Source organism: Candidatus Avelusimicrobium alvi (genome assembly GCF_958451995.1).
Lineage (GTDB): Bacteria > Elusimicrobiota > Elusimicrobia > Elusimicrobiales > Elusimicrobiaceae > Avelusimicrobium > Avelusimicrobium alvi.
Map to the genome: position 1 here is coordinate 1 of NZ_CAUDSG010000003.1, position 57,671 is coordinate 57,671.

48 protein-coding genes, 1 tRNA gene, 1 other RNA gene and 1 pseudogene (1 of these 51 running past the window's edge) are annotated in these 57,671 nt (G+C 54.6%); 23 read left to right on the forward strand and 28 right to left on the reverse strand.

Annotated elements, in window-relative coordinates; translation table 11 throughout:
* Positions 1–208: 208 nt before the first annotated feature.
* The 4 genes from ACQY36_RS01215 to holA are packed head-to-tail and all read left to right on the forward strand — an operon-like array spanning position 209 to position 5,304.
* Complete coding sequence (locus ACQY36_RS01215) at positions 209–1,096, forward strand: tyrosine recombinase (RefSeq protein WP_428077397.1); 888 nt, start codon at positions 209–211, stop codon at positions 1,094–1,096.
* Between the two features lie 59 nt (positions 1,097–1,155).
* Entirely contained in the window at positions 1,156–3,669 is a 2,514-nt protein-coding gene (gene leuS / locus ACQY36_RS01220) for a leucine--tRNA ligase (RefSeq protein ID WP_428072024.1), read from the forward strand.
* Between the two features lie 41 nt (positions 3,670–3,710).
* Positions 3,711–4,292 carry an LPS assembly lipoprotein LptE gene (gene lptE, locus ACQY36_RS01225; RefSeq protein ID WP_428056293.1) on the forward strand — a complete coding sequence of 194 codons (582 nt, stop codon included), beginning with the start codon at positions 3,711–3,713 and terminating at the stop codon, positions 4,290–4,292.
* 1 nt (position 4,293) lies between these two features.
* Positions 4,294–5,304: a DNA polymerase III subunit delta gene (gene holA / locus ACQY36_RS01230; protein WP_428077398.1), complete on the forward strand. Its 1,011-nt coding sequence runs from the start codon at positions 4,294–4,296 to the stop codon at positions 5,302–5,304.
* Between the two features lie 59 nt (positions 5,305–5,363).
* Here holA and ACQY36_RS01235 read toward each other — a convergent pair whose 3' ends face one another.
* Positions 5,364–5,840 carry a pilin gene (locus ACQY36_RS01235; protein WP_428077399.1) on the reverse strand — a complete coding sequence of 159 codons (477 nt, stop codon included), beginning with the start codon at positions 5,838–5,840 and terminating at the stop codon, positions 5,364–5,366.
* A gap of 558 nt (positions 5,841–6,398) precedes the next feature.
* Positions 6,399–7,052 (reverse strand): outer membrane beta-barrel protein, encoded by a 654-nt coding sequence (locus ACQY36_RS01240; RefSeq protein ID WP_428071975.1) that lies wholly within the window; start codon positions 7,050–7,052, stop codon positions 6,399–6,401.
* A 136-nt stretch (positions 7,053–7,188) separates the two neighbouring features.
* On the opposite strand from ACQY36_RS01240, the gene ACQY36_RS01245 reads away from it, so the two are divergent.
* Entirely contained in the window at positions 7,189–7,836 is a 648-nt protein-coding gene (locus ACQY36_RS01245) for a DedA family protein (protein WP_428071974.1), read from the forward strand.
* Here the strand turns inward: ACQY36_RS01245 and ACQY36_RS01250 are convergent.
* Positions 7,778–9,472, reverse strand: coding sequence for a glycoside hydrolase family 3 N-terminal domain-containing protein (locus ACQY36_RS01250; RefSeq protein ID WP_428077400.1), 1,695 nt, complete (start codon positions 9,470–9,472; stop codon positions 7,778–7,780). The two genes, ACQY36_RS01245 and ACQY36_RS01250, sit on opposite strands and share 59 nt — an antisense overlap.
* A complete protein-coding gene (locus ACQY36_RS01255; protein ID WP_428077429.1) occupies positions 9,469–10,542 on the reverse strand; it encodes a metallophosphoesterase in 1,074 nt (357 codons plus the stop codon). The genes ACQY36_RS01250 and ACQY36_RS01255 overlap by 4 nt, the downstream gene beginning before the upstream one ends.
* Before the next feature lie 121 nt (positions 10,543–10,663).
* Between ACQY36_RS01255 and gltX the strand changes: the two genes are divergently transcribed.
* The 4 genes from gltX (at position 10,664) to ACQY36_RS01275 (ending at position 15,892) form a co-directional block, all read left to right on the forward strand.
* Positions 10,664–12,127 carry a glutamate--tRNA ligase gene (gene gltX / locus ACQY36_RS01260; protein ID WP_428077401.1) on the forward strand — a complete coding sequence of 488 codons (1,464 nt, stop codon included), beginning with the start codon at positions 10,664–10,666 and terminating at the stop codon, positions 12,125–12,127.
* Between the two features lie 28 nt (positions 12,128–12,155).
* Entirely contained in the window at positions 12,156–14,099 is a 1,944-nt protein-coding gene (locus ACQY36_RS01265; RefSeq protein WP_428077402.1) for a hypothetical protein, read from the forward strand.
* 19 nt (positions 14,100–14,118) lie between these two features.
* A complete protein-coding gene (locus ACQY36_RS01270) occupies positions 14,119–15,198 on the forward strand; it encodes a type IV pilus twitching motility protein PilT (protein ID WP_428056279.1) in 1,080 nt (359 codons plus the stop codon).
* 70 nt (positions 15,199–15,268) lie between these two features.
* The gene (locus ACQY36_RS01275) at positions 15,269–15,892 is read left to right on the forward strand and encodes a CatB-related O-acetyltransferase (protein WP_428077403.1); all 624 of its coding nucleotides are present in this window, start codon (positions 15,269–15,271) and stop codon (positions 15,890–15,892) included.
* A 60-nt stretch (positions 15,893–15,952) separates the two neighbouring features.
* Here ACQY36_RS01275 and ACQY36_RS01280 read toward each other — a convergent pair whose 3' ends face one another.
* A complete protein-coding gene (locus ACQY36_RS01280; RefSeq protein WP_428071774.1) occupies positions 15,953–17,320 on the reverse strand; it encodes a GIY-YIG nuclease family protein in 1,368 nt (455 codons plus the stop codon).
* A gap of 116 nt (positions 17,321–17,436) precedes the next feature.
* Between ACQY36_RS01280 and rpsT the strand changes: the two genes are divergently transcribed.
* On the forward strand, positions 17,437–17,718 hold the full coding sequence (gene rpsT / locus ACQY36_RS01285; RefSeq protein ID WP_428056273.1) for a 30S ribosomal protein S20: 282 nt from the start codon (positions 17,437–17,439) through the stop codon (positions 17,716–17,718).
* A 215-nt stretch (positions 17,719–17,933) separates the two neighbouring features.
* On the opposite strand, the gene ACQY36_RS01290 is transcribed toward rpsT, so the two are convergent.
* Entirely contained in the window at positions 17,934–19,250 is a 1,317-nt protein-coding gene (locus tag ACQY36_RS01290) for an MFS transporter (protein ID WP_428056271.1), read from the reverse strand.
* Between the two features lie 172 nt (positions 19,251–19,422).
* Between ACQY36_RS01290 and ACQY36_RS01295 the strand changes: the two genes are divergently transcribed.
* Positions 19,423–19,917: a YajQ family cyclic di-GMP-binding protein gene (locus ACQY36_RS01295; RefSeq protein ID WP_428056269.1), complete on the forward strand. Its 495-nt coding sequence runs from the start codon at positions 19,423–19,425 to the stop codon at positions 19,915–19,917.
* A gap of 2 nt (positions 19,918–19,919) precedes the next feature.
* Positions 19,920–21,179, forward strand: coding sequence for a tetratricopeptide repeat protein (locus tag ACQY36_RS01300; RefSeq protein ID WP_428077404.1), 1,260 nt, complete (start codon positions 19,920–19,922; stop codon positions 21,177–21,179).
* 56 nt (positions 21,180–21,235) lie between these two features.
* Here ACQY36_RS01300 and ACQY36_RS01305 read toward each other — a convergent pair whose 3' ends face one another.
* The 9 genes and pseudogenes from ACQY36_RS01305 to lpdA all read right to left on the reverse strand — a co-directional run bounded on the left by ACQY36_RS01305 (position 21,236) and on the right by lpdA (position 29,409).
* Positions 21,236–21,751 (reverse strand): type IV pilin protein, encoded by a 516-nt coding sequence (locus ACQY36_RS01305; RefSeq protein WP_428077405.1) that lies wholly within the window; start codon positions 21,749–21,751, stop codon positions 21,236–21,238.
* Between the two features lie 580 nt (positions 21,752–22,331).
* Positions 22,332–22,424 (reverse strand): annotated as a pseudogene (locus ACQY36_RS01310) (SEC-C metal-binding domain-containing protein); the annotation flags it as partial.
* A 321-nt stretch (positions 22,425–22,745) separates the two neighbouring features.
* Complete coding sequence (locus ACQY36_RS01315) at positions 22,746–23,309, reverse strand: ATP/GTP-binding protein (RefSeq protein WP_428056261.1); 564 nt, start codon at positions 23,307–23,309, stop codon at positions 22,746–22,748.
* Between the two features lie 3 nt (positions 23,310–23,312).
* Positions 23,313–23,882 carry an ATP/GTP-binding protein gene (locus ACQY36_RS01320; RefSeq protein ID WP_428056259.1) on the reverse strand — a complete coding sequence of 190 codons (570 nt, stop codon included), beginning with the start codon at positions 23,880–23,882 and terminating at the stop codon, positions 23,313–23,315.
* Positions 23,879–25,159, reverse strand: coding sequence for a peptidoglycan DD-metalloendopeptidase family protein (locus ACQY36_RS01325; RefSeq protein WP_428077406.1), 1,281 nt, complete (start codon positions 25,157–25,159; stop codon positions 23,879–23,881). Before ACQY36_RS01325 ends, ACQY36_RS01320 begins: the two co-directional genes overlap by 4 nt.
* A gap of 48 nt (positions 25,160–25,207) precedes the next feature.
* The gene (locus ACQY36_RS01330) at positions 25,208–26,125 is read right to left on the reverse strand and encodes a phosphate acyltransferase (protein WP_428077407.1); all 918 of its coding nucleotides are present in this window, start codon (positions 26,123–26,125) and stop codon (positions 25,208–25,210) included.
* A gap of 32 nt (positions 26,126–26,157) precedes the next feature.
* The gene (gene buk, locus ACQY36_RS01335) at positions 26,158–27,270 is read right to left on the reverse strand and encodes a butyrate kinase (protein WP_428077408.1); all 1,113 of its coding nucleotides are present in this window, start codon (positions 27,268–27,270) and stop codon (positions 26,158–26,160) included.
* Positions 27,271–27,331: 61 nt separating this feature from the next.
* Positions 27,332–28,042 (reverse strand): RNA methyltransferase, encoded by a 711-nt coding sequence (locus ACQY36_RS01340; RefSeq protein WP_428077409.1) that lies wholly within the window; start codon positions 28,040–28,042, stop codon positions 27,332–27,334.
* The gene (lpdA, locus tag ACQY36_RS01345; protein WP_428077410.1) at positions 28,039–29,409 is read right to left on the reverse strand and encodes a dihydrolipoyl dehydrogenase; all 1,371 of its coding nucleotides are present in this window, start codon (positions 29,407–29,409) and stop codon (positions 28,039–28,041) included. Before lpdA ends, ACQY36_RS01340 begins: the two co-directional genes overlap by 4 nt.
* Positions 29,410–29,490: 81 nt before the next feature.
* On the opposite strand from lpdA, the gene radC reads away from it, so the two are divergent.
* Positions 29,491–30,177: a RadC family protein gene (gene radC / locus ACQY36_RS01350; RefSeq protein WP_428077411.1), complete on the forward strand. Its 687-nt coding sequence runs from the start codon at positions 29,491–29,493 to the stop codon at positions 30,175–30,177.
* Positions 30,177–31,469, forward strand: a complete 1,293-nt coding sequence (locus ACQY36_RS01355) for a serine dehydratase subunit alpha family protein (RefSeq protein WP_428071474.1) — start codon at positions 30,177–30,179, stop codon at positions 31,467–31,469. The genes radC and ACQY36_RS01355 overlap by 1 nt, the downstream gene beginning before the upstream one ends.
* 74 nt (positions 31,470–31,543) lie before the next feature.
* Here ACQY36_RS01355 and ACQY36_RS01360 read toward each other — a convergent pair whose 3' ends face one another.
* The 3 genes from ACQY36_RS01360 to ACQY36_RS01370 form a co-directional block, all read right to left on the reverse strand.
* Entirely contained in the window at positions 31,544–32,275 is a 732-nt protein-coding gene (locus tag ACQY36_RS01360; protein WP_428077412.1) for a ComF family protein, read from the reverse strand.
* A 6-nt stretch (positions 32,276–32,281) separates the two neighbouring features.
* Positions 32,282–37,672: a hypothetical protein gene (locus ACQY36_RS01365; RefSeq protein WP_428077413.1), complete on the reverse strand. Its 5,391-nt coding sequence runs from the start codon at positions 37,670–37,672 to the stop codon at positions 32,282–32,284.
* Positions 37,673–37,801: 129 nt separating this feature from the next.
* Positions 37,802–38,986 (reverse strand): trypsin-like peptidase domain-containing protein, encoded by a 1,185-nt coding sequence (locus ACQY36_RS01370; RefSeq protein WP_428077414.1) that lies wholly within the window; start codon positions 38,984–38,986, stop codon positions 37,802–37,804.
* 125 nt (positions 38,987–39,111) lie between these two features.
* On the opposite strand from ACQY36_RS01370, the gene ACQY36_RS01375 reads away from it, so the two are divergent.
* Both ACQY36_RS01375 and ACQY36_RS01380 read left to right on the forward strand, forming a co-directional pair.
* Positions 39,112–40,206 carry an LptF/LptG family permease gene (locus tag ACQY36_RS01375; protein ID WP_428056235.1) on the forward strand — a complete coding sequence of 365 codons (1,095 nt, stop codon included), beginning with the start codon at positions 39,112–39,114 and terminating at the stop codon, positions 40,204–40,206.
* Complete coding sequence (locus ACQY36_RS01380) at positions 40,206–41,288, forward strand: LptF/LptG family permease (RefSeq protein ID WP_428077415.1); 1,083 nt, start codon at positions 40,206–40,208, stop codon at positions 41,286–41,288. Before ACQY36_RS01375 ends, ACQY36_RS01380 begins: the two co-directional genes overlap by 1 nt.
* Before the next feature lie 117 nt (positions 41,289–41,405).
* Here ACQY36_RS01380 and ACQY36_RS01385 read toward each other — a convergent pair whose 3' ends face one another.
* The 3 genes from ACQY36_RS01385 to ssrA form a co-directional block, all read right to left on the reverse strand.
* Complete coding sequence (locus ACQY36_RS01385; RefSeq protein WP_428056231.1) at positions 41,406–41,768, reverse strand: response regulator; 363 nt, start codon at positions 41,766–41,768, stop codon at positions 41,406–41,408.
* 9 nt (positions 41,769–41,777) lie between these two features.
* Positions 41,778–43,187, reverse strand: coding sequence for a phosphoglucomutase/phosphomannomutase family protein (locus ACQY36_RS01390; RefSeq protein WP_428077416.1), 1,410 nt, complete (start codon positions 43,185–43,187; stop codon positions 41,778–41,780).
* Positions 43,188–43,349: 162 nt separating this feature from the next.
* Positions 43,350–43,696: a transfer-messenger RNA gene (ssrA, locus tag ACQY36_RS01395) on the reverse strand.
* Between the two features lie 98 nt (positions 43,697–43,794).
* Here ssrA and ACQY36_RS01400 point away from each other — a divergent pair.
* The 4 genes from ACQY36_RS01400 (at position 43,795) to pssA (ending at position 45,869) form a co-directional block, all read left to right on the forward strand.
* A complete protein-coding gene (locus ACQY36_RS01400; protein WP_428070615.1) occupies positions 43,795–44,205 on the forward strand; it encodes an NYN domain-containing protein in 411 nt (136 codons plus the stop codon).
* Between the two features lie 62 nt (positions 44,206–44,267).
* Positions 44,268–44,350, forward strand: a tRNA-Leu gene (locus ACQY36_RS01405).
* A 47-nt stretch (positions 44,351–44,397) separates the two neighbouring features.
* Positions 44,398–45,066 carry a phosphatidylserine decarboxylase gene (locus tag ACQY36_RS01410; RefSeq protein WP_428056225.1) on the forward strand — a complete coding sequence of 223 codons (669 nt, stop codon included), beginning with the start codon at positions 44,398–44,400 and terminating at the stop codon, positions 45,064–45,066.
* An 8-nt stretch (positions 45,067–45,074) separates the two neighbouring features.
* A complete protein-coding gene (pssA, locus tag ACQY36_RS01415; RefSeq protein ID WP_428056223.1) occupies positions 45,075–45,869 on the forward strand; it encodes a CDP-diacylglycerol--serine O-phosphatidyltransferase in 795 nt (264 codons plus the stop codon).
* A gap of 53 nt (positions 45,870–45,922) precedes the next feature.
* Here the strand turns inward: pssA and ACQY36_RS01420 are convergent, their stop codons facing one another.
* From ACQY36_RS01420 to ACQY36_RS01430, 3 genes are all read right to left on the reverse strand, one after another.
* Complete coding sequence (locus ACQY36_RS01420) at positions 45,923–46,438, reverse strand: type IV pilin protein (protein ID WP_428077417.1); 516 nt, start codon at positions 46,436–46,438, stop codon at positions 45,923–45,925.
* Between the two features lie 404 nt (positions 46,439–46,842).
* Positions 46,843–47,703, reverse strand: a complete 861-nt coding sequence (locus tag ACQY36_RS01425; protein ID WP_428077418.1) for an RDD family protein — start codon at positions 47,701–47,703, stop codon at positions 46,843–46,845.
* Between the two features lie 104 nt (positions 47,704–47,807).
* A complete protein-coding gene (locus ACQY36_RS01430) occupies positions 47,808–49,406 on the reverse strand; it encodes a solute:sodium symporter family transporter (protein ID WP_428077419.1) in 1,599 nt (532 codons plus the stop codon).
* A gap of 214 nt (positions 49,407–49,620) precedes the next feature.
* On the opposite strand from ACQY36_RS01430, the gene ACQY36_RS01435 reads away from it, so the two are divergent.
* Positions 49,621–50,160, forward strand: a complete 540-nt coding sequence (locus ACQY36_RS01435) for a LemA family protein (RefSeq protein WP_428056215.1) — start codon at positions 49,621–49,623, stop codon at positions 50,158–50,160.
* A 47-nt stretch (positions 50,161–50,207) separates the two neighbouring features.
* Here ACQY36_RS01435 and ACQY36_RS01440 read toward each other — a convergent pair whose 3' ends face one another.
* The 4 genes from ACQY36_RS01440 to ACQY36_RS01455 are packed head-to-tail and all read right to left on the reverse strand — an operon-like array spanning position 50,208 to position 54,904.
* Positions 50,208–51,248, reverse strand: coding sequence for a M48 family metalloprotease (locus ACQY36_RS01440; protein WP_428077420.1), 1,041 nt, complete (start codon positions 51,246–51,248; stop codon positions 50,208–50,210).
* Positions 51,249–51,257: 9 nt separating this feature from the next.
* A complete protein-coding gene (locus ACQY36_RS01445; protein ID WP_428077421.1) occupies positions 51,258–52,298 on the reverse strand; it encodes a M48 family metallopeptidase in 1,041 nt (346 codons plus the stop codon).
* Positions 52,299–52,308: 10 nt separating this feature from the next.
* Entirely contained in the window at positions 52,309–52,872 is a 564-nt protein-coding gene (locus tag ACQY36_RS01450; protein ID WP_428056211.1) for a LemA family protein, read from the reverse strand.
* A gap of 10 nt (positions 52,873–52,882) precedes the next feature.
* Positions 52,883–54,904 (reverse strand): LTA synthase family protein, encoded by a 2,022-nt coding sequence (locus ACQY36_RS01455; protein ID WP_428077422.1) that lies wholly within the window; start codon positions 54,902–54,904, stop codon positions 52,883–52,885.
* A gap of 203 nt (positions 54,905–55,107) precedes the next feature.
* Between ACQY36_RS01455 and ACQY36_RS01460 the strand changes: the two genes are divergently transcribed.
* Positions 55,108–56,538: a hypothetical protein gene (locus tag ACQY36_RS01460; protein ID WP_428077423.1), complete on the forward strand. Its 1,431-nt coding sequence runs from the start codon at positions 55,108–55,110 to the stop codon at positions 56,536–56,538.
* A gap of 195 nt (positions 56,539–56,733) precedes the next feature.
* Positions 56,734–57,671: the 5' portion of a thymidine phosphorylase gene (locus ACQY36_RS01465; protein WP_428077424.1), read on the forward strand. It continues 370 nt past the right edge of the window; only the first 938 of its 1,308 coding nucleotides appear in the window; its start codon is at positions 56,734–56,736; its stop codon lies off the right edge, out of view.

A 57,671-nucleotide genomic window follows, 5' to 3' on the forward strand; every position in this document is an offset into this window, starting at 1 on the left:
TCGCAGGTCGGGCCCTATAAAACGCACTCGCGGCGGATGTTTTTACAACTCGCTACCGCTCAAACAAGTAAAAACATTCTTCCGCCTTGAGGCGTTTTATAGACAGGGCTAAGACCTGCATAAAACAGCAAAACGACTCTCCGGGCCCGGAGGCTCCGTCCCGCAGGGGAGAAGGCGCAAGAAGCGTCAAAAAACTTATAATAAAGATATGGAAAACTTTTTACTGGAAGATTTCAAAAATCACCTGACGTTTGAACGCCAGCTCTCCAAAAATACGGTGGCGGCGTACGGCGCCGACGTGGAAAGTTTCCTGGAATACTGCATCGCCAACGAGAAAGACCCGCTGGCCATTGAACCCGAATTTCTGGACCAGTACAACTACCAGCTGCGCGTGATTGAAAAACTGGCTACTTCCAGCGTATTTCGCAAAATGGAAGCCGTTAAATGCTTTTATAAATTTCTGTTAATTGAAGAAAAAATCAAAGACGACCCGACCCGCTTTTTAAAATCCCCCAAGCTCGCGCAGAAAATACCCACCCAGCTGACGCGCGAAGAAATGGACCGCCTGCTTTCCTACCCCGCCGAAACGCTGGCCGAAATCCGCACCGTTACGATTATTGAGCTCTTATACGCGGCTGGCCTGCGCGTGAGCGAACTTATCAACCTGCGTTTGGAAAACGTCAACACCGAGGAAGGCTGGGTGCTCGCTTTCGGCAAAGGCGGCAAACAGCGCTTTGTGCCCATTCACCCGCAGGCCTGCCGGCGTATCAAACAATACCTTTCCGTGCGCGAGGCGCACTTCGCCGCCAAAAACGTGGGTTCGGAAGTGTTCTTAAACAAGAACGGAAAGAAGATAAGCCGCATCACGGTATGGAAAGATTTGGCGGATTTGGGGCGCAAGGCCAACATCTCGCAGCCCCTGCACCCGCATTTGTTCCGCCATACGTTCGCCTCGCACCTATTGCAAGGCGGCGCGGATTTAAGAAGCCTGCAGGAAATGCTCGGCCACGCCAACCTGACCACTACGCAGATTTACACCCATCTGGACGTAAGCGATTTAAAAAACAAGCATAAAAAATTCCATCCGCGAGGATAATCCCTTTCCTATACAACAGGGCTGATTTTAAACCTAAAAATTGTTAGAATAGAAGTATTATGAGTATTGATAACTTTCCGCAAATAGATAAAAAGCAGCAAGAACGCTGGGAAAAAGCCAACCTTTTCGCCAGCCCCAAAATGCCCAAAGGCAAGAAATTTTACTGCCTGGATATGTTCCCTTATCCGTCGGGCGCGGGCCTGCACGTAGGCCATCCGGAAGGCTACACCGCCTCGGACATTCTTGTTCGCTACAAACTAATGAACGGCTTTGACGTACTGCACCCCATGGGGTGGGACGCCTTCGGCCTGCCCGCGGAAAACTACGCCATTTCCACGGGAATCCATCCGCGGATTACCACTCATAAAAACATTCAAAATTTCAAACGCCAAATCAAATCCATCGGCCTGGCCTACGACTGGGACCGGGAAATTGACACCACCGACCCCAAGTATTACAAATGGACGCAGTGGATTTTCCTGCAGCTCTTTAAAAAGGGCCTGGCGTATGAATCCACCGTACCGATAAACTGGTGCCCGTCGTGCAAAACGGGCCTGGCCAACGAAGAAGTCTTTAACGGCAAGTGCGAACGCTGCGGCCACACCATTGAACGCAAGGCGCTGCGCCAGTGGATTTTGCGCATTACCGACTACGCCGAAAAACTTCTGGAAAGCCTGGACCAGCTGGACTGGCCCGAAAGCACGCTGACGATGCAGCGCAACTGGATTGGCAAATCCAACGGCGCCAATGTAATTTTCAAACTGGACGGACACGACGACACCTTAACGGTATTTACCACCCGGCCGGACACGCTCTTCGGCGCGACCTATATGGTCGTCTCGCCGGAGCACCCCATTTTAAATAAAATCGTTACGCCCGAACAAAAAGCCGCCGTGGAAAAATACCAGGCCGACGCTTCCAAAAAAAGCGACCTGGAACGCGGCGATTTGAACAAAGACAAAACCGGCGTATTCACCGGCGCATACGCCGTCAACCCGGTAAACGGCAAAAAAATCCCGGTCTGGACGTCCGACTACGTCCTGATGGGCTACGGAACCGGCGCCATTATGGCCGTGCCCGCGCACGACGAGCGCGACTATGCCTTCGCCAAAAAATTCGGCCTTGAGATTATTGAAGTCATCAAAAGCGAACAGGGCGTGGAAAAAGAAGCTTTCACCGGGGACGGCGAACTGGTCAACTCCGGCTTTTTAAACGGTTTGCGCGTAAAAGAATCCAAAGCCGCCATGATTAAATGGCTGGCCGAACGCGGCCTGGGCGACGCAAAAACCACCTATAAACTGCGCGACTGGGTGTTTGCCCGCCAGCGCTACTGGGGCGAGCCGATTCCGATTGTACACTGCCCCAAATGCGGCGTCGTGCCGCTGCCGGAAGACCAGCTGCCGCTGACGTTGCCGGAAGTGGAAAAATTTGAGCCTTCGGGCACCGGCGAATCCCCGCTGGCGACGGTGGAGAAGTGGGTCAACACCACCTGCCCGCACTGCGGCGGCCCCGCCAAACGCGAAACCAACACCATGCCCCAGTGGGCCGGCTCCTGCTGGTATTACCTGCGCTATATGGACCCGCACAACGACCAGGCGCCGGTGGACCCGGCGATTGAAAAAGCCTACGGGCCGGTGGACTGCTACATCGGCGGCGCGGAACACGCCGTGCTGCACTTGCTGTACGCGCGCTTCTGGCACCGGGTATTGTTTGATTTGGGCGTCGTCAGCCACAAAGAACCGTTCCAGAAACTCCGCCACCAGGGGATGATTCTGGCGTTCTCGTACCGCGACAAAATGGGCGCGTACCACGGCTACGAAGAAATTGATTTTAAAGACGGAAAAGCCTTCTTAAAAACCACCGGGGAGGAACTCTCGCCGATGGTGGAAAAGATGTCCAAATCCAAGAAAAACGTCATCAATCCCGACGATATTCTCTCCCAGTACGGCGCGGACGCGTTCCGCATGTACGAAATGTTTATGGGCCCGTTTGAAGCCAGCAAGCCCTGGGATATGAAAGGAATTGAAGGCATTTCCCGCTTTTTAAAACGCGTGGCGGCCTGGAGCGAAAGCGTAAAATTGTCCGCCGAGGCCAATCCGCGCAAGAGCGAAATTTTAAAGAATAAAACCATCGCCAAAGTAAGCGAAGACATTGAAAACTTCCGCTTTAACACGGCCATTTCTTCTTTAATGGTGCTTTTTAACGACCTGAGCAAACTGCCGCAGGTGAGCGAAGAATCGTTCCAAACGTTCTTAAAGCTCCTGCACCCGTTCGCCCCGCATTTAACCGAAGAAATCTGGCAGGAAAAAGCTTACGAAGGCTTTGTGGTTAAATCCGCCTGGCCCGAAGCCGACCCGGATTTGATGCAGGACGACTCGGTGGAAATCGGCGTGCAGATTAACGGCAAAGTGCGCGACCGCGTGGCCGTGCCCGCCAATGCCGCGCGCGAAGAGATTGAAAAAATCGCGCTCGCCAGCCAGAAAGTAGCCCGGAGTTTGGAAGGATTTGAAGTCAAAAAAATTATCGTCGTTCCCGGCCGCATGGTAAGCATCGTGGCCGCCCCCAAAAAATAGACGCTTGGCCGCCCGGCGGCTTGGCAGGAAACGGAGCATTTATGAAAAAACTTTTGTTCGCCTTCTGCGGCGCGGCCGCGCTGGCCGCCTGCGCCAGCGAAGGCGCGGTATACAAACCGCAAGCCCAAATTATGCCGCAGCACATCAAAAAAATCGCCGTGCGGCCGATACTCAACAAAACCGAAGTGTTTGCGCTGGAAGACAAGTTTTACAACGAACTCTACGACGAATTCCTGCGCAACGGCACCTATCAAATCGTGGCCGAAAACAACGGCGCGGAAGGCGTGGTGGTTACCACCATTTCCCGCTACTTAAACGTGCCCATCCAGTACGACAGCCAGTTAATCCCCACCGTCTACCGTATGGATATTTGGCTGGACGTGGTGCTGATGGACAAGACCACCAACGCGCCCGTCTGGCGCGAGCCGGCTTTCCTCGGCACGCAGATTTACGCGGCCTCCACCCTGCCCGGCGGCCTGACCGAAGTGCAGGCGCGCGACGTGGTGTTCCAAAAACTTTCCAAAGACATCGTCAAACGCACGGTGGACGGGTTCGGCTCGGTTATGAGCGAAAACAAAAAGAAAGTGATGAACAACCCGGAATATACCACCATCACCCAGTAAAATGCCCAAAGTAACCGCCGAAAAACTGACCGCAGAACTTGAAAAAAATACCGTATCCCCCGTCTATTTACTGACGGGGGAAGACGTCTACCGCAAGAATTTAATCATCCAAAAAATCCGCGCCGTCCTTCATCCGGACGATTTCAACTCCTACCAAAGCGAAGCCGACAAGGCGGACCTGGGCGAAGCGCTCGCGCTGGCCAACACCGCCCCCGTATTTTCGGACAGCCGCCTCATCGTACTTACCGGCGTGGAGAAGCTGCGCAAAGAACCCAAAGAGGCGTTAATCCGCTACCTGGATAATCCCCTCCCCACCACTACGCTCGTGCTGACGCATAACGATTCCAAAAAAATGAAGACGGAAAAAGTGCTGGCGGAAGTATGTTCGGACGCGGGACGCGTGGCGAATTTTGACGAACTGAAAAAAGACGAGCTGGCCTCTTGGGTGCGCCAAAAAATGCAGGAAAAGGGCTTAAAGGCGGATTTTGACTCGGTGGACCTTTTGTGCGAAAGCGTAGGCGGCGAACTTAACGCGCTGGCAAACGAAATTGAAAAACTGTACCTCTACACCGCCGAAAACGAAACGAAAAACATTACCAAAGAAGACGTGCTGGCCTGCATCGGGTTTAGCAAAGAGGAAAACCCGTTTGAGCTTTCCAACGCTATTACCGCGTGCAGCAAAACGCGGGCCGTCGCGCTGGTGGACAAACTGATTGACGACGGCGAGGAACCCGTCGGCATTTTAAGCAAAATGACATTCCCCATTTTAAAAATGGCGCGCATTAAACGCCTGTCGGACGCGGGCATGGCTCCGGCGGAAATCCTGCGCGCGGCGGGCCTTATGTACTGGGAAAACCGCCTGGTTTCTTCCGCCCGGTCGTTCCCCCCGCAAAAGAACTTTTTAAACGCCTTAAACCGCATTATTGACGCGGACAGCGCGTTTAAATCGTCCACCGCGTCGGACCCGAAAATCGTTTTAAAAGGCATTCTGCTTACGCTGTTTAACAAATAAGTTTCGCACAGCATAAAAAACACCGGCCCCAAACCGGTGTTTTTTATTGGTCCGACACGCTACGGCAATACATATACGCCGGATGTTTCTTCCACGCCCCCCAGCGAACGGCACAGCCGGATGCCGCGCTCGGTGCCGGCCCGGCATTCACGCCGCCCGGGATAAGGCGAAAAATTCAGCCAGGAATAGTATTGGGTATCGGCATCCATCAAGCTGCTCCACGCGCGCAGATTCTGAGACGAGCCTGTATACAAATCCACATAAAAATCGCTGCATACGTAATGGTCCCGCGGCCCGCCGACCTGCGTGCAGCTGGCGGGCATTTCTATATCTAGTTCATCCCAGCCGGGTTCCGTGCCGCCGTTGGCCATATAAGCCACCTCCACCGCTTGGCGGAATGATTCGGTCAGCGCCGCCATATTACTCCACCGGGCTTTATCCACCGCCTGCTGATATTGCGGCAGTGCGACAGCCGCCAATATACCAATAATCAGCACCACCACCAACAGTTCTATCAAAGTAAAGCCTTTTTGCATAAATACTCCGGGAAAACGCAGATTTGCCCGGCGCGGAAGTGGTATAGGAGTAGGAAGCAAGACTGGCCGTGCTTTACCCAATTTATCAAAAAAAAAACAAATCAACCCCCTTGCCGGGGGCAGGCAATCTGGCCTGGCCAGGGCCTGGCAATATACGGCACTTTTAGATATTTGGGAGAGAAACATTTGGGGATGCAAAAGTTTTCCAGGGAACGGTTTTCTATGCGGGTACATCCGACTAATTGAGCCACACTATTTAAACAATGTCGCCAAGCAACCGTACAAAGGGATAAAAAGACTGCCGGCCGGTGCCCCTGAAATCCAGTTTTACGCGGCGCGTTTTACAACTCGCTATCGCTCAGACAAATAAAACGCTTCTCCCGCGTAAAACGGATTTTATAGACGGGCTAAGGCCGGAACCACAACGGCAACAACACGGCTAAGACCTGCTTAAAACGGCACAACAGCCCCCATCCGGCGGCCCGCAGGACACAAAAAAGGAGCTCTTAAAAGAGCTCCTTTTTCACGGTTTACCGGTTTACCCCCCGTCCATGTATGTTAAATGCGGTAGTTTGCGCGCAAAATGGCGGAAATATAATTGTCTTGCCGGTAGACCACTACGTGATCGCCGTTGGTGATATTTTTAGAATCGTGGAATTTATTGCCGTTGTAGCGCACTTCCAGCCCCAGCGCCCAGCGCTCTCCCAGCGGCCGCTCCACCCCCAGGCCCGCATAGTACGCAAATCCCGTATAGCGGAAATGCTCTCTGGGGCCGAAATCTACGGTAATGTCCGTATCGCTCACGCCCACCGCCAGCGGAATATACAATTTGTAGCCGGCCTCGGGCGTTAAATATACGCGGCCGACGGCCATATAACTGTGCTCGCGGGTGCTTGAGTCCAATTCCCAGCCGCTGGAAAGGTCCCGCGAGAAATACTGGTCCTCAAACCCCACCCCTACGGCTACGCGCGGATGAACGAAATACAACGCCTGCACTTCAACCCCCATGCCGGGCTGGCCCAACTTGGCGTCGTGCGAGATGTTGGCCGTCTGGTCTTCCACGTTCACTTCCCCCCAGTCGCTGCCCAGGCCCAGCGGAGAAAACACCGCCCCCAGCCCGACAACCACGTCGCCCGCGCGGTATTCCCGCGCCTGCGCGCCCGCGGCCAAAAATACACACAACAACATCAAACACACTTTCCGCAACGTCATAAACATTCTCCTAAATTTATTACTTACCGGTAAGTAAGTTAATTTATTATAGCACAAAAAAGGCGGCTTTGTCATCCCGTTTCTTTTTTCTCCGCCGGGCACAAAACCCCTCCCCGCTATTTTGTACAATTAATGTATGGAATTTTTATCACAGGTAATTGATATTTTTCTGCACTTGGACGTGCATTTAAACGCCTGGGCGGCCTGGATGGGCGTCTGGCTCTACGTGGTCATTTTTGCGGTGGTGTTTTGTGAAACGGGCCTGGTGGTTACGCCGTTTCTGCCCGGGGATTCGCTGTTGTTTGCCTGCGGCGCGCTGGCGGCCGCGGAAGGGAGCTCCATCAATTTGTACTGGCTGATGCCCGTGGTGTTTGCGGCGGCGGTGCTGGGGGATTTTTGCAACTACGAAATCGGCAAATGGCTGGGGCCCAAAGTGTTTACCAAAGAGGACAGCATCTTCCTCAACAAAAACCACTTGTACAAAGCCCACGCGTTTTACGAAAAATACGGCGGCAAAACCATTATCCTCGCGCGTTTTATTCCCATTATCCGCACGTTTGCGCCGTTTGTGGCGGGCATCGGCAAAATGACGTATTTGCATTTTGCGTCTTACAACGTCATCGGCGCGGCGCTATGGGTGCTGCTGTTTACGCTGGGCGGATACTTCTTTGCGGATCTGCCGGTGGTGCAGAACCATTTTCACTATGTGGTGGTGGCGATTATTGTTATTTCCGTACTGCCCGCGGTGTACGAGTTTTGGAACGCTCACCGGAAAAAGAGCTGACGCTTTCCGGCAGCATCAAATCCACCGGAAGAATACCCTTGGGCGTTACGCTGCCCAAAATAATGTCGGCGGCGGTTTGCAGTACGTATTTATTTAACCCGTAGGTGGCGATTACCACGTCCGCCTCCGGGTAATTTTTTATATCGTACGGGCTCATCGTGGAAATAAATACGGTGTTTTTGTTTTCTTTAATCAGCCCGTTGATGGCGTTCTTTTGGTTGATATTGGTTTTGTCGGCCCATTGGAGGCTGGTCAGAATCAGCAAATCGGCCCCTTTGGCGCATTCGGCGGCGCGGGCGCTGTCTTTTTTACGGGGCGTCAGCGCGGCGTTGTAACTGCGTATCTTCCAGCCTTTTTGTAAAAACGGTTTGGAGAAACTCATCAGCTGGTCGGCAAAACGGGACGGCGCAAAAAACACCGCGCACACCGTGGGCTTGCCCTTTTTATCCGCCGGCGGCGTAAAAGGCAGCAGGCCGTTGCGGTCGCGCACGAGGGTGACGGACTGCCCGCTTATCTTCTCCAGCGCGGTCTTATACGCCTGCTCAATGGGCGAGGGCATCGTGCGGGTGCCGTCCAAAAGCCCCAGCTCTTCCTTGAGCGTAAAAATTTTGCGCGCGGCTTCTTCCACACGCGACTCCAATTTCTTTTCCCGCGTTTCTTTATTCACCTGGTTAAAAACCGACACGGGCCGTACGTACCGCCCCAGTAAAATCATATCCGCGCCGCTTTCCAGCGCGCGTACGGCGCAGCCCGCAATGGTGCAGAAAGACGTCGCGCTTTTCATATCCAGGCTGTCGGTTACAATCAGCCCGTTAAACCCCATCTGCGTGCGGAGCAAATCCTGCAAAATCGGTTTGGAAAAAGTGGCGATGTTCCGGCTGTCCAGCGCCGGATACAAAATATGCCCCGTCATCACGCCGGGCACGCCTTGGCGCACGGCTTCAGCAAACGGAGCCAGATGCACTTTTTGCAATTGCGCGTAATCGGCTTTTACCACGGGCACGTTGTAGTGCGAATCTTCCGACGTATCCCCATGCCCCGGGAAATGCTTCACCACGCTTACGATGCCCGCCGCCTTAAAACCGTTCACCAACGACATTCCCATCTTCGTTACGTTTGCCGGGTCGGACCCGAACGAACGCACGCCGATAATCGGGTTGTGGGGATTGCTGTTTACATCCAGCACCGGGGAAAAATTGATATGCACGCCCGCCCGGCGCAGTTCCAGCCCGGACAGATACGCAATGGCGGCCGCGCCTTCTTCATCGCGCGCGGCGGAGAGCATCATATTGGTGGGCAGATAGTCAAAGCCCAGGGTAATGGGGGTGTAGACGGTGCCGCCTTCGTAATCAATGGAAATCAGCAGCGGAATTTGGTGCGGGCTTTTGGCGGCCCAGCGTTGGAGTTTGTCCACCAGCTCCTTGGTTTGTTTAAGCGAATAATTCCCCCACTGAATCAGCACCCCGCCAATCTTGCCCGATTCCACGGCCGGGCGCACGAGTTCGGCGCTGTCCACATCCACAAACACCACCAGGGTCTGGCCCAGTTTTTCTTCGTAGGATAAATCTTCAAACCGCGGCGCGGCCGCAAGCCCGAAAGGGCACAGAAGCAAAGCGGCCAGCAGGAGAATTCTCATTCATTAACCTCAATCACCGGGATTTCCGCCGGAGCGAGAAACCGCAGCGGCACCCCCCAGTAGAACATACCGGACGTGATGTAAAATTTCATACCGTCCACGTCAAACAATCCGTACACGCGCGGAAACTGCAGGCGCACCAAATAGTTAAACGGAAAAATCTGCCCGTTGTGCGTGTGGCCGCTGAACATCAAGTCCGCGCCGCCGGCGGCGGCTTCTTCGGCGTAAAGCGGCGTATGGCTCAAATAAATAAGCGGGCGGGACTTATCCGTTTTGGCCAGCAAATTTTCCACGTCTTTTTTACTCACGCGCGCGGTGCGAACATCCTTCACGCCCGCCACCTGCACGCCGCCGGGCAATTCGGCGGTTTCGTTTTCCAAAAGCGTAATGCCCGCGTCTTTAAAAAACTGTTTGGAGTTTTCATACCCCACATAATACTCGTGATTGCCGAATACCCCGTACACGCCCAAAGGTATGTCGGCCTGCGCCAGCCGCTCGGCATACGCGCGGCGGTGCGGGCCGTACTCAAACACGTCGCCCAGCACCAACAGCACATCCGGTTGTTCGGCCTCCAGCGTGTTCATGGCTTTATCAAACCGTTTAAGCGACACCCCCAACCCCAAATGCGAATCCGAAAGAAGCGCAATTTTCATTTTGGGCGCGCCGGGCACCGACACGGCCACGCGTTTGACACGCGGCGAAGACGCTCCGCCGTATATCGCCATCGCCGATACCAGCACCATCAGCCCCACGCTGACGGGCCCCAGCCACGCGCGGGCATTTACGTGGAAAAAGAACAGCGCCCACTGCACCAGCGCGCACAGCGCGCAGATGCAAAACGCCAGAAACACCAGCCCGCCCCAGGTATAGGAAAGATAATAGGCCCAGCCTTCCCACGCGCCCCAGTGGGTGCGCGTATATTCCATAGAAAAACGGATGGCCAGCGTCAGCGCCGCCGGCGCCAGCACCACCGGGATTTTCCACCCAACCTGCGGGAACGCAAAATACAGCCACGCGCCCACAGTTACCTGCATCAGCCACAAAATAACGGAAGCCACAATAAAAAACATACTCACAAACTACCCCCAAACCGACAGAAAATCACTTTTATATATTTTAAAAAATTTACCATAATAAGTATAATATATTTATATACGTACCACTATAAATACACAGAGGACATAAAACCTTATGACCGTAAGAGTTAGATTTGCCCCGTCTCCGACCGGATTTTTGCATATCGGAGGGGTTCGCACCGCGCTTTTCAACTACCTTTTCGCCAAAAAAAATAAAGGCACGTTTTTGCTCCGCATTGAAGATACCGACGAAGAACGCTCCACCCAAGCGTCCACCGACGCCATTTTTGAAGGTATGCAGTGGATGAACTTAACCTGGGACGAAGGCCCCATGCCAAACGGCGCCGACAAAGGGCCCGACTCCCCCTACTACCAGGCCATCCGCGCCGACCAGGGCATTTATAAAAAATACATTGACCAGCTGCTCGCCGAAGGCAAAGCCTACAAATGCTACTGCACCGAAGAAGAACTGGAAGCCAACCGCCAAAAATGCCTGGCCGAACACCGTCCGCCCAAATACAGCGGCAAATGCAGCCACCTGACCGAGGAACAGCAAAAAGAGCTGGAAGCCCAGGGCCGCAAATACGTCATCCGCTTCCGTATGCCGCAGGAAGGCGACGTGGAGTGGGACGACCTCATCCGCGGGCACGTTAAATTCGCCAGCAAAGATTTGTACGACCTCGTAATTCAAAAAACCAGCGGCTACCCCACCTATAACTTTGCCGTAGTGGTGGACGACCACTTAATGCGTATGACGCACGTCATCCGCGGGGACGACCACATTTCCAACACGCCCGCCCAAATCCAGATTTACCGCGCGCTGGGCTGGAAAGAACCCATTTTTGCGCACCTGTCCATGATTCACGGGCCGGACGGCAAAAAACTTTCCAAACGCCACGGCGCGACGAACGTCGTAGAGTTTCGCAACATGGGCTACCTGCCCGAAGCGCTTAAAAACTACCTCGCGCTGCTGGGCTGGGCCACGCCCGATTCCCAGCAGCTGTTTGCCCCCGGCGAATTGGAAGAAAAATTTGACATCGCCGGCTGTCAGCCGAGCCCGGCCGTGATGGACCCCGAAAAACTCAACTGGATGAACGGGGAATACATCCGCGCCACGCCGCTTAGCCGCCTGACCGACCTGGCTATGCCGTTTATTGAAAAAGCCGGCATTGACGTATCCAAAGCGGACCGCGCCAAGCTGGAAGGCATCATCGGCCTGGAGCAGGAAAAATACAAACTGCTGACTGAAATTCCGGATTTAATCCGCTTCTTCTTTGAAGAACCCGTGTTTGAGCAGGAAGCGGTGGATAAAGTTTTCTCCAAACCCGAAGCCAAACAAGTGTTGGAAGGCATGTGCGCCGTGTACGGCAGCCTGGCGGATTTTACCGAAGCCGGCCTGGAAGCCGCCGCGCGCGCCTATGCCAAAGAAAACGGCATGAAGGCCGGACAGATTTTCCACCCCGTCCGCGTGGCCGTTTCGGGCCGCACCCACGGGCCGACCTTGTTTAAAATGCTGGAATATATGGGCAAGGAAACCGTAACCGCGCGGCTTAAAAACGCGCTTCAGCACTGCAAATAGTTCCGCCCCAAACCGGGCAAGGGATGCCATGAAATACTGGTTTTTTGACGGAAACGACGTAGTGGGCCCGTTCACGCCGAAAGAGCTTGCGGCGCGCCCGGGCTTTGCCGAAACCAGCCTGGTATGCCCCGAAAATTTCAGCGAGAACGAGGACAACTGGAAAACGGCGTCCTCGTTCCCGGATTTTCATTTTAACTCCCAGGAAGCTTTCCCCTCCCAGCCGCCGGAACCGGATGAAAACACCGATTCCTTTGACAAAGAAATGGACACGCTGTTAAAAGAGCGTTCTCCTTTGGCGGAAACGGCGGACAACGCGGCGGAAGCGCCGTCTTTGGAAATCCCGAAAAAGCCCGCCAAGCCGGGACCGATTGAAGATTATTTCAACAATATCAAAGGCGAAGACCTGGGCAACATTCTGGGCATCCCGGACCCGAATGAAAACTCGGATATGAACCTGGCGCGCGCGCTGGAAACGCAGTTTAACAAAACCGCGCCGCCGACGGACAAAGAAATCCAGCCCATAGAAGACGATCCGTTTGACGAATTTACCTCGGACGCGGCGGAAGAAGCAGACGAACTTTTCCCCGCCGAAGCGCCCGCCGAGCAAGCTTCTCCCGCTAAGCGGGAAACCGACGCCGCCCGCGCGGAAGCTGAACAGCCCCGGACGCAAACGGACAAACCGCAAGCGGAACAAACACCCCAGCAAGCAGCCAACAAACCGCCGCGCGCCCAAAAACAGTCCGCTCCGCTCTCCGTGCCGATTTCCGCCGCCCCCGAAGACGATTTGATTTTAACCGTACGCCGGGAACTGCCGGCGGAAAATACGCCGCAACCAGAGCCCGCGCCGGCTTCCGAAAAACAAGAACAAGCTCCCGCCGGACCCGCGCCGCTGGAAGAAGCGGACGCGCCGACCTTTTCGCTCCCCGTGCTGGGCCGCCCGGAAACGGACCTGCCGCCCGTCCCGGCGGAAGAAATCCCTTTTGAAGCCGTCTTAAACGAAGCAGACTCCGCTTTGCCGGCGCCGCAGGACGTACAAGCTCCGTCATCCGATGCCGCCCAAACGCCCGGGGATACGTCCGCCCCGCCGGAAGAACCGAACGGGCAAACGCTGACCGCCGAAACACAGCCGGGGGAAGAGGCAAAAGCCGCTTCCGAAGAGACGCGCGAACCCGCGCCGGCCGCAGAGGCCGCCCCGCAGGAACCCGCGCCGGAGGAACAGCCCGAAGAGCTGGTGCCCCAAGCCGCCGAAGAAGAACCTGCGGACCCGAAAGAAGAGACGGTGCGCAACATTCTAAAAGGGGAGCTGGAAGTAGTCCCCGCGCCGGAGCTGGAAGAACCCATCAAAAACGTGCCGGTGGAGCCGCAGATTAACCAGGTGAAACCGCGCCTGAACCAGACGCCGGAAATTGAAGAATTTTTAACCCAAACCCAAAACGAACGCATCGCCCGCGGCCGCTCCAACAAAAAAGCCAAGGCCGCCCTGTCCGTACTCGCGGCGCTGCTGGCCGTCGGCGCGGCCTTTTTCATTAATCAGACCGTCGCGCAGGAGCCGGCACCTTCTCCCGCCCCCGAAACCGGGGCGCTGCCGCCCCCGGCCAACGCCAAACTGCCGGACGGGCCGGAAGAAGTGGAGGAACTGCTGCCGGATATCCCCGTGCCGCCGCCCGCCCCCCAGGTGCAGCCTTCTCTGTCGGACAAAGCCCTTGCCGTCGTGCAGAACTACCAGCTTTCCGGCTCCCGGGGCACCATAGCGTCTTACTTTGACCGCCTGTACCAAACCAAAAAAGCGCAGGGGTATACGGGCTCCTGGTCTGCGGAACCTTTGCATAAAAGCACATATATTGTAAAATACAGGCTGACGAAGACGCGTATGGAACCGATTGTATACGTCTTCCAGGCGGACGCCGCAAGCGGCAAACTGACCGGGGCTTTAAACAATATCGCGCTGGACCTGGTCGGCAAAATTCAATAACCATAAAGAGGGTTGATATATGATATTAATGGACGATTTGTTCAAACTGATGAAAGCGAAAAACGCTTCCGATATTCACCTTACGGTCGGCGTGCCGCCCGTACTGCGTATTCAGGGCCGCCTGTACGCCACGCAGTTTGAAGCCCTTACCAAAGAAAGCGCGCAAACGCTTATTTACTCCATTATGACCGACGAACAACGTCAGCAGTTTGAAGAAAAACTGGAGCTGGACTTTTCGTTCGGCATCAAATCGCTCGGCCGTCTGCGCGTAAACATCTATAAACAAAAAGGCTGCGTCGCGGCCGCCCTGCGCTCCATTCCCAACGATTTCAAATCGTTTGAAGAGCTCAACCTCCCGCCCGTGGTGTACAATATCATGAAGCTCAACAAAGGCCTCGTACTCGTTACCGGGTGCACGGGTTCGGGTAAATCCACGTCTTTGGCCAGTATGATCAACTACCTGAACATGAACGAAAGCAACCATATCATGACGGTGGAAGATCCTATTGAATTCGTCCATCCGCACAAACGCAGCATCGTCAACCAGCGCGAAGTGGGCGCGGACACGCTTTCTTTCGCCGACGCCTTAAAACACTTCCTCCGCCAGGACCCGGACATCATCCTGGTGGGCGAGCTGCGCGACCGCGAAACGATGGAAGCCTGTTTGACGCTGGCGGAAACCGGCCACCTGGTATTCGCCACCCTGCACACCAACGACGCCGTGCAGTCCATCAACCGTATCATTGACGTTTTCCCGGCCAACCAGCAGCCGCAGATCCGCACGCAGCTCTCGTTCGTGCTGGAAGCTATTTTGTCCCAGCAGTTAATCCCCACGCTCACCGGCGGCCGCGCCATGGCGTGCGAAGTGCTGCTGGCCAACTCCGCCGTGCGCAGCTTAATCCGCGACGGCAAGGCCGAACAAATTATCTCCACCATGCAAACCAGCGTGGGGATGGGTATGATTACCATGAACCAGGCCCTGGGCGATTTGTACATTCAAAAGAAAATCAGCTATCAGGAAGCCCTGTCGCACACGGCGGATCCGTCCGGCCTTAAAACGTATCTCCAGCAAAAGCTGGGCACCGCCAGTTTCAAATAAACCCGGCGTACAAACTATTTTCACCAGCCTTTAAACAACCGTTTAAAGGCTGGTTTTTACAGGATACTCTATGGAAATCAACTGGTCCCGCACCGAAAATTTAAGCCAAACCGTCAAGAACCCCAACATTATTATTAAGGGCTCCCACAGCTACTACAGCGGCGCGTGGGACGGCGCGTTTGAAGACCGCGCCGTGCGCTACCTGTACGGGGACGAACACAGCCTTAAAAACTGGCAGTCCGCCTGGGAGCCGGACAAGCTCTACATCGGCGATTATGTGTCCATCGGCCCCGAAGCCGTCATTTTAATGGGCGGCAACCACACCCACCGCACGGATTGGTTTTCCTGCTTTCCGTTTGCGGATAAAATCACCGAGTCCTACCGCGCCAAAGGCCCCACCGTCATCGGGGACGGCGTATGGATTGGCCTGCGCGCTCTTATTATGCCCGGGGTAACGATTGGCGAGGGAGCCGTGGTGGCCGCCGGAGCGGTGGCAGCCAAAAATTTGGAACCGTACACCATTTACGGCGGGAATCCGGCCAAAGAAATACGCAAACGCTTTGCGCCGGAACAAATAGAAAGGCTGTTAAAATTAAAAATCTACGATTGGCCGGAAGAAAAATTCAACGCCTTAAAACCCTTGTTATGCAACAACGATTTGGACGCGCTGGAGCAAGCCGCCGCCGCGTTGTAACGGCACCGAACGGCCTTTGACGCACGCTGATGTACCGGCCGAACCCCGCCGGCCGGAGGGCTATTCCCTTCCCGCCGGGTCCTTGCCGTCAATCAGCCCTTCCTGGCTTTGGTGCCCGGTCAGTTCGGCCTTTTCGCGCAGTTTGCGGTGGTAGGTAACGGCAAAGCGGTGCACTTCGTCGCGGATTTCCATCAGCAGGTTTAAGGCGGGGTCCCCCACCGGCAGCTTAATGCTTTCCGCCGCTCCCGGCAGGTATATGCCTTCGTGCGTTTCCGCCAGCGAAATAAACGGGATATAGATGCCGGCGCGGTCAAACGCGTTCATCGCGGCGGATATCTGGCTTTTCCCGCCGTCCAGCAGAATTAAATCGGGCGTTTGGGCCGGGTCGCGCTTGATTTGGCGCAGCCGGCGGTAGACGCTTTCTTCCATCATCGCAAAATCGCTCCCGCCGCCTTCCGGTAGTTTGGAGCGGATTTTAAAACGGCGGTAATGCTCGTGATTTTTCTCGCCGTTTACGTAGCACACCATACACCCCACCGCTTCGCGCCCGAACAGGTGGGAGTTGTCAAACGCCTCAATATGCGCCGGAAGCTTGTGCATGCCGATTACCTGCGCCAGGCGTTTTAATTTATCGGTATTCTGCATGGCGGTGGTGATTTGGTCGTCTTTAAACCGGCCCACCAGCACGCGCTCCTGCATATGCGCAAGCGCGTGCAAAAAATTGCGGTACACGGCGGCCTGTTCGTACTCCAGCTTCCCGGCGTGGCGTTTCATAAGAGCGGTGATGTTTTCGGTAATGTTGCCAAAATGTCCGTCTAAAAACTGCGCCATTCGCTCCGCGATTTCGCGGTATTCCCCGTACGATATTTTCCCCGCGCACGGGGCCGGGCATTGGCCGGTGTGATAATACAGGCAGGTGTTTATTTTACGCGGGTCCAGCGGGCGCTCGCGCGAAAAATTCCATTTGCAGGGGCGCAGGGGCGCGTATTTGCTCTTCCACAAAAAGCGCATCAGGCTTTTGACGATGCTGGACTTGGGGTACGGCCCGAAATAAAGGTCTTTCCCGCGCACCACGCGGCGGGTAAGCTGCAGGCGGGGGTAATCCTCCCCCATCGTAAGTTTTAAATAAGGATAGCTTTTGCCGTCTTTGCCCAGCGAATTAAAAAACGGTTGGTATTGCTTGATGAGTTTTTCTTCCAGCACCAGCGCGTCGCGTTCGCTGGCGCAGGTAACATAGTCTATTTTGGCAATCATCGGCAGGAGGCTGGGCAGCTTCCAGCCGCGCGAATAGAGGTTGGATTCCTGAAAATACTGCTTTACCCGGTCGGCCAGGTTTTTGGCTTTTCCCACGTAAATAATCGCGCCTTCTTTAGAACGCATAATGTAAACGCCGGGTTTATTTGGTAAAATATCTAATCTGGGATCCATAATTTTATTTTAACATTTCCCGCGCCCTCACGCCGAAGCGTTAAAAAAGAAGTTGACCCGGCGGAAATAATAGGATAAAATATTAATAACCGATTTTTCTATAGAGGAATTATTAAATGGCAAAATTAAAAACTGGTAGACACACTAGCGCCATCAAAGCGCAGCGCCAAGCTGAAAAAAGAACTTCCCAAAACAAGGGCTTAACCAAAAAAGTCCGCTTGGCCACCAAAGCCGTAGCCGCTTCCGTCAAAACGAAAGCCGCCACGCTGAAAGAAGACTTGAAAAAAGCCGAATCCTGCATTGATAAAGCCGCTAAAAAAAGCGTGATGCACTGGAAAACGGCCGCCCGCAAGAAATCCAGACTCGCCAAAGCCGCCAACAAAGCCGAAGCGAAATAAGTCTTCAGCCGATTTAAAAACCGCCCTTGCAAAAGGGCGGTTTTTTTATGTCCCGCGCGCCGTTCGGCGCGGCGCTTCCCGCTCAGCCGGCGTCCCCGGTTCGGCGCGGGATTTTGCGCCGGCGGGACGCGCCCTATCGGCCCGCCACATATTTTCCCCGCAAAAAAGCGGCGTCCCCCAAGGGGAACGCCGCTTTTTTGAACCTTAAATTTTACTTACGCTTCCGGCACGTGTTTGTATTTAAACACCATCGCAAACAGCACCGCCACCACCAGCGAGAAGCCCGCGAACACAAACCACGATTCGCTCCAGCCCGTCATAATGGAGCGGGAGATTTCCGCCGGATACACTTCGCCCGCAGGCAAAAAGCCGTGCGCGGCGGTGTAGGCGTTGATGTGTACGTTGACCAGCTTGTTAATCACCCACTGGGCGCCCAGCGTGCCGATCATCGCGCCGAAGCCGTTGGTCATCAGCATAAACACGCCCTGCGCGCTGGAGCGGATGACCGGGTCGGTTTCTTTGTCCACGTACAGCGAACCGGATACGTTAAAGAAGTCAAACGCCACGCCGTACACAATCATAGAAAGAATCAGCAGTACAATGCCCGACGCGGTGGACGGATTGCCGATGCCGAAAAACCCAAAGCGCAGCACCCACGCGAACATACTGATTAACATCACTTTCTTAATGCCGAAGCGTTTTAAGAAGAACGGAATCAGCAAAATACAAAGCGTTTCGGACATTTGGGACAGCGAAATAAGCGCGTTGGCGTTATTGGCCCCCCACGAGCCCGCAAACCCCGCCAAAGAGTTAAAGCCGTTGATAAACGGGTTGGCGTAGGCGTTGGTAATCTGCAAAGACATACCGAGCAGCATGGAGAAGATAAAGAAAATGGCCATTTTCTTTTCTTTAAACAGCGCAAACGCTTTCAGGCCCAGCGCTTCGGCCAGCGTTTTGGCCTTGGTTTCGCAGGTGGGGCAGGCGGGCAGCGTAAAGCAGTACACGCCCAGAATCAGCCCCAAAACAGCGGAGAAATACCACTGCACATAAGTATTTTGGAAGCCCGTAAAGTTAGACGTCAGCATCGCGCAGATAAAACCCACGGTGCCGAACACGCGGATGGGCGGAAACGCGGAGACGGTGTTAAAACCGCCCTGGCGCAGCGCGGTGTAGGCCACGGAGTTGGAAAGCGCGATAGTGGGCATATAAAAAGCCACGCTAAACGTGTATAAGCCGAATACGGCGGCAAAGCTCACCTGGGGAAGCGAGCCGAAATACGCGGCCCCGGCCATACCGGCCGCCGCCAGCAGGTGGCAGATGCCCAGCAGCTTCTGCGCCGGAATCCAGCGGTCCGCCACGATGCCGATTATCGCCGGCATAAAAAGCGACACAAAGCCCTGCGCCGCGTAAAACAAACCAATCTTCTCGGCCAGCCCGGCCCCGGCCAGGAACGTGCCCATAGACGTCAGGTACGCGCCCCAGACGGCGAACTGGAGGAAATTCATTACGGTCAAGCGAATTTTGATATTCATAAGAGAAGTATCGCCGGATAAGGCACATCCCGGCGCAAACGTACGAGTCAACCTCCGTAGGATATGGCGGCAAACGTATACGGCACGGCACGGCTTGCCGGTAAAATCATTGTACAAAAAAAGATATAATATAGGAAATAAATCGGCACCGGCCGGTTGTGGAGGTTTTACTATGGCAGATTACAGCTTTGACATTGTGTCCAAAGTGGATTTAAACGTGATTTCGGAGGCCGTCGCCGCCGCCAATAAAGAAATTACCAACCGTTATGATTTTAAAGGCACCAATTCCAGCATTGAGCTGAACCAAAAAGACAACGAACTGAAACTCGCGTCCAGCGACGAATACAAAGTGGCTACCCTGCGCGACATTATTTTCACCCGCGTGGCCAAGCGCGGCATTCCGCTTAAAAATATGCTCCCGCAGAAAATTGAATCCGCCCTGGGCGGCACCGCCAAGCAGACGGTGAAAATCCAGCAGGGCATTCCGTCCGACAAAGCCAAGGAAATCTCCAAAGCCATTAAGGACGCGAAGCTGAAAGTCTCCGCTTCCATCCAGGGCGACCAGCTGCGCGTTTCGTCCAAATCCAAAGACGAACTGCAAAACACCATGGCTCTTTTGAAAGGGCAGGACTTCGGCCTGGAACTCCAATTCACCAACTACAGATAACTATGCGCAAACTTCTTTTAGTCCTTTTTGCGGCGCTTTTTGCCGCTCCCTGCGTCCGCGCCGCGGACGCCGCCGCTTCGCTTGAGTTTTACAAGAAGCAGGCCTTAACCCTCCCCGCCGACCCCGGCCGCGAAGAACGCGCTTTTGCCAAAACGCTTGCGGACGGCCTGGGCACCTGGACGGTGCAGCACGAAAAACAGCCCGCCGCGGCGGACGCTCTTTTGCTGCAGGCGCGCCTGTATATGCGCGCGCAGGAAAACGCCCGCGCGCTGGTTACGCTTTTTAAACTGCGCAAAATGTTCCCGCAGGTGGACGCGGCCCTGTTAAACCCGTTAATGGCCGATGCCGTGCTGTCCGTTACCCCGGCCGGGAGAGAAGAAGCTTCCGCCCTGTTTACGGCCGCTCTGCCGGCGGACGCCACAACCGCCGCGGACCGCGAAACCGAAGCGTTATATGCGCTTTCCAAGCTCTCCGGCCGCACGCTTTATGCGCCGTCCGCCGAAGCGTTTGAATCCTTTTTCGCCCGCAACCCGGATTATAAAAACAGCGACAAAGTGGAACTGTGGTACGGGGATTTGCACCGTGTAAACGGCAACTACCTGGCCGCCATCGCCCAATACAAAAAAGCCGGCGAACTGTATCCCAAAACGCCGTACCGCGCCGCCAGCCTGCGCCTGATCGGCGATATTTACGCCGACAATTTAAAAGACACCGCCAACGCCATGGCCGCTTATACCAATGTACTGCGCGAATTCCCGGGCTCGGCCGAAACGGGCATCGTCTACAAACACATGGCGATTTTGGACGAAAACAACAAACAGTTTGACAGCGCCCTCATCAATTACGACAAAGCCATTGAACTGTTGGGCAATACGCCGGCCGCCTACGAAGCCTACCGGGGCAAAGCCGACGTATACATAAAAACCAAAAACTACGGCGAGGCCTACAACACCCTGCACCAGACGGCGGCCGTATTCAGCGCCGATGAGGAAAAGTTCACCTTCTCCCTGCTGGAAGCCGCCAATGTGGCTAAAAAACGGATGCGCGACCAAACGAAGTACGCCCAGTCTTTGGAAAAAGCCCTGCTGGCCTACCCCAAAGGCCCGCGTGCGCCCCAGCTGATGTTTGATTTGGGCTATGCCTACGAACAGCAGGACAAAGACGCCCAGGCGATTGACATTTACCAAAAGCTGATTGTCAATTACCCGACGGACAAGCTCGCTTCCAGAGCCCAGGGCCGCCTTTCGCGCCTGCAGAAATAAACTTTAAGTATGTTAAAAAACCCGCGTGTTGAACGCGGGTTTTTTAATGGGCACAACTAAAAACTGTAACGATTCTGCCCGTATTGATTGATTACAAATTTTCCCCCTAAAGACTTGCACACCTTTTCCGCCGTACTGTCCGGCACGGCAAAACACAGCCGCGCCCCCAACGAAGATTTATTCCCCCCATAATCATACGAAATGCCTATCTCCGGCAATTTGCTTGCCCCGCCGCTGCAATAGACGCTGCCGCCGCTGCTGAGCAGACTGCACCGCACGCCAAAAGGAAAGGTAACGCATTCGGTATCGCGCCCGCCGGAAATGCAGTCCGTTACCTCCAGCCCGGCCGGGAGCGAAATATCCAGCCCGTCCCATTTATAGCTGTAAGTGCTGTTTGCCATATAATAGGCTTCCTGCGCCGTTTTGACGCTGGCCATAAACGGCAGCACCTGCGCCACGCGGCTTTTGGCCACAGCTGTTTCGTACTGAGGCAGCGCAACTGCGGCTAGAATACCGATAATTAAAACCACTACTAATAGCTCTATAAGCGTAAATCCGAGGCTTTTCTGCACGGGATATATCCCCCTATTTATATAAGTTGATATTCCCAATTTATCAAAAAAAAAAAACAAATCAACCCCCTTGCCGGGGGCAGGGCCCAGAGCCTGGGCTCCCTTCTCTGGCCTGGCCAGGGTTCAACAAAATACGGTACTTTTAGATACTTGGGAGAGAAACATTTGGGGATGCAAAAGTTTCTTGGAGGGTGGTTCTCTGTACGGGCACATCCGACTGACGGGGCCACACTGTTTAAACAATGCCGCTAAATAAAAAGTACAATCACAATCCCCGGCGCAGACGGAGAACTACTATACATGAAACTCCCCGGGCTCACGCCCGGGGTATCTTTTGTTCCAAAATCTCAGCTTCGCTTGATTTTGCCCCCCGCTAAAAGGAAAGGATTTACAAATTTGGCCGTCATCCCGGCCATGGAGCCGGGATCCAGTCTGTTTAATAAGAAAACTCCGTTTTCTTGCGGCGGGATACACACTCCATCCCTCGGGCTTACGCCCGGGGTTTATTGTGAGCGGAATTCATAAAAGGACGGGCGGGAAAATTCCCGCCCGTCCTTGTAAATTCCAGTCGCCAAACGCGCTATTTGCCAACGCCGCAGCACTTTTTGTACTTTTTCCCGCTGCCGCAGGGGCACGGGTCGTTGCGGCCGATTTTCGGCCCGTCGTGCACCACGGTTTCCACCTTGGCGGGCGCGCCGCCGGCCTGTCCGGCCTTCAGCTCGGCTTCGTGCGTTTTCATCCACTTTTTCATCTGGCGGATGCTTTTAAAGTCCACACCGTCTTTTTCCATGCGCTTGGCAATATCAATAAAGCGTTTTTTGATGGCCGGGTCTTTGAGCTTCCCTTTAATCATCGCGGGGAGCGAATCAATTTCCCGCTCAATGCGCTCTTCAATAGACTCTTTTTTGGAGGGTTTCCCGTCCGCGGGCTGCGCGGCGGCGTCCTCTTCTTGTTTTTTCTTAAACGGATTCCACATACAGTTACAGCTCCTTGATTATTCGGAAATAAGTTTTTCTACAAAATTTTTGATGATTTCCGCTTTTTCAAAATAATGTTTCTCGCGCGGAACGACCAGGCGGTTGGGGTGTTTTTCCCAGATTTTTAAAATTTTATCGTCAATGTCAAACGCCTGCTGGAGGTTCTCCGTGCGGACATTGGTGGCCTGGTAAAAATCTTTCTCGGGCGGCGGAGAAAGGTGGATGACCGCGTCGTAGCGCGCCAGCTCCGCGTCCAGCGAACTTTTCATGGACGTAAAGAAATTGTCCGCGCCGTACGGCCAGTATACCGCGCCGTCAATGGATCCGCGGTCGCACACCATCACTTTGGCGTCAGAGGTGGCTTCGGCCAGCTGTTCCAGCTGGTGCACGGTATAAAAAATAATGTTTTGGGCGTGCTCAATATGCACGGGGCTGTTGTCTTTACGCGGGAAACCGCCGCTGTAAATCAGCGTGGCCGCTTCCTGCACGAGCGCGATTTTGTTGCCGAAGGTCTCTTTCAAAATGGAAAGGGCCGTGGTTTTTCCGCCGCTGGGGCCGCCGGTTAAAACGATTTTTTTCATAAGTTATCCTTTAATGATTTTTTCTACAAAATTCTTAATCACTTCCGCTTTTTCCAGGAAGTGCTCCGTACCGCCCACCACCAGCCGGCGGGGGTGTTTATCCCAAATTTGCAGGATTTTGCGGTCAATTTCAAAAGCTTTTTCCAGGCTTTCGGTACGTACGTGCGTGGATTGGTAAAACGCGGGATTGGCGGGCGGAGAAAGATGGAGCACCGCGTCGTAGCGGGCCAGCTCCGCGTCCAGCGTCGTATTCATGCGCGCAAAAAAATCTTCCACGCCGCCGGGCCAGTAGACGGCTGCGTCCACGGTGCCGCGGTCGCACACGATTAACTGCGCGTCCGAAGACCGCTCGGCCAGGCTTTCCATTTCCCGCGTGGCCACAAAAATAATCTGCTGCGCGGCTTCAATATGGGGGCGGCTGTTGTCCTGCCGCGGAAACCCGCCGCTGAAAATCATCGTAGCGGCTTCGCGCACCAGTTCCACCTGCGGGCCAAAGGTCTCTTTCAGCACCGAAAGAGCGGTGGTTTTGCCGCTGTTCGGGCCGCCGGTAAGAGCTATTTTCTTATGCTTCATGCTTTTTCCTCCGGCACGGCCGGTTTTTCTGAGACCGCTTTGCCGGCCGCGTCCAATTCTTTTAAGTATAACACTTTTAACTCTTCAAATTCTTTCCGCTTGTCTTTCGGCACGTCGCGCACGGCGGAATTGCGGTTTTTCATTTTTAAGAAATCCACAAACTTGTTCTTTTCTTTAATACGGAAATCCAAATGCGGGCCGGTGGAAAGCCCGGTGCTGCCCACGTAACCCACCGTTTGGCCCTGTTTTACCTTGGCCCCGGATTTTACGCCTTTGCCAAAGCTTTTTAAATGGCCGTACATCGTGGTGTATCCGTTGGCGTGGCGCAGTTCCACAAAATTGCCAAAGCCGCCTTTGCGGCCGGCGAATTTCACCGTTCCGTCCGCCACGGCCTGCACGGGCGTGCCGGTGGGGGCAGCATAGTCAATGCCTAAATGCGGGCGGCGGATTTTTAAAATGGGGTGCATTCTGCCGTACGAAAAACGCGATGAAATGCGGTAATTGCGAAAGCTGATAGGCGATTTTAAGAACATCTTTTTGCTCATTTTGCCCGTTTCATCGTAAAAATCGTCCTCAAAATAGAAAGCGTAGGTCGTGCTTCCGTTTTCGGCGCCTTTGTACGAGGCGGCCAGCAGGTCCTGGCTGGTAATTTCGCCCGAGGCGGTGTAATTTTCTTCCCACAGGGCGGTGTATTCGTCGCCGTTGCGGGTGTCGGTATTAAAATCCACGGTCCAGGAAAACGCATCCGTAAAATCCAGGATAAGCGGCACCTGAAGCCCCTTAGCAAGCATAGAATTAAACAGCGAACCCTGCACTTTGCCGGCGGCGGTTTTAATGCGCGTTTTAATCTCCACGTCGCTCACTCCGGCCACCAGCGCACCGTCCACATTGGCTACATAATAGCGTTTAAAACCCTGCGTCAGCAATAAAAGAATAAAGCGGTTGTCGGAATCAACGGAGATAGAATACGTGTCGCGCTTTTGGAGTTTGCGCGTATCGGCCACGGAACCCAGCTTGCCCACGATTTGGGCCACTTCCTGGTTGGAAAGACCCGCTTCCTGCAAGGCGACGTAAATCGGTTTGTCTTTAACGGTGTACTCCACCACGGGAATTTCGCGCTCCCGCAAATTTTCGCGTTCCATTTCATCTTTGACGCGCGAAATATGCAGGGCGGCAAAAGTGGAAACGGCGATCACGCACAGCGTGAGCACGTAAAACAGGATATCGTGATAACGCCGGTAATGGCGGCGGAAAAACGCTACAAGTTTTGCTTTCATAGGCATAGGGAGGGGCGGCCCGTAAGGCCGCCCCTTTCTGCTTGCTTGTTATTTTTGGTCTTTCAAGAACGAGCACAGCGCGATGGCGTTGAGCTTTACCTTCGGGTCATCGGCGCGGGAAGGCAGGATGACCGGAATGGTGGGCCCCACCAGAACGGCGGCGGCTTCCATCCGGTCGCCAAAGAAGGTAAGGGCTTTATAGAGCGGGTTGGCCGCATCCAGGTCCGGCAGCATCAGAATGTCGGCGTCGCCGGCCACGGTCTTGCCCGTGATGCCTTTTTCGGCGGCTTTTTCCGGCGAGAGGGAGATGTACAAATCGTACGGCCCTTCCACCGTGCAGCCCGTGATTTTGCCTTCGGCGTTCATCTGCGCCAGGGCGGCGGCGTCCACCGTGGACGGAATCTTTTCGTTCACTTTTTCTACCGGGCACACGCAGGCCACTTTCGGGTTTTCCAGCCCCAGCTTGTGCATGGTGTTCACGGCGTTTTGGATGATTTTCGCTTTCTGTTCCAGGGTCGGCGCGATGACGACGGCGGAATCGGTAACGGCGAACGGTTTTTTATATTTGGGCGTGCTGAACAATACAAAGTGCGACAAAAGCGCGCCTTCCGGCACCAAGTGGGCTTCTTTATTCAAAATCGCTTTCATATAATACTTGGTGTCCACAAGGCCTTTAATCAAAAAGTCGCCTTTTCCGGCCAGAATTTGATCAACCGCCAACTTGCACATGGTGGAAACGTCTTCGCAGTCAATAAATTCAAATTTGCTCTCATCCAGCCCCACCCGGGCCACAATTTCTTTTACGGCGGCGACGGGGCCGATCAAAATCCCGTGGGAAATAAGACCGTTCTCATCGGCCATCTTAATGGCTTCCAGGGCTTCTTTGTTGTTGGCGCCCGGCACGACTACTCTGTTTGATTTTCCTTTTACCTGGTCAATCAAATCAGCAAAGCTTTTGAATTTCATACGTTTAATTCTCCTTGGGGTAATAATATAAATCAGCTGTACTGTTTTACGATTTTAGGGTTGTCCAGCGCGCGGCGCGCGGCTTCGCGCAATGCGTCTTTTTCTTCGCTGCCCGGGAACACGTACACCGGCGCAATCCAGCTCACGTAGCGGCTGAGCTGCTGCGGGATGGTTTTGCTGTACATCAGCCCGCCCGTAAGCGCGATAAAATCCACCTTTCCTTCCAGCACCACGGCCATGGAGCCGATGTACTTGGCAATCTGGTAAATCATCGCGTTTTCGGCCAGTTCGGCCTCTTCGCGGGTGCAGTGGATGAGGGAGCCGGGGCGTTTTTTCCCGGTGCGGATAAATTCTTCCAAATCTTTCACGTCGGACGTGCCCGTATAGGCCACCAGGCCGCCCTTGCCGCGCAGTTTAAGGCGCATATCGCGCTGGGTGTATTTGCCCGAAAAGCACATCTGCACCAGCCCGGAATTGGGCGTGCCGCCGCTTCTTTGCGGGGTCATCGGGCCGTCGCCCTCGTAGCCGTTGTTTACGTCCACCACTTTTCCCCGGCGGTGCGCGCCGACGGTAATCCCCCCGCCGCCGTGGCAGACGATGCAGTTCATCTCTTCATACGGTTTGCCGAGTTTTTCGGCAATCAAACGGGCCACGCGTTTTTGGCTTAAAGCGTGAAAAATGGAAATACGCGGATTTTCGGGCATACCCGAATAGCGCGCGACGGGCTGGAGCTCGTCCACCACCACCGGGTTGGCGATAAAGCTGGGGCAGCCCGCATACTGGGCCACTTCGCGGGCTAAAATACCGCCGAGGTTGCTGGCGTGTATGCCGCCGTAGCGGCCGGTTTCCAAATCGCTGACCATCTGGTCGTTTACGGCGTAAACGCCGCCTTCCAGCGCGCGGATAAAACCGCCGCGGCCGATGACCGCGTCAATTTCTTTCAGCGGCACTTTATGGTCCAGCAGGTAATCCAGGATGAGTTTGCGGCGCAGCGGAAGCTGTTCGGTAACGTTTTTGCCGTCGTAGGGCTCCAAATCGGTCAGGGAATAGCGCACAGTTACTTCAAAAACGGGTTTATCCCCCCGGTAGTAGCCGATGTCGTCCGAAGTTGAGCCCGGGTTAATGACCAGGATGTTGTAATCCATAATGCCCCCTTTGTCGCATTACCTATATTTTAACAAAATATCCGGCCTTTGGCCGGACGATTTACGGCAGTTTGGACGCCAATTTATCGGCCAGTTTTTTTAAGAAAAAGAGCTGTTCCCTGGCAAGCCCCTGGCGCGTAAGCATCCGGCGCAGGAGCGCCTTGCGCTGGGAGGAGGAGAAATCGGTCTTAAACTCCGCTTTTTCAAACAAAACGTCGGCCGACGCGATAAACAGTTCCTTTTGCGCGTCCGTCGGCGCGTCCGGCTCCTCCCCGGGCCGGCGCAGGGCGGTAAAACCGGGCCGGCGGGAAAGCTCGTAACAGGTTAAAATCACGGCCTGCGCCAGATTAATGGACGGCTGTTTGGCGGCGGTCGGGATATTAAGCACGGCGTCGCACCGTTCAATGTCCGCGCCCGAAAGGCCGCTTTTTTCGTTGCCGAACACCAAAGCGGTGCGCCCGGCGGGATTTTGCTCCAGCCGTTCGTTTAACTGGGGCAGCGGGATGATTTCCTGCTTGATTTCGCGGTTTTTAAGGGCGGTGGAGGCCAGGGAAAAATGCACGTCGGCCAGGGCTTCGTCCAAATCCGCGCATTTGCGGGCGTTTTGCAAAATGTCCGCCGCGCCCACCGCGCTGACGGCTTCGCGCCAGACGGGCGGGTACGGGTCCACCACGCGCAAATCGGACAGGCCGAAATTGCCCATGGCGCGCGCGCAGGCGCCGATGTTGTTCGGGTCGCGCGGGCGGACCAGGACAATGCAAAAATCACTCATCGGTGCAGGGCCTCTCCAATGGATTCGGCAAACGTCGGATGGGCGAAAATCACTTCTTTTAACTGCTCCGCCGTCATCTGTGCGGCCAGCGCCACGCCGACTACGTGAATCAGCTCCGCCGCGTTGGCCCCGGCAAATACGGCCCCGACCAGCCGGCCCGTCTGCGCGTCGCTTAACAGCTCGTAATAGCCTTCGGTCTGGTCCTGCGCCACGGCACGGCCGTTAGCCAGGAGAAACGCCTTGTGGCTTTTAACCGTCAGCCCCTGCGCTTCGGCCTGCTGGCGGGTCAGCCCGGCGGAAGCGATTTCCGGCGTGGTGTAAATGGCGCGCGGCACCGCATTGTTGTGATATACGGCGGGAACACCGCATAAATTGGAAGCGGCCACCTCGCCCTGGCGGCTGGCGGCGTGGGCCAGCTGGAACAAACCGTTCACGTCCCCCACCGCATAGATATTGTCTTTTAACTGCAAGGTTTCGGGGTTGACCTGCACGCCGCGGCGCGTCCATTCCACGCCGATATTTTCCATTTTTAAAGCGGTTAAATCCACGCTGCGGCCAATAGCGGCCAGCACCGCGTCCGACGTGATTTTCCGTCCGTCCGAAAGCGTAAGCGTAAACACGCCGTTTTCTTCCACCGCGTCCTGCGCGCTTAAACCGGTGTAGAATTTTACGCCGCGTTTGGCAAGCGCCTGCGCCAGCGCGCGGGCGGCGCCTTCGTCTTCCAGCGGCAGGATGCGCGGCTGCATTTCCACCACGCTTACCGCCACGCCAAGAGCGCTCATCAAGTCCGCAAACTCGCAGCCGATCACGCCCCCGCCCACGATGGTAAGCGTTTTGGGGAGGGAGGGAATGGCAAAAATAGTGGAATTGTCGTAAATTTTATCTTTGATTTTATCAAAAGGCGGCGGGAAAAACGCTTCGCTCCCGGCGGCCAGAATCACGCCGTCCGCTTCCAGCTTTTGCTCTTCCCCGGAAGGCAGGCGGACTGAAACCGTGTGCGCGTTGTCAAACGAAGCTTCCCCCGTCAGCACGTCCACGCCCGCTTTTTTCAGCAGAAACCCAATCCCCTGCGTCAGCTTGCGCGTGGCGGCCTGCTGGCGGGCCTGGATTTTCCCCCAGTCGCGCAGGGCGAACAGCCGGTCCGCCGCGTCCTGCGCGCCGTCCGCGCACAGCGAAGAAATGGTTTGAACGGTATGAAAACGGTGTGCCGCGTCCAACAGCGACTTGGAGGGAATACACCCGCAGTTTAAACACACGCCCCCCACTTTGTTCTTTTCCACCAAGGTTACTTTGGCCCCCAGCGAAGCGGCCTTTAAAGCGGCCGGATAGCCCCCCGGGCCCCCGCCGATTACAACGATATTTTTCATAGCGCCCCCTATTAGCCTTACGGCGTTTTGATTATACCTATTGTAGCATTAAAAACGGTATAATAAAAAACAGGAAACCCTATGCCAAACAACAGTAAGCCGTCTTATATCGGACACCGTGAACGCATCCGTGAAAAATTCGCATCGGCGGGGCTGGACTCGTTTCTGGACCACGAAACGCTGGAACTGCTGCTGACGTACGCCGTTGCGCGAAAAGACACCAAACCGATTGCCTGGGCTCTTTTAAAGAAATTCGGTTCGCTGGCCGCCGTGCTTGACGCCGACCCAGCCCAATTAACCAACGTGCCCGGCGTGGGACAGAACACCGCCCAGTTTTTAAAACTCATCCGCGCCGTGTTTAAAAAGTACTCGTTTGACGAAGTAAAAGAACGCGTAACCATCCGCACGCCCCAGCAGGTGCTGAATTACTGCAAAGCGTCTTTGGCGGGCAGGAAAGAAGAATGTTTGGAAGTCATCTACCTTTCGGTGCGAAACACCGTTATGAGCACGCAGGTGGTGGCGTCCGGCCTGATTGACCGGGTGGCCGTATCCCCGCGCAAGATTGTGGAATGCGCGCTGGCGGCCAAGGCTTCGGCCATTATTTTAGTTCACAACCATCCGTCCGGGGACGCGACTCCCTCCCAGGAAGACATCAACCTTACGCAAAGCGTAATCCGGGCGGCGGAGCTGTTTGGTATTTCGGTGCACGACCACATCATCATCGGCAAAGGCGCGCATTACAGCTTAAAAGCCAACGGGAAAATATAATGAATCTTTTAAAAGAGGTATTAAAATATCAAGTTTATCCGGCCATGGGCTGTACGGAGCCGGTATCGGTCGCCCTGTGCGCGGCCCACGCCGCCAAGGAACTGGGCGAAGAAGCGGCCAGAGCCGATTTTAAGCTGGACGCCGGCACCTACAAAAACGGGATGGGCGTACGCATCCCCAATACGGACGGCGAAAAAGGCAACCTGCTGGCCGGAGCCATGGGCATGCTGCTGGCCAAGCCGGAACTGAATATGGAAATTCTGGGCGCGGCGGACAAAGAAGTGCTGGCCAAAGCCAAAGAAATCATCCGTCAGCACCGCGTAACCATGGAAGTGGCCCCCGGCGCGCACGGCTTTTATATTGAAGCCGCACTGACGGGCGTAAGCGGCAAAACGGCCAAATGCGTGATTGCCGGCAGCCATACCGAAGTGGCGTTTTTATCCTGCGGTACAGACGTAAAAGTGGATAAAACGCCGCAAAAAGCAAACTGCGCCCAAAAAGCGCACGATTTTAAAAACGCCCTCAAAAACGCCACCTTGCAGGACCTGCTGGACGCGGCCGACCAGGCCGACGACGAAGACCTGGCGTACATCAAAAAAGGCGTGGATATGAACTTAAAAGCCGCCGAAATGGGCCAGGCTTTGCAAAAAGTGGGCTTTTACATCAAAGAGCTCGTCCGCAAACGCCTGCTGCAAATGGATTTGATTTCTTCCACCAAAATTTTAACCGCCTGCGCCGCCGACGCGCGTATGGACGGCCAGGCCGTGCCCGTAATGGCCAGCGGCGAATCGGGCAACCAGGGCGTAGTAACCATTTTAGTGCCGTGGAAAGTGGGCAAAGAAATGGAAGTGGACGAAAAAACGATTTTAAAAAGCATCGCGCTTTCGCACCTGTTAAACGGCTACGTAAAAGTGTTTACCGGCGAACTCGCGCCCATCTGCGGCTGCGCCATCGCCGCGGGCGTAGGCGCGACGGCGGCCATCGTCTACCAACAGCGCGGCAAATGCGTGCCCGCCGTTACGCTGGCGATTAACAACATTATAAGCGACATCGGCGGTATGCTCTGCGACGGAGCCAAAAGCGGCTGCGCGCTGAAAGTGGTCAGCTCCACGGACGCGGCCATCCGCGCCGCTTATATGGCCGTGCACGATTACGGCATTACCGAAGTGGAAGGATTTGTGGGCAAAACCGCCGAAGAAACCATCCAAAACCTGGGCAGTATTTCCACCGTGGGCATGAGCCGGGTGGACCCGATGATTGTGGACATTATGCAGGAAAAATGCAACGGCTAAAACGGAATAAAACCCGATTCTAAAAAACCCGGCATCCGGCCGGGTTTTTTCATTCAAATTCACCATATCCCCTGTTATTCCCGGGCGAAGGTATACGCCAGCACTTTTTTCGCGCCCGCCTGTTTTAACGCTTCCGCACAGCCTTCCAGCGTGGCGCCGGTGGTGGCTACGTCGTCTATCAACAGGATGGTTTTGCACTTTACAGCCGCCCGGTTATTACAGGAAAAAGCTCCGGCCATATTAAGGAGCCTGCCCCTGCGGCCCAGCGTAGTCTGGCTGACGGTGTCGCGCACGCGCGAAAGCGAAACGGTGTCCGCCGTCAGGCCCACTTTCGGGCCGAACGCTTTTGCCAGCAGTTCGCTTTGGTTGTAACCGCGCCTGCGGTTCTTTTTGGGATAGAGCGGCACCGGAATAACCAGCTCCGCGTCCGCCAGTTCGGGATATTTTTTAAAACGCTCCGCCATCAGCCCGCCCATATACCCGGCCAGGTAGTCGGCCCGGGCGTATTTTAACGCGTGCACCAATGCGCGCGAAGAGGTATTAAACACAAAAGCCGAACGAATCACCCGGCATTTGTATTCCCGTTCCTTGCTTCCCCGGCAGGCGTAGCAGTGCGCACCGCCGGATTTTAATACCGCGCCGCAGCGTTTGCACACCAGCGGGCCCGGGGCCGCCAAAGCCGCCGCGCATGCCGGGCACAAGGGCTCCTCGGCGCGCCACGCCAAATCTTTCCCGCAGCCAAAACAGGTGCGCGGAAACCAAAAATGCAGAAAGAGTTTAAAAGGCGCTTTCCAAAAAGTGTTCATACGCGTTTAGAACTGTATGGTTATGTTGGCCGCCGCGTTATAGGCGGTGTAGTCTTCGGTTTTTACGTAGGCGTGGTTTAAGATGGTAAATCCGCCGCCCAGCGTAAAGCGCAGGTTTTGGGACATTTCATAATCCAAAGACGTGCTGAAATCAAACATTTTATAGTTGTCTTTCACTTCCACGGGGGAGCGTTTGTCCTTATACGTGAAGGTGGTGTTCCAAATCACGCGGTTGGTGGCATTGTACATTTTATTGATAAACGGCAGTTTAAACCCGCGCGGGATGTTAAAGTCCCACCGCAGGTTCAAGCTGGGGGTGGTTTCGGTGGTGCTTTCGCTGATTTGGCCGGCCACCAGCCATTTATCGTGCGAGGAGTAGAGCAGTTTGGGCGTGACGCGCATGGAACCGATGTAGAAAGAAGTTTGGGCGGAAATGTTGTTGTCGCGCACGGTTTCCAAACTGGTGCCGACGCGCAGGTCCGTCTTGTCGGACTCTTTGCGGGTGTAGTTAAGCACCGTGTCAAAATAGTTAAACAGCATAAAGCGCAAGTCTCCGCCGTACTGCGTGGTGTATTGCTCGTCCGTGCCTTTATTGGTTTGTTCCACCCAGCTGTAACGCAGTTTTAAGTTGGAAGAATTAAACCATTTGCCGCCGTAGAAAAACTTTTCCAAATCCGAGATGGAAAACGTCATATCCGGCAGGGTTAAGCTGGTGGAATCGTACTCGGTGCCGGTCTGGTCGTTGGTTTGGAGCGTTTTGGTAAAGTTGTTAATCAGCGAAATGGTTTTTAACGGCGCGGCGGCTCCGCCCAGGTTGTACTGCGACAGGGGACTCCAGCGCTGGGTGGAGGTGAATGTGTCGCGCAGAATAAGGCTTTTGCGGTAGCCGTATTCGCCCACGTCTTTTAAAGAACTGCGAATCCAGAGCGCTTTGCGCGAATCAAAATCGCTGTCCACATCCGCCCACGAGTCCGCGTCCTGAATGCGGTAGCTGGACGAAATGACAAACGTATTTAACAATTTGCTTTTGGGGAAAAATTCGTTGCCGTTGAGCGTAAGCGACACGCCGCCGTCCGCGTTGCGGTTGACGGTTTTCACCTCGCCCACGCCCACGTCTATCTGTTTGCCGGCGGCGGAAATCGTTTTGGCCGTAAGGTTGTTGTTTTCCACCGTGCTGATGTTGTAGCTGACCGAAGGCGCCAGCCATTTGGCGATTTTCCACGTGCTGTTAAAGCCCGTGTTTTGCGTCATGGCCTTGGGGTAGCTGTAATCTTTCTGCTCGGTTTGGGCGTACTGGGTGCGGTCTTCCTTGCTTTTGCTTAGGTTATAGCTGGGCGTAAAGTTAAAATTGTTATTGGGCTGGTACGTCACCTTCATATTCATTTTTTGGGTATTTTCGTCGGTATTGTAATAGTTGGCGGATTCCAGATGTTTGTCGCGCTCGTAATCAATGGACGAATCCGTGATGTGGTATCCGGCGGAAATGTTTTTAAACGAACCCGCGGAGTGGGACAGCGTCGCGCCGTATGTGCGCGCGTTGTCCTTGCGTTTCATCGCATCGTAATCCACGCTGTCCACCGTGTACTCCAGGCCGATTTTGGGCAGATTTTCTTTAATAAAGTCCCCGCGCACCACGGCGGTTTGCCGGTCCACCTTGCCTTTGTCCAGCAGGCTGACGGTGTTGTAGTCCGTACTGTCGGTAACCATCGGGGTTACGGTGCTGGAGCGCGTGAGGTTGGCCTGCATCGGAAATTCTTTGATTTTATCCACTTTTAAAAAGTATTCTTCTTCCGTAACTTCCTGATTTTTGGATACGGCCAGCGGCGTTTCAAAATTGCTGTCCTGGTATTTGTATTTTGCGCCCGCGCTGCCCCATTCGTCCAGGCGGACCACCACGTCGCCCTTGTAGGCCGTGCCGTCCAACGTAATGGCCTCGGCCAAATGGATGACGTTTAACCACACTTCGCCCTTGCTGCCCGTCGTGCCGTCCTGGCGCTGCACGCCGGTGAGCATTAAGCTTACTTCGCGGAAATTCATAATTCCCCCGGTGGTGCGGTGGCGCACCACGCGCACATTGTACGACGAGTCGGACGCGTCTTCAAACGCATCGGCCACGCCGTCCCCGTTCGTGTCCACCATTTTAAGCGAAATCAGCCGCCACCCGCGGAAGTTCGTGGGCACGATGACTTTGTCAAAATTGCTTTCGGTGCCGACTTTGAGGAAAAACTCCGTTCCGTCCTGGTCCAGCGCGCGGCCCGTGCCCTGCTCCACCGCCCCGTGCAGCAGAAAGCGGAACTCGCGGTGCTGGGTAAAGTCCATACTTCTAAAGTTGCGGTTGGCGTAGCGTTCGCCGGCGGGAGAATCTTCCGGTGCGTCGTCGGACACGGCGGGCAGGCCGTCCGTATTGAATTTAATGTTGAGCGACTGGTCCAGCGCGTTGGTGGAGCCGGTGGATTTTTTATAATTTTCAATGGAGCCGTAGAGATAATTGAACACGGTCAGCCCGTCGCCCGTCCGGTCCGAAAAAATAGGTTCGTAGTCCGTATTGTCCACATTGTTAATGCCGGAGACGGAAAACACGTCCGGGTCCGTTTCGTTCTGCGTGTTCCAGGCCGTACCCGACAGAGACACGTTGGCGATTTTAATCTGCCCTTTCAGCTTCTGGCCTTTTTTAAGGGTGATGCGCAGGTGGCGCACGGCCGTCCACTGCGCTTTTTCCGCGGTGGACAGCAAAAGCGGCATGGTGTACGTCTGCCACGAAGTGTTGCTGGCCGTATTGTTGACCAGCCCGTTAATGGACGCACCCGCAAAACCGAAGTTGCCCTGAAGCGGGATATCTTCCGGGTCAAACTTGCCGTTGCCGTTTAAATCCTGCGAGTCAATGCGTCCGTTGGGCTGGGATTCCGGGTTAAACACGTTGTTTACAAACGGATTGTACCGTTCTTCCGTCCCGTCCGGGTTGGTAAACAGCCAGCCGATGTCTTCATTCGGGGCCAGGCTGCTGCGGCAGTAAACGTCTTCGGTTTTCGGCACGCCGGTGCCGCACTGGGTGTCCATGCCGGTGCCGCTGTCGGAGTATTCGGAAATATTACCGAACGTAAAGTTTACCTGCGGGCCGCCTTCTTCGCCCAGCATGGTCAGTTCAAAAGACGTTTTGTCCGACAGGTCCATCCCGCTCTGGCTTAACGGATAGACGATGGAAACTTCGTCGCGGCCGTCAAAATCAACCCCTTTGGTAAAGTCGTAATTTAAAATCAGCACTTGCTGTTTGTCGTTGTAGTTGGCGATGGAGTGCGGGTTGATTTCCAGGGACGGCAAGTCCTGCGTGTCCCAATGGATGGAGTCCAAAAACGACGGCAGGCCGCTGGGGTTGGAAGCGATAATCCAGTCTTTAAATACGCGCGAACCGGCCACCTGCTCGTTGGTTTCGTTCATACTGTCCACCATCGCGTAGCCGAACAGGTTCTGCTTTTTTTGGCTTTTGGCCACTTCCGCGCTGAAATCAACGGACAGCGGATCGGCCAGTTTAATGTCTTTACCGTTGATGTCCGCCCCGTACACCAGCAAATCTTTGGAATAGCTGCCCACCTGCGGCACGGTGGAGGGTTTATCTCCCCCTTCTTTCAGCACCGTGGCCCCCATCACGATTTTATCAAACAGCTTATAGTCCAGCCGGCCGCCCATAACGGAATTGTTGGAGCTGGAGCCGGTGGTGGTGTCGTAGGTAATGTCAATGACGGAATTTTCGGTAATTTCATCGCCTTTATAGAAGGTGATGAAGCCGGAGGTGTAGTCAATGTAATAGTCGTTGTTGCGCGTCAGGGTGCGGCCGTTTAATTTTACGGTTTCGGACTGGAGTACGATGTCCGACTCAATAAAATACGTTTTTACGGTGGATTCGTACTGGATTTTAAACGTCAGGTTGCGCGCGGACGTAGGCGTCGCGCCGTAGAGGCCGGTGTCGTTGATGCGGTACGTCATATCAAAAATACCGGTGTCAAAATCCACGTTAATGTAGCTCGGGTACTGGTAATACTGGCTGGAAACGGCCTGGCCGTTGGCGTCCTGCAATTGCAAAATAAAATTGCCTTTGCCGTTGTCCTGCGTGATTTTCTGCGCGCCGATGTTGTAATACGTTTTGAGCTCCAGCTTGTTGGCGGTTTCGGTCGCCAGGCCCGCGCCGGAGACGACGGATTTGTCGTTTTCCGTCTTGATGAGTTTAATGGTGCCGGGCGTGCCCATGGCGTTGCTTAACTGGTTGCCGCGCGTGTCGCGGTAGTCCACGGCCAGCACGCTCTCGGCCGTGATGGTGCGCTTAAAGGTAATGATGCCGCTGGCGTAATCCACCGTATAGTCCACGCCGCGCGTCAACAGCTGCCATTTGGCCTGGTAATCGCCGCCGCCCAATACGTCGGTGGCCGTTTTGTCCACGGGTACATAGTCGGACGAGGTGGTGTTGCTGTCCAAATAAATTTCTTCCGTACCCGGGGAAATACTGCCCATCTGCATGGTCCAGTCGCTAAAAGCGGTGCGGTCAACCGGGTAGCGGATATTGCCCTGGTCGTCAATATACGGGCGGATGTTGCCGCCGAACGTCAAATCGTAATACGTGCGGCGAATGTAAGAAGTGTCCGCCAGCGACACGATTTCCGACACGCTGCTCCCCACAAACTGCTTCTGCTTGCTGGAACCTTTGGTCTGCGAGCCGATTAAATACAGGTTGGCGTTCTGGTGCTGTAAGTGCATTTTGGCGCCGAACAGCTGTTTTTGGTAAGCGATAAATTCCGTTTCGGGCAGCGACAGGTTGATATCGCCGAATTCCGCCAGCTGCACCAGTTCGCCCGGTTTGCCGCGGTACGCCACGGAGATGGTTTTTTCCTCTTCGCGCTGGTCGTCGTAGTCAATATCCACAAATACGCGTTCCAGGATTTTACCCTGCATTTTAAGCTGCATTTCCTGCTGCATCTCAAAACTGCTGTCATTGCGCTCTTCCACGCTGTTGTTGTCGTCTTCTTTATATTTTTTGGCGGCCATTTTAAAGCCCAGCACATAACGGCCCGTCAAAGCGATGCTGGTGCCGTAGAGAGGCAGCGACAGGGTGGGGTTTAACAAAGTTAAATCGGGAATGGGCTCCGGCCCTTTGTCCAGCTTATAAGAGCCTTCCACCGCCGTTACGGCCTGACGCCAAAACTCATTGGTGTATTTAAGCAGGTCCGCGTCGTCCGGCGGGTCTTCCAGGGCGAGTTCTTCCTCCTGCCGGGCGGCCTGGTCTTCTGCAAAAATGGCGTACTGGTCCTTATCCACCAGGCTGTACGGCAGCGTTTCGGCGCCGGCCGGGGGGGCGGCGACGAACTGGAGGATGAGCAAAAGGGCGACCGGGAGCCGCAGTATTTTCATAGGGGGAAAAAATACCTCATTATTCCATTCTATAATATTTGCCTATTTTATATCGGTATTAATCCGGTTTTTGCATAAAAAAGAGGCCCTTTTTAAGAGCCCCTTTTAAAAATTCCGTTCCGCCGCTTTTTACGGCACTTCAAAACGCTCGGTGCGGGACACCGCCCGGTGCACCAGAATGTCAAATTCCAGCACGTCCCCGCGGCGCACATCCGTAAACAGCCGTTCCGTATGGGCGGGGTCAAACGGCCCCGCATAACGCGGCAAATAAACTTTTTGCAGCAGACGGCCGGACGAATCAAAAAGACGCACGTCCCCCACGCTTTCTCCGCCCTGCAGCCGCACCGCCGTCCGCCCGCGGAACTGATAGCCGTAGTAAGGGGACATCCCCCCTTCGTAGCCGCCGATCAGCCAATCCAGCGTGCGGCGCGCAGACACCCCAAACACAAATTCGTCCGCCGGGGCATGCCCGCTGTAAATGCCGGCCACTTCGCCTTTAGCGTTTAATAAAGGGGAACCGCAAAAACCGTTGAAATCATCGGACACGTCCTTGCTTTCCATCACTATTTTAAATCCTTCGGCCTGTTTCACTTTCAGCTCATCCACCCGCGCAAAAGCCGTTTCCGTATAGGGCGAACCCCACACCACCAGCTCATCGCCGGGCTGCGGCATTTCTTTGGCCACTTTCAGCGGCCGGACATATTCCGCCGCCGAAGAGGGCAGTTCCAGCACCGCGGCGTCCGGCGCGTTCAGCCCGAATGCGCCGACGGCGGAAACCAGGACCGTGTCATAACGCACCGGCGTACCGTCCGCCCGGTACAATTCCAGCGAAAACATATTTCCCACCCGCCCCACAATATGATACGAGGCCACCGCATAGAGTTTGCCGGAGGAGGAGCGGACCACAAACCCGCTGCCCAGCGCCTCGCCCGTCGCGCGCCCCCGCACAACCACTAAAGACGAACGGATATGCCTTTCGGTTTCTTTCAGCGCAGAGGCCGCCTCCGCACCGTTCCAAGCAAGCGCCGGGCCGCGCAGGGCCTGGGGAGCGGCGGGCGCCAAATCCGGCTTTCGGGAGGGCGGAACCGGCTGCTGTTCCCGCATCAAACGCCGCAGCTCAGCCGCCCGGCCGGCGGGAGAATACGCCGCGGACAGCGCAGGAAGCTTGACCCCCCGCGCGTAGCGCAAATTGGAAACAGAAACGGCTTCGGTTTTGCGCGTCAGCGCGCGCAAAAATCCCTTCACGGGCACTTTTTGCGCAAAAACGGACGGTGCGGCCAGCAACAGACATAAAAAGAGGCTTACAATTCTCATAAAGTTATTGTAGCCCAACCGGGGCCGTCCGCACCAGGGCCAAAAGGCCCAGTCCGCCGTGGGTCCGGGCCCAGGGCGCGTAATTTCCCGCCCGGGCAAAGTGATATTTTGTTAGAATAAGATATATGCGTATCGGCATTTTTACCAGATACATCGCCAAAAGCCTCCTTACGTTCTTTGTGGGCGTGCTGGGGATTTTGACGTTTGTCATCTTTATGAACCACTTCATCCGCGTGCTGGATATGGCCATGACGTACGGCACCAGCTTCGGGTGGATTGTGTCCTCCCTGCTTAACATCCTGCCGGACGTATTCTGCCTCAGCGCGCCGATGGCCTTTCAAATCGCCATCCTCTTAACGCTTACCAATATGAGCGAACACGGCGAACTGATCGCCCTGCGCGCGGCGGGTTTTTCGTTTAAAGAAATCGTACGCCCCCTGTTATTCTGCGCGGTGATACTGTCCGTCATTTTAGTAACCATGAGCAACTGGCTCACCCCGCGCAGCTACAAGCAATTTTTAAACCGCCGCAACGAAGCCCGCAGCAAAATCACCAAAGTAAACCTGGAGCCGAAAACGTTTTTAAACCTGGGCGAGTGGGATTTGTATTTGGAGAACCTGGACGAAGATACCGACGTCGCCAGCCAAATCCACCTGATTAAAAAAGAAGACAGCGGGGCGCTGAGCACCAAAGTAAACGCGGCCACCGGCAAAGTGATTTTAAGCGACACCGCCATCGGCCTGCAGCTGCAGGACGGCCAAATGCAGCGGCTGGACGCCAAAGACCCGTCTTCCATCATCGCCGCCAATTTTGACGAATACACCATGAGCATTTCTCTTTTAAAAGCGCACGCGCGCCGGCTGCGCGTGGGCGAAATGTCCACCACCAAGCTGTTAAGACGTATGCGCGAAATGCCGCTTTCCGAAGAAACCGTTAAAGAATACCGCACCGAAATCAGCATGCGCAACGTGCTGGCGCTCTCCCCGATTATTTTGCTTTTCGTCAGCTGTCCCATCGGCTTTTCGTTCGGCAAACGCACCAACAAAGGCTGGGGAATGCTGTTTAGCGTAATTATCATCTTTACGTTTTACCTGCTGATGACGCTGGGCATTTCCCTGGGCAAAAAATACGGTTGGCTCTCGTACGCCGGGCCGTGGCTGCCCATTCTGGCCGGCGTCGGCGCGGCTAAATACCTGTGGAAGAAGAGGCTAAATATCTAATGCGGATTTACTTCTATATCGCCAAAAAATTCTGGGGGCCGTTCCTGTTTGCGCTCGGCGTGTTTACCACGCTGGTGGTGCTGGGGGACACCTTTGAAAAGATGAAAAACCTCGGCAACGGAACCACCACCATCCTGGATTTACTTTCCTATTCGCTGGCTACGTTTCCCAACTGGCTGGCCACCATTATGCCCGTAGCGTGCCTGCTGGGGGCGATTTCCGTCATTTCCGAGATGGTGTCCAACGGCGAATGGACGGCCTGCATCGCCAGCGGCTTTGCGCCCAAACAGCTGTTTAAACCCGTGGTGGCGTGCATTTTGCTGGTGGTGGCGCTTACCATGCTGATGCAGGAATTTATTGTGCCCCCCCTTAACGTAAAAGCCAACCGCATTTATTATACGCGCATCAGCCCGTCCGATTCCTTCAACCCCGATATTGAGCGCGACGTCGTGCTGAAAGTGTCCCCCAACCAAATGCTCTTTGCCAAAGAAGTGAATTTAAAACACGGTACGATGAGCCAGGTGTCCCTGGACACCTACGACGACCATTGGGACATTGCCGACCAAATCGTGGCCCGCCAGATGGTGTGGGACCCGCAAACCCGCGGCTGGCTGTTTTCGGACGGCATCCGCCGCACGTTTGTGGACCCGCTGGACACCACCGAACACACCTTTGAAACCGCCGAATCGTCCGTCAATTTAAACCCGGCGGAAATGTCCGTGGACCGCACGGAAAACAAACTGCTCAGCATCCGGGATTTATATAAGCGCGTCCATTTCTTCAAGCGCAGCGGGCTTTCGTCCTACGCGGCGCAAACCATGCTTCAGTCCAAACTGGCCACGCCGTTTGTAACGGTGATTATGTGTCTGTTGGGTATGCCGTTTGCCATCAGCATGCGCCGCAAAAGCAAAATCATCAACATTATTGCGTCCATGGTTATCGCGTTTACGTTCTGGTGGCTGATTTCCATGTTCACCTCCATCGGCGAAAACGGCTATATCAATCCGTTCCTGGCGGGCTGGGGGCCGGTGCTGTTTTTCTCGGCAGTGGTATTCTTTGAATTTAAATGGATGAAATTATAATCCCCGTTTTCTCCGCGTGAAACACCCCGGGCGCAAACCCGGGGTGTTTTGCAACATATTTGCAAAAAATCCCCGTCCGGTATTCCGGGCGGGGATTTTACAGCCGCAACAAAAAATTTATGAATGTGACAGGCGTTGAATGGCGGAGAGCAGTTCGTCCGTATCAAACGGCTTATACAGCACGCCGTCCGCCCCCAGCCGCTGGGCTTCTTCCAAAATAGTGTCCTGGCGCAGGCCCGTCACCACAAGCACTTTGAGCTCCGGCATATGCTTTTTAAGTTTAGCCAGAATGTCCAGCCCGTTTTCCGTCGGAAAGAAAATATCCAGCAGAATCAGCCCCACGCCGCTGCCGTCCAGCTTGGCAAACAGCTCGGCCGAGCCGCCCGCTTCAAACACCACTTCAAACCCGGAAGACTCCAGCACGTTCTTGATAGCCGAACGCAGGATAACCGAATCATCCACTAACGCGATTTTAAACATGCAGTCCTCTTATTTTTGGTAAGGGGCCATCAGTTTTTCCCCAAATTCAAGCAGCGCCTGCGTGTCTTTTTTAGTCGCGCTTTCGGCGTATACGCGCAGGAGCGGCTCCGTGCCCGAAGGACGCAGGAGCAGCCATTCGTCATTTTCAAAAATAATTTTAAGCCCGTCAAACGTCAAGGTTTCGGCCACGCGGCGGCCGTTGATTTTTTTCGGCAGTTTTTTGCGCAGTTTTTCGGCCATTACGCCTTTGTCCACCGCTTTGGCAAGCGGCAGATCGCGGCGCATATAAACGGAAGAGCCGTATTCCTGCGTTACGTCCGCGCACAGCTCGCTGGCTTTTTTACCGGTGGAGGCCATAATTTCCAAAAACGCCAGGGCGACGCTCAGCCCGTCGCGGTCCGGCAGATTGCCTTTCCACGCAAAACCGCCCGATTCTTCCACGCCAAACGCCACATCGTCCAGCCCCATGCGTTCGGCCACGTTTTTAAACCCTACGCCCACTTCTTCAAACAGCATTTCGTACTTGCGGGCGATGCGTTTGAGCAAATAACCCATGGAAACCGTCTGCACGATTTTGCCTTTGAGTTTTTTATTTTTAATCAAATGGTTGCACAGCACGGCGGCAATCAGGCAGGGCGTTAAATAATTGCCTTTCTCGTCCACGAGGGCCACGCGGTCCCCGTCGCCGTCAAACGCCACGCCCAGCGCGGCTTTCTTTTCCGTCACCGTCTTTTTAAGAAGCGCCAAATTCTTTTCCACCGGCTCGGGCTGTTCGCCGCCGAAAGTGGGGTCATGCTCCGCGCGCAGCGCGATAACCTGCTTGGCGGGGATGAACTTCTCCAAATATCCCGCCGCCGCGCCGTGCATATAATCCATCACCACTTTGCCTTTAAAGGCACTCAGCTTTTTGGCGTTTACGTGCGAAGCGACGTATTTAAAATACACGTCGGACAAATCTTTCTGCTCCGCCTTCTGCCCGTACAGAAACAGCACGGAGTTTTGGTCCATAAACTCTTCCACTTCCTTGGTTACGCGGGACGAGGCCGACCCGCCCGCCAGCTTGATTTTAATGCCGTTGTAGTTGGCCGGATTGTGGCTGGCCGTAACCATTACGCTCATCCAGAATTTATTTAAGCTCAGGCACGCGGCCACCGGGGTGGAAATGGGGCGGGAAGAAAGGGTGACGTCAATTTTATTGGAGCGGAAAATGCTGGCAATGTCGGCCGCGAACAAATCCGACATAAAGCGCCTGTCGTACCCGACGAAGATTTTGGGCGCTTTTCCGTCTTCTCCGGCCGGGGCGTTTTCGTTGATGTAATCGGCCAGCGCCTGCGCCATGCGCCGCACGTTTTCAAACGTAAAATCCCAGGCAATAACGCCTCTCCATCCATCGGTGCCGAACTTGATTTCAGATGCCATAAATTCTCCCGTTATAAAGGTAAAAATCGGTTTGCGTCCAATTTCCGTATACTTATAAACACGGTAAAAACACCCGTTATTGCGCTTGCCGCAAAGTTTTTTGCATACTTTTCTGTCTAAAAACACGGCTGTTTTTTGAAACCCTGCTTTTTAAAGCAAAAAAAGTGGAGGTGGGGGGATTCGCACCCCCGTCCGAACATCCTTTCCATCCGGGCGCTACAAGTTTAGCTTCGCTGAGTTAACCGCAGGCTAAGCGCGAAGCGGCACGCTTACGGTTTGGTTCGTGTGTCTTAAACAAAGCCGGACGAACCGCGCCCGCTTTGCAGCATTCCATATGATAACCGCACTCTTTCAGCGTATGGAAGACACCGAAAGGGCGGTGGGACTAAGCGTTAGCCCAAGCGACTTGATTGTCGTTAGTTATTTTTTTGGCCCTATTTTAGCCGGCCTGGCCAACCGGCACTTGCTCCCGGGCGGCAACAGATACCCGTCGAATCTATTACACCCCCGTAAAAATACGGAAATTGTCAAAGAACGCTTCCTGTAAATTAGCATTATATTGTATCATTTTCTTATAACAATTTTGCGGGACAAAGGCAATACAAATATGTACGTAAGCACAAAACCGACCGTGTACCTGATTGACGGGCTGAACCTGGTGCGGAGCTTTTTATACCAATTTGCGCGTACGGAAGAGGAAGTAACGGAAGATTTCCTTGAATTTTTAAGCGAAATTTCTTTAGACGACCGCTACGCCATGCACCGCTACGAGGTGATTTTTGACGGTTCTTTCCGCCCCGTGGGCCCGCTGTACCGCGGCGGGGTGCACATCTCGTTCTCCGAGGATGCGTCCGCCGACCAAATTATTTACGAGCAGGCCAATTACCTGGCGCAAAGCGGACAGCGCGTAATTGCCGTGACGGACGACCGCCTGCTGCAGGACGATTTAAAACGCCTGGGAGTCAAAACGCTTTTCTGCCGCAAATTTTACAACGGTTTAAAAACCGCCGAAAAATAATGCGCCCGCGCACGGAAAAAGGTGCAAAGGACGCATTTTTTTGTTAAAATAAATTTATAAGAGGGCTGGTGGCGGAATGGCAGACGCGACAGACTTAAAATCTGTTGACCGCAAGGTCGTGGGGGTTCAAGTCCCCCCCTGCCCACTTAATACTTCCTGCCATTCAATCAAAACCACCGGTACGAAAAGCTTATGTTAGAAGATATCAACCGCACGCTGTCCAAATGTTTTGGCTGGGTCAGCACCGTTTTGCCCTTAGGGCTCAAATTTTTTGCCATCGCCGTAGCCGCCGCTGCGGTATTTTTGTTTTTTGACCTGCGCACCCTGGGGGTGCTGTGTCTGCTGGCGGGGTGCTTCTGCGCGTACTTCTTCCGCGACCCTAAGCGCGAAACCGTTTTCGCCGAAGACGAAATCGCCTGCCCGGCGGACGGCACCGTCCTTTCCATCAAAACGGAAGAAGACCCGAACTCCGTCGTGGTCCGCATTTTTCTGTCTATCTTTGACGTACACGTCCAGCGTTCCACCGTTACCGGCAAAACGGGCGAAATTTTCTACAACAAAGGCACGTTCCTGTTCGCCAACAACCCGGCGGCGGACAAAAACGAACGCAACCTCATCCAGCTTTTTAAGAACGGAAACCCCGCCCAGTTTGCGCACGTGGAGCAAATCACGGGCGCTATTGCGCGCCGCATTGAATGCTGGGTAAAACCCCAGCAGGACATTAAAACCGGGGCCCACCTGGGCCTGGTGCGCTTTGGTTCGCAGGTGGCCGTATACCTGCCCAAAGACGGCGTGCGCATACTGGTTAAAGAAGGCCAAAAAGTGCAGGGCGGCGTAACCGTGCTCGGTCTGTGGAAATAGAGGCCCCTATGCAAGAAGAAAAAAAAGAAACCAAAGTAGTGGATAAGCTGAAACATACCGGCGCGATGACGGCGCCTTCGCTGTTTACGCTGGGCAACCTGGCCTGCGGTTTTTTCTCTATCCTCTCCGCGTCCAGGGGCAACTTCGCCCAGGCTGGCTGGCTAATTCTGGCCGCCGCGGTGTTTGATATGTTTGACGGACGCATCGCGCGCCTGCTGGACGCCGAGAGCGACTTTGGAGTGGAAATGGACTCTTTGGCGGACGCCATATCTTTCTGTGCGGCGCCCGCTTTTTTAATGTATTTTTTCGTACTGCACACCCAGCCGCTGTGGGGCGCGCCCATTGCGTGCGTATACGCCTGCTTCGGCGTACTGCGCCTGGCCAAGTTTAACACCATGGCCCATGCGGGCGAAGGCTCCAAAAAGTACTTCTCTGGGCTGCCCGTGCCGGCTCCCGCCGCGCTGCTGGCTTCGTTTGCCATTTCGTACAGCATTATGGAAGGCGATATGGGCGGACGCAACATCCACCTGCTGACGGTGTACCTGCCGCACCTGTATAATTTCGTCTGGTTTGCGATGTTGATTTTGTCCTTGCTGATGGTTTCCAACGTGCCGTATGCGGCCTTTAAAGCCAAACGCGAAAAACGCTTGAGCGTGTGGACGCTTTTATTAATCGTGTTCCTGGTGGTCATGCTGATCCGCTTCCCGCAGGACGTGATTTTTATCGTGTTTTCCCTCTATGTCGTATTCGGGCTTCTGGCGGTTTTATACCGGGCGTTCCGCGGCATTAAAGTGGAAAAATAAGCTTTTCAGTTCAACAAGAAACCCGCTTCCAACAGGAGCGGGTTTTTATTTGCTTACGGCAGTTTCCAAGCCAAAGAGCCCAAATAACCGGGGGAAAAAGCCACCCCCCCCAGGCTTTTGCATACCGCTTCTTCCCCCACGCACAGCCGCGTGTTCGGGTAAGCGGAATATGTGAGATACTGGACATAGCCGTTGTTTGAATCTTTCAGTCTGGCAGTCACATATGAGCTAACGGAACCCGTCGCACCGATATATGCCGAACCGTTCAGCAAATCCACTACTGTTCCGTCCGAAAAACGCATATAACCGTCATCCGACGCGGCACCGGCCGAGGTCCCGCCCGCAGGAAAATCAATATCCAAATCCGTCGCATACGGCGTATATCGGCCGTTAGCCAGCCAATACGCTTCCTCCGCGTCCGCCAAAGCTTTCACCAGCGGGGCCACGCGCATCAGGCGCGTTTTTTTGACAGATTTTTCATACTGCGGCAGCGCGACCGCCGCCAATATACCGATGATTAAAACGACCACCAACAGCTCTATTAGCGTAAATCCGAGGCTTTTCTGCACGGGATATATCCCCCTATTTATATAAGTTGATATTCCCAATTTATCAAAAAAAAAAAACGCGTCAAGGCCCCTTTTTCTGGCAGCAGAAAAAGGGAGAAAAAGACTGCCGGCCAGTGCTCCTGAAATCCAGTTTTACGCGGCGCGTTTTACAACTCGCTTCGCTCAAACAAATAAAACGCTTCTCCCGCGCAAAACGGATTTTATAGACGGGCGAAGGCCGGAACCACAACGGCAACAACACGGCTAAGACCTGCTTAAAACGGCAGAACGGACACGACTCCGGGCCGCCAAATTTTCGGGAATATGGACGGGTCTCCTCCGGCAAGACACAGCGGAAAACGGAAAAAATAACGTAAAAACGCCGGACCTGATAAGGCCCGGCGTTACACACTAAAACAGATTCCTTACTGCCCGGAAGAATAATACACAGGCGTTTTTTTGGCGTCTTTCGCCACGGCGGAGATTTTATAAGAATCCCCTTTCACGCCGATTTTAAAACCTCTGGGCTGAAGGATTTTTTGCGTATCGCGCTGGAACTGCACCGGGTCGCCCGACAGGAGCGACAGGCGCAGTAAATCGTTCGTATAATACCCGTAACGGCTGCGATGGGCTTCCTCCAGCAGCGCGATTTTACCCAAATGCTCTTTGGCGTGGCGGATATAATACTCCTGCAGCAGCGAACCGCCGCCAAAGTACTGCGTGTACGCCGTCCACGCAAATGCGGCCAGCAATACCCCGCCCAACAATCGCACCAGCGTGCGCTCCAGCCACGTTTTCTGGCGAATCTGCACCACGACGCTGCCGCCGAAAAAATCGTGCAAGGCGCGGTGGCGGTCATCAAAAAACGCAAGCAAGAAGCCACACATTAAAAGCGCCGCGCTGACGTAATAACCGATTGCGCGCATAAACGCGCGCGGCAGGGAAACAGGGCCGCTTAAATCCTTTTTAACGACGGCAATCCCCACCAGCGCCTTACCCAGGGTTACGCGGTCCCCGCACGAAAAAATGGTTTCATACAAAATAAACAAAACGTTGATACCGCCAAACAAGGCCACTATCTGCCACAGTTCCGCGTCCGGCCCCAGCAGTTTAAGCACCAGTCCGGCCAGCAGCTGCGCCGGAATAAACACGACGCCGTAATCAATCAAAAGTGCGACGAAGCGCTCCGTTACCGAAGCGTACTCTACCTGCGGTTTTTCCGAAACGGCGGCCGCGGCGGGCGCGGGCGTTTGCGGATCCATAATGTTAATGCGGTTTTCGGTCATATAATAAGCGTCTCCTCTGTTTAGTTATTATAACAAGTTTTTCCCCGCACAAACAAAAAGCGGGCGGGAATTTTTCCCGCCCGCCCCTGTCCAAAAACCGTCTTTTACGCCGCAATTCCCAGCGAAGAGAACAGCACGTATACGCCGAACACGCACAGCACAATCGCCACGCTGACCGCCACGCGCAGGTTCCAGGGCGTGGTGTCCACGACGTTTAAGTTTTTCCCGTCGTCGTACTTGTTCTGCGTAGGCCAGAATTTGCCGGTAATGTACATAAATACCACCGACACGGCAAACAGAATGGCCAGGATGTGCAGGAAGTGCAGATCCGTCTTGATAACGCCCAGCTGCGTCAGGCCGTAGCCGATCATAAAGAAAATCAGCGTTACTTTGGCCGACCACGCGGGCGCGGTTTTATTAAGCATACCGAAAATAATCAACGTAAAAATCGGCACGTTGTAAAACCCGTTTACCATTTGCAGGTAGTTAAACAAGCCCGACGGCGCCATGGCGATAAGCGGCGCCACGCACATGGAAAAAATCGCCAGAATAATGCCCACGTATTTGCCTTTCGTTACCAGTTCGTGGTCCGTGGCGGTGGGTTTGATAAGCGGCTTGTAAACGTTTAACATAAACAGCGTGGACGTAGAGTTCAGCGCGGCGTTAAACGAGCTTAAAATCGCGCCGAACAGCACGGCCGCAAAGAAGCCGATTAAGTAAAACGGCAGCACTTTGTTAACCAGCATCGGGTAAGCCATATCGCCCACTTTAAGCGGCGCGTCCTGGAAAATGTGAAACGCCACAATGCCCGGGATAATCAGATACAGCGGGCCGAAGAGTTTAAAAATGGCCGCGAGCAGCAGGCCTTTCTGGCCTTCTTTTAAGTTCTTGGCCGCCAGCGCGCGCTGGATAATGGTCTGGTTGCAGCCCCAGTAGAACAGGTTGACCAGGAACATACCGGTAAACATGGTGGCAAACGGAACCGGGTCGGTGGCGCTGCCGATGGCGTTGAATTTTTCGGGGTGGGATTTGACCACTTCGCTAAGGCCGCCCAGGATATCCCCGCCGCCTACATACGCAAGCGCAAACAGCGGCACCATCAGCCCGCCGATAATCAGGCCGATGCCGTTAAGCGTATCGGCAATAGCCATAATGCGAAGCCCGCCGAAAACCGTATACAGACATCCCAAAATGCCGATGGCCACCACCACCACGATAATCGCCATCATCGGCGAGAGGTTAAAGGTGCCCATAATATCAAAAATACCGCCCATGCCGATGGCGCCGGAATAAAGCACGGTGGGCAGTAAAATCAGCACATAGCCGGCCAAAAAGAGGAAGTTGACGAACTGCTTGGTGGCGGCGTCATACCGGTCGCCTACGAAGTCCGGAATGGTGGCGTAGCCTTTTTTCAAGTACCGGGGCAGAAAGAAAAAAGCCACGATAATCAGCGCCAAAGACGCTCCGATTTCGTAGCCCATCCCCGACATATTGAACATATAGCCCTGGCCGTTTAGGCCCACCATCTGTTCGGTAGACAGGTTGGTTAACAGCAAGGACGCCGCAATCACCCACCCCGTCAGTCCTCTTCCGGCCAAAAAATAGCCTTCCGAGGAGGAAGCGTCTTTCTTTCTGGTCAGATAATACGACAAGCCGAGCACCAGCGCGGTAAACCCGACAAATGACGATATCGTCAGCAGCATGAAGCCCTCCGTTTGGAATAAAAATTACGAAAGTTCCGGCGCATGGCCGGCACGACCAAAGAAACCAGCGTATTAACCCGCCGGCGAAGCAATTTTCCGGCAAACGGTCCTTGATTTCTTTCGGGTTAATAATTATACTTTGTAGTAGATTCGGGCCGTTATCTTCATTGTAATTATAATCCGTCTGTTAGTCAACACTCGGGAGGACTGAAATATGGTGATTTGGTTTCTGTTTGGCGCGATGTGCATGCTGGTGGTGCTCTTGATGTTGGCTTACGTCAAATTCGTGGCTTTAAACAAGGCGGCCGCGGCCGCCTGGCAGCAGCTGGACAACAATATGAAAAACCGCGCGGAATTGATTCCCAGCCTGGCGCTTTCCGCCGCTTCTTTTGACGAGCTGGACCGCCCGTTTATCTACGAGCTGACCGGGTTAAAGGATTCCTGCCGCAAGGCCGGCTCGCTGCAGGAGCGCGTACGCTGCGAGAGCGAAATCACCCAAAAATTTAAAAAGGTGTTCACCGCCGCCATGAAACACCCGGAACTGAAAACGGACGAGCATTTTTTAAAACTCCAAAAAAGCATCATCCACGCCGAAAGCAAAGTGCAGCATTCCAAAAAGAAATACAACAGCGCGGCACGCGACTTTAATACAATTACCGGCGTGATTCCCCTGAACCTCATCGCCAAAATGTTTGAATTTGAGCCATACGAATACTTTGATTTTGACCCGAGTTTGGACAAAGTCATCCAATAACCAAAAGCCCCGGACTAGGCCCGGGGCTTTTTTACGGTCTTATAAAATTATTTCCGCTCCGGCCCGTCAAACAGACCGTCCATATCGTTAAGTGCGCGGATGCGCTCCTCCACCGGCGGGTGGGAGCGGCCCACGCCGCTTAAGCGTTCAAACAAAGTTTCTTTGCCCTGCGGGCGTTCCAGGCACATCGCACCGATTAAATCCAATCCGTCCAACAGTTCAATGCGGCTGTCTTCGCTTACGCGCCACAACGCGCGCGCCAATGCGCGGGGATGGCGCGTCGCGCGGGCGGCTTCGGCATCCGCCAGCGATTCACGCGCGCGCGACAGAGCAAAACGGATGGAAGGCGCAATAAAATACCCGTAAAACATCAGCATGGCCCCCACATACATCAAAAGCGGAAAGCGGGGCCGGCGCTGGCCGAGCCGATCCCAGTAATTATCGGGCACGTTTTCTTTTTCGGTCCCATAGAAGAGAAATTCCCCGGCAAACGTAAAAAAAGCCAAACAGGTAATCAGCACCGCCATCAGGCGGGTGTCGTAATGGCGGATATGAGCCATTTCATGCGCGAGTACGGCCTCCAGCTGGACGCGGTCCAGCCGTTTTAATAGCCCGGCGGATACCACAATCCCCGCCCGCTCCGGGCTCATCCCCACGGCAAAGGCGTTCATGGATTCGTCCGGCAGTACGTACAACGTGGGCATCGGCTCGCCGGAAGCCAGGCACAGGTTTTCCAGGAGGGTATATGCATCATACGCATCCCATTTCGTCAGCACGCGTACGCCGGGCACCGTGTCCAGCACAATTTGATCTCCTTGTTTAAGCGCTATCCAGCCCCAAAACGCCGCCACCGCAAAACAAAATGGCAAAATCCAAGCGCAGGCGTCGTGCGCGGATAAAAACGCTTGGTGCCATACACTGCCAAACGAAAGCACATTGGTGGAATGATAATACGAAAGTACGCCCAAAAGCAGATAGAAAAACAGCACCGCCAGATACGCAAACAGCGTAAACGACAGCGGAAACAGCGCGGCTAAAACGATACTGCGGCGTTTATTGCGTTCAATATAATCGTAAGCGGTAGCCACAGGCGACTCCTAGAAGCCCCGGTCCATTTCCGTCAGCGCGTCTATGCGGGCCTGGATGGGCGGGTGGGTGTCCCACAGCCCCGAAAGGCTGGCAAACAAGCTGGATTTTTTAAGCGGAACGGCGATGCACATCGCAGCCATACTCGGGTGGGCCTCCAGGGATTCCACCACACTGTCCGAAGAGATTTTGCGAAGCGCCGAAGCCAGCGCGGCCGGGTTGCGCGTGGTTAAAGCGGCGGTGGCGTCGGCCTGGTATTCGCGCGTGCGCGACACGGCCAGCCGAATAAGCGGCGCCACCACATAGCCGTATATCATACACGTCAGTCCCAGCACCAGAAAAATAAGCCCGGCGTTGTTTTTGTCGCGTCCGCGGCCCGAAGAAAGCCCGAGGCGGAAACACATTTCGCCCAGGAAAGTAAAAAACGAGATGCCGGCCACGGTAATCAGCATTAAGCGGATGTCGCGGTTTTCCACGTGCGCGAGCTCGTGCGCAACCACGCCTTCCAGCTCCGCGCGCTCCAGCTTCTGTACAATGCCTTTGGTAAGCGCGACGGACGCATGCTGCGGGTCCCGCCCGGTGGCAAATGCGTTTAAGGAATCGTCGTTGATAATATAGATTTTAGGTACGGGCAGCCCGCGCGAAATGCACAGGTTTTCCACCAGGTTGTAGATTTCGGGCTGGTCTTGCTTGGAAATAGGAATGGCGCCCGTGCCGCTTAGTATCAGCCGGTCCCCCGCGTAGTAGGACACCAACACCCATATCATCGCCAGGCCCCAGCATACGGGCAGAATGATAAGCATAAGCCCGTTAAGCGTACTGACCATATCCGCGCCCGGCGCACGGGAAGTAACGTGATAATCGTCCCCGCCCATCGTATCGTAATACCCTTGGACGGAAGAGCCGGGGCGGACGTTCTCCTGCGGAATCACAAACGTGAACAACAGCGAAAAAGCCACCCACGTAAACAGCGCAAAGGTGATGGGAAACAACAAAACAAGCAGCACGGTGCGCCGCTTGTTTTGTGAAATATGATCGTACGTGGTAGCCATCCGGCCCCCGCTAGAACTGCACTTTTACCGCGTTGCGCGCGTCCTGCTCCCCTTCCGCGAGTTCAAAGAAATCGCGTTTTTCAAAGTGGAACACAGCGGCTACGATATTGCTGGGGAACAGTTCAATTTTGGTATTAAACGCCAGCACGTTGCCGTTATAAAAACGCCGCGCGGCCTGGATTTTATCCTCGGTGTCGCGCAGTTCGCGCTGGAGTTCCATAAAGTTGGCGTTGGCTTTTAAATCCGGATAGTTTTCCGTCAGCGCGAAAATGGATTTAAGCGCGCCCGTGAGCACATTTTCGGACTGCGCCAACTCCTTGATGTTTCCCTGCGAGGCCATTGCCATATTGCGCGCCTGAATTACCTTTTCCAGCGTGCCGCTTTCGTGCTTGGCATACCCTTTGACGGTTTCCACCAAGTTCGGAATCAGGTCGTAGCGGCGTTTCATCTGCACTTCAATGTCGCTCCACGCCTCGTTGACGCGGTTTCTTAACAGAATAAACCCGTTGTAGACGGAAACGGCGTAAATGCAGCACACCGCCAAGAAAATCAATACAATCCAAAGTCCGTTCATATGTTCCCCCTTAGTCGTCTCTTTCGTCGCGTTTTTGGTTATGGTAGAACTGGTAGCGCGAAGTTTCATACAGGCCCTGCGCCAGGTTCTTCATATGCTCAAAACGCTCCGGCTCTTTTTGAGAGATATCTTCATTGTAATTATCCGCCGCGTACTTGTAAAGCCCTTCTTTTCCGCCCTGGCTGTGATAATAGTAATCCCCCTGCACAAAGCCGACGGTGGCCGGAGAAACCGCCCAGCCGTAAATCAAGGCGCCCGGTTCGGGCTCGGGGCCGGCCAGCACGTCGCGCCCGATGGCGCGGGTGAAATACGGGCGGCCCAAAATGCCCATTACGGTGGGCAGGATGTCCACCTGGCTGGCGGTTTTGGCAATCACCTGCGGTTTGGTAATCGGGCCGCCGGCGATAATCAGCGGAATCTGGTGGTTAATCAGGTTCAGGTCCACATAGCCGCGCGGCATATTGTCGGACTGCGGAGCCGCCAGGCCGTGATCGCCGAAAATCAGGAAAATGGTGTTTTGGTAATAATCCGATTTTTCGGCCAGTTTAAAGAATTCGCGCAGGGCGTGATCCGAAAACCGCAGGGAATTATATTCCGCCACGCTGACAAAGCTGCGCTTGTGCGCGAGGTCTTCGCCGATGTCTTTGGATTCAAACCCGGCGTTGTCGTCCGGAATCGTATAGGGGCGGTGATAGCCAGCGGTTTGGATGAATGCAAAGAACGGCTTTTTCTCGGTTTTCTGTTCTTCGTTTAAAATGCGGTTGGCTTCGCGGAACAAGTCCAGGTCCGAGATGCCCCACACGTCGTTGCGGTGTTCGTTTTTAAAGTGGCCTTCCTCGTACATATGCACGTCGGTCAGGTTATGCTCCAAAATCCCGCGGATATTGCCCCAGCTGGCGCTGCCGCCGATGAAGTAATACTTTTCATAATCGCGCAGCGAATTGACCACCACATGCTGGTCCACAATCAGCGGATTGCGGGAACTGGTTTTGAAAGAAGTTACGTCCGGGATGCCCGTTACCGTCGCGAATACGGCGCGCGCGGTGGCGGAAGTGGGCGCAAAGAAGTTGGTAAACAGCACGGAGCGGTCGGCCAGCTCTTTTACAAACGGGGTCGGGTCAATGTCCGGGTTGGTCATGGATATTTTATTCCACGCCAGCGACTCCATAAAAATCACCACCACATTGTAATCTTTCTGCTCGGCTTTGGGCTTGGCCGCCACGAAGCGTTCAAAATTAAGGGACGCCTTATCCGGCTGCTGTACGCCCAAGTATTTGGCCACCGTATCGTAGTATTTTTCGGTTTTTTCGCGGCTGTAGCTGTCCGCTTTGACAAAGCGCGCGGTGTCGTAAATGTTCAGCACCGGGTTGAGCGTTAAATTGCAGATGAAGTTATTGGTGGAGTGGTACGCGTTGCTCCAGCGCAGCGGATACTGGCTCAGCTGGCCGAACATCAGCGCGCCGGTGAGCAAAAGGCCGCCGAAGAACCAGCCCAAGTTGCCTTTCCAGCGGTAATTATCCGCCTGGGCGAACGCCTTGTTTTGCAGGCGGTTTACAAACCAAAAGCCCAGCGCGCCCCATACCAACAGGCCGAACACGGCCCACAGCAGGGGATACGTTTCCCAGGCCATTTGCAGGGAAATCAAGGCGTTTTCGGAGTATTTGAAAATAGAGTAGTTAATGCGCATGGCGATATAGGCGTAGTGCGCAAAATCGGCGAAGTAAACCAGCAGTACGGCGGCTTCCAAAAGGCCGTAAAGCGCGCTGACGCCTTTACGCACGGCGCGCGCACTCTTCCAGAAAGCGCAAAGCGTAAAATAAAGCCCCAGGGGAATGGCCAGCGCACAGGCCAGGCGGGCGTCAAACTTGGCTCCCACATAAAACGTTTCCCACAATTCGTGGTAAGACTGCGGCACTAAAGCGGCGCGGAATACAAAAAGGAAAAGACAGCGAAACAGCGTAAAAACCAACCAGTTCGCCAGAATGAACCCGAAATAGGCTTTAATCCACCCCGGCACGACAATTTTCTTCATAACGCCTCCACAAAATAACGTCTACCTTAATATGATATCAAATCTGGTTAACCGGGCGGCGCGTTTTACCATCCGCCGCCGCTTAAAAAGGACCTATGCCCCCCGCGCCGGAAGACCCCCTTCCGATTAGGTCCAAAGGCTCTTGCCGCGGAACGCGAGTTTTTTTATCCTATATATAATTAGTTTTGTATCCTGGAGAAAATATGAAATTTCCCGTACGCAAATTATGGGTCGGTTTTTGTCTGCTGGGCATCGCCTCCGCCGCCCTGGCGCAGACGCCGGCCGACAAACTGCCCGCCCTGTTCAAAGCCGCTTCCACCGCGCCGAAAACCGTCGTTAAAAACGGCGTGCTTTCCGCCGCACAGCTTCATGCGCTGCAATCCCAATTTCAAGCCGTAGAGGAAGCCCGCCGCGCACTTGTGCGCAGCCCGGGCTGGGCCGTTTCCGCCCAGTTTATCCGGCCGGCCAACCAGCTCCGGCGGCTGGGCCTGGCGCTGCCGCCTGCGCCGCCGGTCAATGCCGCGGCGGTGGAAAAAGAGGTTTTCCGCCGGCAGGTGGCCCAAATGCTGTATGAAGAAGGCGTGGCGCTGGGCCAGTTAATCGGCCAAAAACCGCGCCCGCAGGACGCGCCGGACCGGCTGGGGTGGAACTTTCAAAAAATGTTTTTGGCCTCCGCGCGCCATCACGACGCGATGGATGTACTGCTCGCTTCCGACCGGCCTTCCCTGGTATGGGGCACCCCTAACTGGGACGAGGTGCGCGTAGCGCCGCTGGAATTTCCCAACGCGTCCGAAGAACAGCTGGACGATTACGACGAACTGATCGGCGCGCTGGCCGGCAACGAAGACAGAAACCTCTCCGACACGCTGAACACGATTTTAAACGATACCGCCCTCTCCTCCGCCGACAAGCAGCTGCTGATGGGCGCGATAGCCGAAGCGTCGGAACTGCTGTCCTACGATTTTGTACGCCTCTATATGCAGATTTTTAACCAAATTCCCGTGGTGCACACGCCGGACGGCTTTCAGCTCCCGCAGGGGCGGGCCCTCGGGCGCTACGCCGTTGCCGTCCAAAAAATGCTGATTGAAAAATTAAGAGACGAAGGCGTTTGGACGGAGCAGGATTTCAACCGCTTTGCGGACGTATCCGTTTTTCTGCCGCCGGACCGCGCCCATGCGGTGCTGGGAGCGGTTACGTACCTGGAGCCGAAAGCGGCTTTATGGCTGCTGGATAACCCGCTGACGGACCCGCTGTCTAAAAAACTGATTGACCAGACCCGACAATTACGCGCCCGGCAAAAAGAACGGTGGCCGGACGGAACCATCCTCCCGAAAGAAACGGCGCACCATCAGTTTAACCGCCTTAGATACGAACGGCAAAAAGCGCTGCGGGCCTATATTGGGGTGCTTACCGCGCGGATGGAAAAAGCCATGGAACGGCTGGAAGCGGCCGCGCGGGCGCAGCAAATAATGGCCGCCCGGGCCAAAAACACAGCCGCAACGCCGGAAGAAAGGCACGAACGGCTGGCCGCGAATATTTTTATTTCCGCACGGATTGCCCGGATAAAAACGCAAATTGAACAGTTAAAAGATACGCTTGCCCAAACGCAGGAAGCGCTGGACGTAATATCCTAACCGCTTTTGGTTTGTAAAACCCGCGCTTTAAGGCGCGGGTTTTTTATCGGCCGCCCCTATGCTTCCGCCGAAAACGCCGCGCTTGTAAAAACTTTCCGGCCGCTTCCGATGAATACCTCTTCTCATCCCGGCGATAAAATGCTATGCTGAAAGTCCAGCAGTACGCAGTTAAAAAAAGGAGGCAGCACCATGAGAATGATTGACGTAATTATTAAAAAACGCAACGGCAAGCCTTTAACGCAGGACGAATTTAACTTTGTGGCCCAGGGCGCGGCCAAAGGCACCGTGCCCGACTATCAGCTTTCCGCATTTTTAATGGCGTGCTTTTTAAACCCGCTCTCCGACAAAGAAACCGCCCTTTTCACCAAAGCCATGGCCCATTCGGGCGGACGGCTGGATTTCTCCTCCGTCAAAATCCCGACGGTGGACAAACACTCCACCGGCGGCGTGGGCGACGGCATTTCCATGGCGCTGGCCCCCCTGGTGGCCTGCGCGGGCGTAGCGGTGCCGATGATGTCCGGCCGCGGGCTGGGGCATACGGGCGGCACGCTGGACAAGCTGGAATCTATGAAAAATTTTGAAGTGCGCGTACCCGTCAAACTCATTTACCGCCAAATCCAAAAGCTGGGCGTGTGTATGTTCGGCCAGACGCAGGACCTCGCCCCCGCCGACAAAAAACTCTATTCCCTGCGAGACGCCACCGGCACCGTGGAAAGCCGTCCGCTTATCGTGGCCAGCATCCTTTCCAAAAAATATGCCGAAGGCGTGGACAGCCTGCTGATGGACGTGAAATACGGCTCCGGCGCATTTATGCAAAAACTGGAAGACAGCCGCAAGCTGGCCAGAGCGCTGGTCAACACGGCCAAACTGCTGGGCCTGAACTGCCGCGCACTGATTACGTATATGGACCAGCCCCTCGGCCGCGCCATCGGCAACGCCAATGAAATGCTCCAAACCGTGCTGATTTTAAAAGGCGACAAAACCATCGCGCCCGATTTCTACGAACTGCTGATTGAAGAAGCCGCCAGTATGTTGCTTATCAGCGGCAAAGTAAAAGACATAAAAAAAGCGCGCGCGCTGATGGAAGAAAAAATCGCCAACGGCGAAGCCGTCGCCAAACTGCGCGAAATGAT

Bases quoted from the DNA above. Each gene is read 5' to 3' on its own strand.
- buk (WP_428077408.1), bottom strand. From the start codon at position 27,270: ATGGATTACAACATCCTGGTCATTAACCCGGGCTCAACTTCGGACGAC.
- ACQY36_RS01455 (WP_428077422.1), bottom strand. From the start codon at position 54,904: ATGAAGAAAATTGTCGTGCCGGGGTGGATTAAAGCCTATTTCGGGTTC.
- ACQY36_RS01330 (WP_428077407.1), bottom strand. From the start codon at position 26,125: ATGAAATTCAAAAGCTTTGCTGATTTGATTGACCAGGTAAAAGGAAAA.
- ACQY36_RS01445 (WP_428077421.1), bottom strand. From the start codon at position 52,298: ATGGCTACCACGTACGATCATATTTCACAAAACAAGCGGCGCACCGTG.
- ACQY36_RS01320 (WP_428056259.1), bottom strand. From the start codon at position 23,882: ATGAAGCATAAGAAAATAGCTCTTACCGGCGGCCCGAACAGCGGCAAA.
- ACQY36_RS01325 (WP_428077406.1), bottom strand. From the start codon at position 25,159: ATGAAAGCAAAACTTGTAGCGTTTTTCCGCCGCCATTACCGGCGTTAT.
- ACQY36_RS01280 (WP_428071774.1), bottom strand. From the start codon at position 17,320: ATGGATCCCAGATTAGATATTTTACCAAATAAACCCGGCGTTTACATT.
- ACQY36_RS01360 (WP_428077412.1), bottom strand. From the start codon at position 32,275: ATGAACACTTTTTGGAAAGCGCCTTTTAAACTCTTTCTGCATTTTTGG.
- pssA (WP_428056223.1), top strand. From the start codon at position 45,075: ATGCAAGAAGAAAAAAAAGAAACCAAAGTAGTGGATAAGCTGAAACAT.
- ACQY36_RS01215 (WP_428077397.1), top strand. From the start codon at position 209: ATGGAAAACTTTTTACTGGAAGATTTCAAAAATCACCTGACGTTTGAA.
- ACQY36_RS01400 (WP_428070615.1), top strand. From the start codon at position 43,795: ATGTACGTAAGCACAAAACCGACCGTGTACCTGATTGACGGGCTGAAC.
- ACQY36_RS01275 (WP_428077403.1), top strand. From the start codon at position 15,269: ATGGAAATCAACTGGTCCCGCACCGAAAATTTAAGCCAAACCGTCAAG.
- ACQY36_RS01315 (WP_428056261.1), bottom strand. From the start codon at position 23,309: ATGAAAAAAATCGTTTTAACCGGCGGCCCCAGCGGCGGAAAAACCACG.
- ACQY36_RS01250 (WP_428077400.1), bottom strand. From the start codon at position 9,472: ATGAGAATTCTCCTGCTGGCCGCTTTGCTTCTGTGCCCTTTCGGGCTT.
- ACQY36_RS01390 (WP_428077416.1), bottom strand. From the start codon at position 43,187: ATGGCATCTGAAATCAAGTTCGGCACCGATGGATGGAGAGGCGTTATT.
- ACQY36_RS01295 (WP_428056269.1), top strand. From the start codon at position 19,423: ATGGCAGATTACAGCTTTGACATTGTGTCCAAAGTGGATTTAAACGTG.
- lpdA (WP_428077410.1), bottom strand. From the start codon at position 29,409: ATGAAAAATATCGTTGTAATCGGCGGGGGCCCGGGGGGCTATCCGGCC.
- ACQY36_RS01255 (WP_428077429.1), bottom strand. From the start codon at position 10,542: ATGTTTTTTATTGTGGCTTCCGTTATTTTGTGGCTGATGCAGGTAACT.
- ACQY36_RS01290 (WP_428056271.1), bottom strand. From the start codon at position 19,250: ATGAATATCAAAATTCGCTTGACCGTAATGAATTTCCTCCAGTTCGCC.
- ACQY36_RS01365 (WP_428077413.1), bottom strand. From the start codon at position 37,672: ATGAAAATACTGCGGCTCCCGGTCGCCCTTTTGCTCATCCTCCAGTTC.
- ACQY36_RS01340 (WP_428077409.1), bottom strand. From the start codon at position 28,042: ATGAGTGATTTTTGCATTGTCCTGGTCCGCCCGCGCGACCCGAACAAC.
- ACQY36_RS01265 (WP_428077402.1), top strand. From the start codon at position 12,156: ATGAAATACTGGTTTTTTGACGGAAACGACGTAGTGGGCCCGTTCACG.
- radC (WP_428077411.1), top strand. From the start codon at position 29,491: ATGCCAAACAACAGTAAGCCGTCTTATATCGGACACCGTGAACGCATC.
- ACQY36_RS01450 (WP_428056211.1), bottom strand. From the start codon at position 52,872: ATGAACGGACTTTGGATTGTATTGATTTTCTTGGCGGTGTGCTGCATT.
- ACQY36_RS01435 (WP_428056215.1), top strand. From the start codon at position 49,621: ATGGTGATTTGGTTTCTGTTTGGCGCGATGTGCATGCTGGTGGTGCTC.
- holA (WP_428077398.1), top strand. From the start codon at position 4,294: ATGCCCAAAGTAACCGCCGAAAAACTGACCGCAGAACTTGAAAAAAAT.
- ACQY36_RS01355 (WP_428071474.1), top strand. From the start codon at position 30,177: ATGAATCTTTTAAAAGAGGTATTAAAATATCAAGTTTATCCGGCCATG.
- leuS (WP_428072024.1), top strand. From the start codon at position 1,156: ATGAGTATTGATAACTTTCCGCAAATAGATAAAAAGCAGCAAGAACGC.
- ACQY36_RS01370 (WP_428077414.1), bottom strand. From the start codon at position 38,986: ATGAGAATTGTAAGCCTCTTTTTATGTCTGTTGCTGGCCGCACCGTCC.
- ACQY36_RS01460 (WP_428077423.1), top strand. From the start codon at position 55,108: ATGAAATTTCCCGTACGCAAATTATGGGTCGGTTTTTGTCTGCTGGGC.
- ACQY36_RS01430 (WP_428077419.1), bottom strand. From the start codon at position 49,406: ATGCTGCTGACGATATCGTCATTTGTCGGGTTTACCGCGCTGGTGCTC.
- ACQY36_RS01385 (WP_428056231.1), bottom strand. From the start codon at position 41,768: ATGTTTAAAATCGCGTTAGTGGATGATTCGGTTATCCTGCGTTCGGCT.
- ACQY36_RS01235 (WP_428077399.1), bottom strand. From the start codon at position 5,840: ATGCAAAAAGGCTTTACTTTGATAGAACTGTTGGTGGTGGTGCTGATT.
- ACQY36_RS01380 (WP_428077415.1), top strand. From the start codon at position 40,206: ATGCGGATTTACTTCTATATCGCCAAAAAATTCTGGGGGCCGTTCCTG.
- ACQY36_RS01410 (WP_428056225.1), top strand. From the start codon at position 44,398: ATGTTAGAAGATATCAACCGCACGCTGTCCAAATGTTTTGGCTGGGTC.
- ACQY36_RS01270 (WP_428056279.1), top strand. From the start codon at position 14,119: ATGATATTAATGGACGATTTGTTCAAACTGATGAAAGCGAAAAACGCT.
- ACQY36_RS01240 (WP_428071975.1), bottom strand. From the start codon at position 7,052: ATGACGTTGCGGAAAGTGTGTTTGATGTTGTTGTGTGTATTTTTGGCC.
- ACQY36_RS01375 (WP_428056235.1), top strand. From the start codon at position 39,112: ATGCGTATCGGCATTTTTACCAGATACATCGCCAAAAGCCTCCTTACG.
- ACQY36_RS01300 (WP_428077404.1), top strand. From the start codon at position 19,920: ATGCGCAAACTTCTTTTAGTCCTTTTTGCGGCGCTTTTTGCCGCTCCC.
- lptE (WP_428056293.1), top strand. From the start codon at position 3,711: ATGAAAAAACTTTTGTTCGCCTTCTGCGGCGCGGCCGCGCTGGCCGCC.
- rpsT (WP_428056273.1), top strand. From the start codon at position 17,437: ATGGCAAAATTAAAAACTGGTAGACACACTAGCGCCATCAAAGCGCAG.
- ACQY36_RS01425 (WP_428077418.1), bottom strand. From the start codon at position 47,703: ATGACCGAAAACCGCATTAACATTATGGATCCGCAAACGCCCGCGCCC.
- ACQY36_RS01245 (WP_428071974.1), top strand. From the start codon at position 7,189: ATGGAATTTTTATCACAGGTAATTGATATTTTTCTGCACTTGGACGTG.
- gltX (WP_428077401.1), top strand. From the start codon at position 10,664: ATGACCGTAAGAGTTAGATTTGCCCCGTCTCCGACCGGATTTTTGCAT.